This is a genomic window from Streptomyces sp. S.PB5, assembly GCF_030403745.1.
In the GTDB taxonomy this organism is placed as follows: Bacteria; Actinomycetota; Actinomycetes; order Streptomycetales; family Streptomycetaceae; genus Streptomyces.
In genome coordinates, this window is record NZ_JAQMWP010000008.1 from 455,740 (window position 1) to 504,397 (window position 48,658).

Annotated in this window: 49 protein-coding genes (1 of these 49 cut by a window edge); 24 read left to right on the forward strand and 25 right to left on the reverse strand. The window is 69.7% G+C overall.

What is annotated here, in order from left to right:
* A protein-coding gene (locus PH203_RS23330; protein ID WP_289922367.1) for a hypothetical protein crosses the window boundary here: on the forward strand, positions 1-480 show its end. It extends 540 nt beyond the left edge of the window; only the last 480 of its 1,020 coding nucleotides appear in the window; its start codon lies off the left edge, out of view; its stop codon occupies positions 478-480.
* A gap of 10 nt (positions 481-490) precedes the next feature.
* Here the strand turns inward: PH203_RS23330 and PH203_RS23335 are convergent, their stop codons facing one another.
* On the reverse strand, positions 491-964 hold the full coding sequence (locus PH203_RS23335; protein WP_289922368.1) for a barstar family protein: 474 nt from the start codon (positions 962-964) through the stop codon (positions 491-493).
* A 318-nt stretch (positions 965-1,282) separates the two neighbouring features.
* On the opposite strand from PH203_RS23335, the gene PH203_RS23340 reads away from it, so the two are divergent.
* On the forward strand, positions 1,283-1,489 hold the full coding sequence (locus PH203_RS23340) for a DUF397 domain-containing protein (RefSeq protein ID WP_289922370.1): 207 nt from the start codon (positions 1,283-1,285) through the stop codon (positions 1,487-1,489).
* On the opposite strand, the gene PH203_RS23345 is transcribed toward PH203_RS23340, so the two are convergent.
* The 6 genes from PH203_RS23345 to PH203_RS23370 all read right to left on the reverse strand — a co-directional run bounded on the left by PH203_RS23345 (position 1,464) and on the right by PH203_RS23370 (position 9,560).
* Positions 1,464-2,429, reverse strand: coding sequence for an SUKH-3 domain-containing protein (locus tag PH203_RS23345; RefSeq protein ID WP_289922371.1), 966 nt, complete (start codon positions 2,427-2,429; stop codon positions 1,464-1,466). The two genes, PH203_RS23340 and PH203_RS23345, sit on opposite strands and share 26 nt — an antisense overlap.
* A 2-nt stretch (positions 2,430-2,431) precedes the next feature.
* On the reverse strand, positions 2,432-7,027 hold the full coding sequence (locus tag PH203_RS23350) for a DUF6531 domain-containing protein (protein ID WP_289922374.1): 4,596 nt from the start codon (positions 7,025-7,027) through the stop codon (positions 2,432-2,434).
* 291 nt (positions 7,028-7,318) lie between these two features.
* Positions 7,319-7,726, reverse strand: a complete 408-nt coding sequence (locus tag PH203_RS23355; protein WP_289922375.1) for a hypothetical protein — start codon at positions 7,724-7,726, stop codon at positions 7,319-7,321.
* Positions 7,727-7,768: 42 nt separating this feature from the next.
* Positions 7,769-8,254, reverse strand: coding sequence for a hypothetical protein (locus PH203_RS23360; RefSeq protein WP_289922379.1), 486 nt, complete (start codon positions 8,252-8,254; stop codon positions 7,769-7,771).
* Entirely contained in the window at positions 8,251-8,874 is a 624-nt protein-coding gene (locus PH203_RS23365) for a hypothetical protein (RefSeq protein WP_289922381.1), read from the reverse strand. The genes PH203_RS23360 and PH203_RS23365 overlap by 4 nt, the downstream gene beginning before the upstream one ends.
* A gap of 38 nt (positions 8,875-8,912) precedes the next feature.
* Positions 8,913-9,560 carry a hypothetical protein gene (locus tag PH203_RS23370; protein WP_289922383.1) on the reverse strand — a complete coding sequence of 216 codons (648 nt, stop codon included), beginning with the start codon at positions 9,558-9,560 and terminating at the stop codon, positions 8,913-8,915.
* A 58-nt stretch (positions 9,561-9,618) separates the two neighbouring features.
* Here PH203_RS23370 and PH203_RS23375 point away from each other — a divergent pair, with 58 nt between their 5' ends.
* Complete coding sequence (locus tag PH203_RS23375) at positions 9,619-9,948, forward strand: hypothetical protein (RefSeq protein ID WP_289922385.1); 330 nt, start codon at positions 9,619-9,621, stop codon at positions 9,946-9,948.
* A 61-nt stretch (positions 9,949-10,009) separates the two neighbouring features.
* Here PH203_RS23375 and PH203_RS23380 read toward each other — a convergent pair whose 3' ends face one another.
* Complete coding sequence (locus PH203_RS23380; protein ID WP_289922387.1) at positions 10,010-10,423, reverse strand: SsgA family sporulation/cell division regulator; 414 nt, start codon at positions 10,421-10,423, stop codon at positions 10,010-10,012.
* 208 nt (positions 10,424-10,631) lie between these two features.
* Here PH203_RS23380 and PH203_RS23385 point away from each other — a divergent pair, with 208 nt between their 5' ends.
* Positions 10,632-12,176, forward strand: a complete 1,545-nt coding sequence (locus tag PH203_RS23385; protein WP_289922389.1) for a sigma-70 family RNA polymerase sigma factor — start codon at positions 10,632-10,634, stop codon at positions 12,174-12,176.
* A gap of 54 nt (positions 12,177-12,230) precedes the next feature.
* On the opposite strand, the gene PH203_RS23390 is transcribed toward PH203_RS23385, so the two are convergent.
* The 9 genes from PH203_RS23390 to PH203_RS23430 all read right to left on the reverse strand — a co-directional run bounded on the left by PH203_RS23390 (position 12,231) and on the right by PH203_RS23430 (position 18,796).
* Positions 12,231-12,707: a pilus assembly protein TadG-related protein gene (locus PH203_RS23390; RefSeq protein WP_289922391.1), complete on the reverse strand. Its 477-nt coding sequence runs from the start codon at positions 12,705-12,707 to the stop codon at positions 12,231-12,233.
* Entirely contained in the window at positions 12,704-13,138 is a 435-nt protein-coding gene (locus PH203_RS23395; RefSeq protein ID WP_289922392.1) for a TadE/TadG family type IV pilus assembly protein, read from the reverse strand. Before PH203_RS23395 ends, PH203_RS23390 begins: the two co-directional genes overlap by 4 nt.
* Positions 13,139-13,140: 2 nt before the next feature.
* On the reverse strand, positions 13,141-13,578 hold the full coding sequence (locus PH203_RS23400; RefSeq protein ID WP_289922393.1) for a TadE family protein: 438 nt from the start codon (positions 13,576-13,578) through the stop codon (positions 13,141-13,143).
* A gap of 76 nt (positions 13,579-13,654) precedes the next feature.
* Complete coding sequence (locus PH203_RS23405) at positions 13,655-13,906, reverse strand: hypothetical protein (RefSeq protein ID WP_046263660.1); 252 nt, start codon at positions 13,904-13,906, stop codon at positions 13,655-13,657.
* Between the two features lie 43 nt (positions 13,907-13,949).
* On the reverse strand, positions 13,950-14,873 hold the full coding sequence (locus PH203_RS23410) for a type II secretion system F family protein (RefSeq protein ID WP_289922394.1): 924 nt from the start codon (positions 14,871-14,873) through the stop codon (positions 13,950-13,952).
* Entirely contained in the window at positions 14,870-15,865 is a 996-nt protein-coding gene (locus tag PH203_RS23415) for a type II secretion system F family protein (protein WP_289922395.1), read from the reverse strand. Before PH203_RS23415 ends, PH203_RS23410 begins: the two co-directional genes overlap by 4 nt.
* A gap of 2 nt (positions 15,866-15,867) precedes the next feature.
* Positions 15,868-17,175 (reverse strand): ATPase, T2SS/T4P/T4SS family, encoded by a 1,308-nt coding sequence (locus PH203_RS23420; RefSeq protein ID WP_289922396.1) that lies wholly within the window; start codon positions 17,173-17,175, stop codon positions 15,868-15,870.
* Entirely contained in the window at positions 17,172-18,041 is an 870-nt protein-coding gene (locus tag PH203_RS23425) for a hypothetical protein (protein ID WP_289922397.1), read from the reverse strand. The genes PH203_RS23420 and PH203_RS23425 overlap by 4 nt, the downstream gene beginning before the upstream one ends.
* A gap of 17 nt (positions 18,042-18,058) precedes the next feature.
* Complete coding sequence (locus PH203_RS23430) at positions 18,059-18,796, reverse strand: hypothetical protein (RefSeq protein ID WP_289922398.1); 738 nt, start codon at positions 18,794-18,796, stop codon at positions 18,059-18,061.
* 411 nt (positions 18,797-19,207) lie between these two features.
* On the opposite strand from PH203_RS23430, the gene PH203_RS23435 reads away from it, so the two are divergent.
* A complete protein-coding gene (locus PH203_RS23435; RefSeq protein ID WP_289922399.1) occupies positions 19,208-20,218 on the forward strand; it encodes a hypothetical protein in 1,011 nt (336 codons plus the stop codon).
* Between the two features lie 117 nt (positions 20,219-20,335).
* Positions 20,336-22,390, forward strand: coding sequence for a hypothetical protein (locus tag PH203_RS23440; protein ID WP_289922400.1), 2,055 nt, complete (start codon positions 20,336-20,338; stop codon positions 22,388-22,390).
* Positions 22,391-22,633: 243 nt separating this feature from the next.
* On the opposite strand, the gene PH203_RS23445 is transcribed toward PH203_RS23440, so the two are convergent.
* Positions 22,634-23,098, reverse strand: coding sequence for a hypothetical protein (locus tag PH203_RS23445; protein WP_289922401.1), 465 nt, complete (start codon positions 23,096-23,098; stop codon positions 22,634-22,636).
* Between the two features lie 429 nt (positions 23,099-23,527).
* Here PH203_RS23445 and PH203_RS23450 point away from each other — a divergent pair, with 429 nt between their 5' ends.
* A complete protein-coding gene (locus PH203_RS23450; protein WP_289922476.1) occupies positions 23,528-25,918 on the forward strand; it encodes an endonuclease/exonuclease/phosphatase family protein in 2,391 nt (796 codons plus the stop codon).
* A gap of 156 nt (positions 25,919-26,074) precedes the next feature.
* Entirely contained in the window at positions 26,075-26,608 is a 534-nt protein-coding gene (locus PH203_RS23455) for a GNAT family N-acetyltransferase (protein ID WP_289922402.1), read from the forward strand.
* Between the two features lie 25 nt (positions 26,609-26,633).
* On the opposite strand, the gene PH203_RS23460 is transcribed toward PH203_RS23455, so the two are convergent.
* The gene (locus PH203_RS23460; protein WP_289922403.1) at positions 26,634-26,918 is read right to left on the reverse strand and encodes a winged helix-turn-helix domain-containing protein; all 285 of its coding nucleotides are present in this window, start codon (positions 26,916-26,918) and stop codon (positions 26,634-26,636) included.
* Positions 26,919-27,082: 164 nt separating this feature from the next.
* Here PH203_RS23460 and PH203_RS23465 point away from each other — a divergent pair, with 164 nt between their 5' ends.
* The 9 genes from PH203_RS23465 to PH203_RS23505 all read left to right on the forward strand — a co-directional run bounded on the left by PH203_RS23465 (position 27,083) and on the right by PH203_RS23505 (position 33,086).
* Positions 27,083-27,340, forward strand: a complete 258-nt coding sequence (locus PH203_RS23465) for a hypothetical protein (protein WP_289922404.1) — start codon at positions 27,083-27,085, stop codon at positions 27,338-27,340.
* Entirely contained in the window at positions 27,337-27,705 is a 369-nt protein-coding gene (locus tag PH203_RS23470) for a hypothetical protein (protein ID WP_289922405.1), read from the forward strand. The genes PH203_RS23465 and PH203_RS23470 overlap by 4 nt, the downstream gene beginning before the upstream one ends.
* A gap of 219 nt (positions 27,706-27,924) precedes the next feature.
* On the forward strand, positions 27,925-28,596 hold the full coding sequence (locus PH203_RS23475) for a hypothetical protein (RefSeq protein WP_289922406.1): 672 nt from the start codon (positions 27,925-27,927) through the stop codon (positions 28,594-28,596).
* Complete coding sequence (locus tag PH203_RS23480) at positions 28,587-29,672, forward strand: hypothetical protein (RefSeq protein WP_289922407.1); 1,086 nt, start codon at positions 28,587-28,589, stop codon at positions 29,670-29,672. Before PH203_RS23475 ends, PH203_RS23480 begins: the two co-directional genes overlap by 10 nt.
* A gap of 35 nt (positions 29,673-29,707) precedes the next feature.
* Positions 29,708-30,007: a hypothetical protein gene (locus PH203_RS23485; protein WP_289922408.1), complete on the forward strand. Its 300-nt coding sequence runs from the start codon at positions 29,708-29,710 to the stop codon at positions 30,005-30,007.
* Positions 30,004-31,362, forward strand: a complete 1,359-nt coding sequence (locus PH203_RS23490) for a hypothetical protein (protein WP_289922409.1) — start codon at positions 30,004-30,006, stop codon at positions 31,360-31,362. The genes PH203_RS23485 and PH203_RS23490 overlap by 4 nt, the downstream gene beginning before the upstream one ends.
* A gap of 9 nt (positions 31,363-31,371) precedes the next feature.
* A complete protein-coding gene (locus PH203_RS23495) occupies positions 31,372-31,785 on the forward strand; it encodes a hypothetical protein (protein WP_289922410.1) in 414 nt (137 codons plus the stop codon).
* Positions 31,772-32,404, forward strand: a complete 633-nt coding sequence (locus tag PH203_RS23500; RefSeq protein ID WP_289922411.1) for a hypothetical protein — start codon at positions 31,772-31,774, stop codon at positions 32,402-32,404. The genes PH203_RS23495 and PH203_RS23500 overlap by 14 nt, the downstream gene beginning before the upstream one ends.
* A 40-nt stretch (positions 32,405-32,444) precedes the next feature.
* Entirely contained in the window at positions 32,445-33,086 is a 642-nt protein-coding gene (locus PH203_RS23505) for a hypothetical protein (protein WP_289922412.1), read from the forward strand.
* A gap of 163 nt (positions 33,087-33,249) precedes the next feature.
* Here the strand turns inward: PH203_RS23505 and PH203_RS23510 are convergent, their stop codons facing one another.
* Positions 33,250-33,549: a WXG100 family type VII secretion target gene (locus PH203_RS23510; protein WP_289922413.1), complete on the reverse strand. Its 300-nt coding sequence runs from the start codon at positions 33,547-33,549 to the stop codon at positions 33,250-33,252.
* Positions 33,550-33,941: 392 nt separating this feature from the next.
* On the opposite strand from PH203_RS23510, the gene PH203_RS23515 reads away from it, so the two are divergent.
* Positions 33,942-38,639 (forward strand): FtsK/SpoIIIE domain-containing protein, encoded by a 4,698-nt coding sequence (locus PH203_RS23515; protein WP_289922414.1) that lies wholly within the window; start codon positions 33,942-33,944, stop codon positions 38,637-38,639.
* A complete protein-coding gene (locus PH203_RS23520; RefSeq protein ID WP_289922415.1) occupies positions 38,636-39,211 on the forward strand; it encodes a hypothetical protein in 576 nt (191 codons plus the stop codon). The genes PH203_RS23515 and PH203_RS23520 overlap by 4 nt, the downstream gene beginning before the upstream one ends.
* On the opposite strand, the gene PH203_RS23525 is transcribed toward PH203_RS23520, so the two are convergent.
* Together PH203_RS23525 and PH203_RS23530 are read right to left on the reverse strand one after the other, a co-directional pair.
* Positions 39,204-40,997 carry a serine/threonine-protein kinase gene (locus PH203_RS23525; RefSeq protein ID WP_289922416.1) on the reverse strand — a complete coding sequence of 598 codons (1,794 nt, stop codon included), beginning with the start codon at positions 40,995-40,997 and terminating at the stop codon, positions 39,204-39,206. The genes PH203_RS23520 and PH203_RS23525 overlap by 8 nt on opposite strands.
* A gap of 44 nt (positions 40,998-41,041) precedes the next feature.
* Positions 41,042-41,890 (reverse strand): menaquinone biosynthesis protein, encoded by an 849-nt coding sequence (locus PH203_RS23530; RefSeq protein ID WP_289922417.1) that lies wholly within the window; start codon positions 41,888-41,890, stop codon positions 41,042-41,044.
* Positions 41,891-42,175: 285 nt separating this feature from the next.
* On the opposite strand from PH203_RS23530, the gene PH203_RS23535 reads away from it, so the two are divergent.
* Complete coding sequence (locus PH203_RS23535) at positions 42,176-42,379, forward strand: cold-shock protein (RefSeq protein WP_003992177.1); 204 nt, start codon at positions 42,176-42,178, stop codon at positions 42,377-42,379.
* Positions 42,380-42,474: 95 nt separating this feature from the next.
* Here the strand turns inward: PH203_RS23535 and PH203_RS23540 are convergent, their stop codons facing one another.
* Complete coding sequence (locus PH203_RS23540; protein ID WP_289922436.1) at positions 42,475-43,038, reverse strand: XRE family transcriptional regulator; 564 nt, start codon at positions 43,036-43,038, stop codon at positions 42,475-42,477.
* A gap of 68 nt (positions 43,039-43,106) precedes the next feature.
* On the opposite strand from PH203_RS23540, the gene PH203_RS23545 reads away from it, so the two are divergent.
* From PH203_RS23545 to PH203_RS23560, 4 genes are all read left to right on the forward strand, one after another.
* Positions 43,107-43,784 carry an AzlC family ABC transporter permease gene (locus PH203_RS23545; RefSeq protein WP_289922437.1) on the forward strand — a complete coding sequence of 226 codons (678 nt, stop codon included), beginning with the start codon at positions 43,107-43,109 and terminating at the stop codon, positions 43,782-43,784.
* Complete coding sequence (locus PH203_RS23550) at positions 43,781-44,095, forward strand: AzlD domain-containing protein (protein WP_289922438.1); 315 nt, start codon at positions 43,781-43,783, stop codon at positions 44,093-44,095. The genes PH203_RS23545 and PH203_RS23550 overlap by 4 nt, the downstream gene beginning before the upstream one ends.
* Before the next feature lie 65 nt (positions 44,096-44,160).
* Positions 44,161-44,358 carry a hypothetical protein gene (locus tag PH203_RS23555; RefSeq protein ID WP_289922439.1) on the forward strand — a complete coding sequence of 66 codons (198 nt, stop codon included), beginning with the start codon at positions 44,161-44,163 and terminating at the stop codon, positions 44,356-44,358.
* 82 nt (positions 44,359-44,440) lie between these two features.
* On the forward strand, positions 44,441-45,076 hold the full coding sequence (locus PH203_RS23560; protein ID WP_289922440.1) for a class I SAM-dependent methyltransferase: 636 nt from the start codon (positions 44,441-44,443) through the stop codon (positions 45,074-45,076).
* A gap of 96 nt (positions 45,077-45,172) precedes the next feature.
* Here PH203_RS23560 and PH203_RS23565 read toward each other — a convergent pair whose 3' ends face one another.
* Positions 45,173-45,673, reverse strand: a complete 501-nt coding sequence (locus PH203_RS23565) for a VOC family protein (protein WP_289922442.1) — start codon at positions 45,671-45,673, stop codon at positions 45,173-45,175.
* Between the two features lie 95 nt (positions 45,674-45,768).
* Positions 45,769-47,598, reverse strand: a complete 1,830-nt coding sequence (gene kstD / locus PH203_RS23570; protein ID WP_289922443.1) for a 3-oxosteroid 1-dehydrogenase — start codon at positions 47,596-47,598, stop codon at positions 45,769-45,771.
* Positions 47,599-48,658: the final 1,060 nt, after the last annotated feature.

Sequence of the window (48,658 nt, forward strand, 5' to 3'; positions counted from 1 at the left end):
CTGGCCCAGGCCGTCAGCGCCGACACGAAGGTCGGCAAGCTCGCCCCGTCCGACGTGGCCACCGCCTACGAGGACCTTCTCGCGACCGGCGGCACGAAGGAAGGCAAGAGCCTCGCCTCCACGGAGCCGGTCAAGAACGCCCTCAAGACCTACAAGAAGAGCAGCACCGAGGGCGGGGCCGACGGCGCCGCCACCGAGAAGTTCTTCACCAAGCCCCCGGCCGACCCCAGCGTGTACGCGCTGCGGACCGCGGACGGCGGCATCCTCGCCCTGTTCGCCGCCTCGCACACCCAGGAAACCCTGCTGAAGCCCGCCTACCGCTCCAACGCCTCACTCGTGCCGAGCGATGAGCAGGCCGCCCTCGGCGCCACCCGGGGCGCCGTGATCACCGACGAGTTCCAGGGCCAGGGCGTGGCCGAACTGACGCCGAAGGCCGCCCGGATCACGGCCGTCGACTTCCAACACGTCGACTCCCGCTGACCCTCTCCCCCTAACCCTCCGGCCAGTCCTCCCGGGAGAGGGTCACCGCGAGCCGGCCCTCTCCCTGAGACACCTCCACGTCCATCCCCCCGGCGACGGCCTCGCCGAAGTCGGCAGGCAGGGTGTCGTCGAGTACGAACACGAAGTGCAGCGCGAACGCCGTCCAGTCCGGGTCCTGCACCCCATCGGCGTCGAGCTGCAGATTCGCCCGCCAGGCCGCCTGGCAGAGCACGGAGACGAAGACACCGAGAAAGTCGGCACCGAGCAGCCCATCGGCGTGCTCGATGAGAACAACTTGGTCAGCCGTGTCATGCCGGTCGTGCAGACACTCCACGAGGGCGTCCCAGTTGTGCCCGAAGTACCCCGGGAAGCCCAACTCCCGCGCGAACACGGCGAACAGCGCGGCCGGCTCCGACAGTTCCCGACCGTCCAAGCGGAAGACACGGCCTCCCAGCTTCTGGAGCGTGGCTGTCTCGACGTACACCCAAGGGTCGTCAGAACGCGCGAAGACGACCCATGGTGATCGCCGCTCAGTGAGGATGGGGCCCATGCGGGAGATCCTGGCAGTCAGCCCGCACTGCCGACGAACAGATCCTCCGCCTGCGTCGCGTGGACCGCGCGCTGGGCCCAGAGTTCAAGCTGGCCTCGGTCGGAACATGCCTGTACCCGGTCACGAACCGAATCCGGGACCTCGATTCCGCGCCACTCGAGAATGCGCGGAGTCATCTCTGCACCCTCCTCGACCCCGAGCGGTCACGTGACCTCATCCACCAGACGGCCAGGGAACTGTGAGGACCAAGCCATGACCACCCCCGCTCAGTGGCGCAAGTCGTCCTACTCAGGCGGCGGGGAGGGCAACGAGTGCGTAGAGACAGCGGACCTGCGCACCCTCATAGCGATACGCGACTCCAAGAACCCGACCCACGGCACCCTCGCCTTCCCGCCCCCCGTCTTCGCCACGTTCCTCAAGAGCCTCAAGAGCCTCAAGACTCCCGAACTCTCCTCGTGAGCCTCTGCATCGCCTCGTCCGGCGTCGGCGCCAGAAGTGCGACGGAGTCCATGCCGACGTACACCTCACCGGTCTCCGCGATCCCCAGGTACTGGTTCCGGCGGTCGACCATGCCGACCGGGTAGAGATACGTCCCGGCCTGCTCACTGAGGTCGTCGAAGATCTCGTCGTCCCAGAGAGCCATCAGCGGATCCAGCCGGAACTCGCCCCAGGGCATCGAGTCCCACGGCTCCCTGAACGGGACCCCGACACCACCGAACTCGGCGAGAAACCGTCGCGCGGCCTCGTGGATCTCGAACTCCCCGTGCAGGAGCAGCACGCTCTCCCAGGTCGCGGTAGGGACGGACCGCCCCGGATACCACCCGGCCGCACGCAGCACACGGTCGGTCTCCTCGGGCCAGCGCCCACCCTCGTCACCACCGGCAGACACCGTCACCACGCGATCCCAGAACGCGTGCGAGCCACTTGGCGTCCCCGGCGTCCAGAGGTCCGCCATAGTCGCCTGCGACCGTACGAGCACCTCCAGCCCCCGGTCCGCGGAGTCGGCCAGCTGCTCCACGTCCTCCCTGGCCAGGTACAGGGCCCCGTTCTCCGCCACACCCAGGTAACTGTTCCCGCTGTCCGCCCGGCCGACCGGGCACAACGGCGTCCCGGCCTTCTCGCTCAGCCTGGCGAACGTCTCCTGGTCCCACTCCGCCGCGAGCGGGTCGAACCGGACCGCCGACTGCGTCACCGCCGAGTCCGCCGGCCAGCCGTAGGTCACCAACCCGCCGAATTCGGCGAGGAATCGGCGAGCGGCCTCGTGGAGGACGAAGGAACCCCGCTCACGCAGAATCGCCTCCCACGTCTCCGTCGCCACCGAGCGCCCCTGCTGCCAGCCCGCCCGTCGCAGCACACCGTCCGTCTCCGACGACCACCGCCGCACGGTCTCCCCGCTCATGTCTACGTCACCGCCCTGATACCGAGTTGATCAAGTACATGCTGGCAGGAGGGGCAGGGCGCCTTGGGCGCGCCGTGCTTGGGGTTGCCCGCTGCGCGCACGTCCACGGAGGCCATGACACTACCTCGCAGGTCGGCCCCGGCATGCAGGGCCGACGAGAGGGCCTCCGCCTCACCGCATCGGCTGTGCTGGTTGCCCGTCGGGCGGATGTCGTGCGGGACCCGGTCGTAGGCGGCCTGCACATCGGGGTGGAGGTTGGGGTGGTTGCCGCCGCCCTTGATGCTCGCACCGGTGAAGGTGCCCTGCCCCGGCACCGTGAGCCCCGCGGAGCTCGTCGGCCTGGTCTGCTTGCTCGCTCCGGGCCGGCCCTGTTCGAGGTCGGCCCGCCACCTGGCGCCGTCGAGTGCCTCCTGGTCGCAGGAGGGTGAGAGGCCGAAGGGGTCGATGGCCGTGAAGGGGTTGCGTACGTACACACGCGGGTTGGGGCCCGGCGCCAGGCCGAGGGGGTCCAGGGACGCGTACCGGCCTGTCTCCGGGTCGTAGTGGCGCTGGTAGTTGTAGTTGAGCGCCGTCTCGGGGTCGTGGTACTGGCCGGGGAACCGAAGCGGGCAGTACGCGTCGTCCTGACCGGGGACGTCGAGCGGGGCGCCCCACACCGTGTTCCGTGCCCGCCAGGCCACCTCGCCCGGCTCCGTGACCATCTCGGTGGGCGTGCCCACCAGGTCGGTGACGATGGAGTAGAAGCGGTCGTCCACCCATTCCTGGGGGAGGTCCGGCGACGCCACTCGCTCGACCTGGGTGACCGGGCTGAAGCGGTCCTGCTCCCAGTCCCAGACCGTGCACGTCGGCGCGGAGTCGCCCACCCTGGTGATCTGTTCGGCCAGGACGAACCGGTCCCAGACGAACGTCACCTCCTCGACCACGGTCACGCCGTCCGCGGCGAGCCGCCGCTTGGCGATCCGCCGGCCGAACGGGTCGTACTCGTAGGCCCATCGAGTACCGTCGGGCGTCGTCACCCCGACCAGGCGGTCCTCGCCGTCCCAGCGGTACTGCCACACGTCCGGCCTGCGGGACAGACGCTTCTTCCGCCTGGTCACCACCCGGCCCTGGGCGTCGTACTCGTAGCTGATGTCCCCGGCCCGGCGGACGGTGTCCGACGCGGGGGCCGGTACGGACTGCGGTGCGGAGTGCGCCGGGGCCGCGTTCAGCCACTCGCCCTCGGTGAGGTTGCCCGCAGCGTCGTAGGCGTACCGCTCCGACCACGTCGCCGCACGCACTCCGGTGACCCGTCCGAGGCCGTCGCCGTCGATCAGGCGGTCGCCCGCGAGGAGATCGCTGACCGCGGCGACGGTTCCGTCCGACCGATAGCGGTAGGCGCGATGCTGGATGCGCTGCCGCCCGTCCGCCGCGAACGGACCGCCGTCCACGCCGCCCGTGGTCAGGGTCTGCGTACTCAGCCTCCCGTTGGCGTCCCAGGTCTGGCTCAGCGCGATGCCACCCACGCGGCGCTCGGTCTCGCGTCCCGCCCCGTCGTACGCGAACGTGACGGTTCTGCCCGCCGTCCGCAGCAGCACCGGCCGGTCGCGGCCGTCGTACTCCCAGGTGCTCTCGGCGTTCGACGGGGTGACGCGCCGGATGCGCCTGCCGAGCACGTCGTAGGCGGATCGTACGGTGGCCCCGTTGCAGGTCTCGGCGAGGATCCGGCCGCGGGCGTCGCGCTCGTAGGTCAGTTCCGCGCGCTCGCCGACGACGCGGCGGACATGGCCGATGGCGTCGTACTCGTACCGGGTGACGCCGGTCGGCGTCCGCTGCTCCGTGACCTGGCCGAAGTCGTCGCGTACGTAGTCGATGAACTCGCTCGCGCCATTGGTCTGTCCCACGAGGCGGCCGGCCGCGTCGAACCGGTAGCTCTGGGTGCGGCCGCCGAAGTCCCGCTCCCGGACGAGCCGTCCTGCCTCGTCGTAGAAGTAACTCCAGGCGGATCCCTGCTGGTTGACGACCGACGTGACGCGCAACTCGCTGTCGTAGGCGAACTCCAGACGGGAGCCGTCGGGTTCGGTGCGGGCGGCGAGGAGGTCGAATCCGCCGTACTCGAAGCGGGTCACCCGGCCCTGGGAGTCGGTGTGTTCGACGAGGTTGCCCTCGGCGTCGTACGCACGTCGTTCCACCGTGCCGTCCGGCAGGACGCGTTGTGCCGGACGGCCGTCCGGTGTCCAGCTCAGCCGGGTGACGGACCCGTCCGGGTCGGCCTGCGTGACGACCCTGCCGAACGCGTCGCGCTCGTACCGGGTGGTCCAGCCCTCGGCGTCGGTGGACGCCACCGGCATGCCCGCCGCGTCGGTCGCCAGCGCGGCGGTACGGCCGGCGGCGTCGGTGATCGCGGCGAGCGCGCCGTTGTCCGCGTACCGGTAGCCGATCCGGGCACCGGTGGGGTCGGTCTCGGCGGTCAGGTTGCCCCGGGTGTCGTACTCCATGTGCCAGACATGGTCATCGGCCTGGACGACCGACACGGGCTGCCCGAAGGCGTTGTTCTCCGCGGACTCCCGCCTGCCGTCGGGGTGGGTGACGGAGACCGGCGCGCCCAGTTCGTCGTACGCGTAGTGGGTGGTCCGGCCACGGGGATCCGTGCGGGAGACCAGCCGGTCATGGCGGTCCCACTCGGAGTGGGTGGTGTGACCGAGCGGGTCGGTGACGGAGACGAGTTGGTACGAGGCGTTGTGGCGGTACGTCGTCGTGTTGCCGAGCGAGTCCGTGTAACGGGTCTCCCTCGCATCGGTGTCGTACGCGATGGTGCAGGACAGGCGTCCGTCAGCGCCCTCGCCCGCGACACAGCGGTCGAGAGCGTCGTACGTGAAGCGGTACGCGTATCCGTTCCGGTCGGTCCATGAGGTGATGCGCGCGCGGTCGTCGTACGTGATCCGCAGCGGCAGGCCGCTGGAGTTGTAGACCTCGGTGAGGTCGCCCTCGGGGCTGTAGGCGAAGCGCCTCACGAGCGTGCCGTCGGGTCCGTCCTCCGGGTTGTGCAGCCGCAGCCCGGTGACGCGCGTCCCGTCGGTGTCCACGTGCACGTGCCGGCCGCCCGAGTCGCGTACCGCGGTGGGCAGCCCGTCGGTGGTGCGGTCGATGTCGACCCGGTTGCCGTTGCGGTCCGTGAGGGCGGCGAGGTGGAGGGTGAACACCTCGTCGGCCGCCGCCGGAGTTCCGGGCGGGGAGAAGTGGCGTGTGACGCCGCTGAACGGATCGGTGATACGCAGGGGTGCCCCCGCCACGCCGTCCCAGTCCAGAGTCCAGCGCGGCCCCTCCAACGGCAGGACCGAGGCACCCGGCCGGGGCACCGGGTAGAAGAGGAGCATGCCGTCCTCGGTGGCGAAGACGGCGCCCTCGTCGTCCAGTTCGAGCCGTTCGTCGAGGGTGGAGGACCATGACGTACCGAAGAAGCGGCCCCACTGGTACGTGGAGAGATGCGTACGCCGGAGCACCAGCGGGAGCAGTCCGGGCAGGTCGAGGTCGGTCTCCTCCATGAGCATCTCGCCGGAGACCATGTCGATGGGGTCGCCGTTCTTGCAGCGCCCCTTGGCCTGCTTGCCCTTCGCGGCGGCGTTGTCCGCCTCCTTGCGAAGACCCTTCTTCCCCAGCCCCTTGGCCATGGCCTTGAGGCCGCCCTTGCCGAGCGACTTCATGCCCTTCGCGAGGCCGCCGAGCGTGGTCAGGCCCTTCATACCGGGTATGCAGTCCAGCGCCGCGAACCCGACGTCCCACAGGGAGGCTTGGCCCTTGGAGTATTTGTAGAGCGTGTCCGCGAGCACCACGACCGCGGCGATCAACACGATCGCACCCAGGATCGGCCCACCGATGATCATCGCGACGATGCCCACGACCGCGACGACGATCTTGCAGGCGGCGACGATGTTGTCCCAGTTGTCGGTGAACCAGTCGCCGACCTCCTCCCACCAGGAGCGGTTCTGGATACCGGCATCGGAGGCCTCGTCGATCTTCGTCTTCGCGTCCCGGGCCGCGTCCTCACGCATCTTGCGGGCATCCGCGGCCATCTTCTTCGCCGCGTCGAGGGCATCCTGGGCACTGTCGACGTCCGACTGCGCCCGGGTCTGGGCGGACTGCGCGTGCTGGGCATCCCGGGTCGCGGCACGGACCTTCGCCTCATCCGGCTTGTCGGCGCTGGACTTGCTGCCGGTGGGATCGTCCTTGTACTTGTCGGCTTCCTTGTTCGCCCGGGTCACCCATGAATCGGCCGAGGAGAGACGGGAGTTGGCGGAGGAGAGATCGGCCTGGGCCTCCCGCGCCTTGGCCAGCGCCCGGTCGGCCAGGGCCTGAGCGCGCTCCAGCTCCGGCCAGAAGTCCGCCAGCGCATCCCCGCACAGGTCGTAGGACTTCTTCAGCTTCTTCAGGTTCTTCGGAACCCCGCCGAACTCCTCCTTGAACACCTCCGCCGACTTGCCCGCCCACTCCAGCAGGGTGTTCTCATCCGACATGCCCTTGATGAGCCGCAGCGCGTCGGAGACATCGTCCGCGAAGTCATGCAGCGTCTTGGCCAGCTTCCGCACCCGGTCCGGATCACCCGGCGTCGGATCCTTGTCCAAGTCCAGGACATGCCAATCCGTCGGCCGATGCCCCGCCATGTGCGACCCCCGTCACGTGTGCATCACTAACAACAGCTATGTGCACACGCGAACTTACAGGTCACGGTCGTTCGAGGTGAAGCTCGGTCTGACCGATGGCGCTCACCTCTACGGACAGGAGCGCGGCGGCATGGGCGTTGGAGAACCGGGCGGCCAGTTGCGGGAACTCGTCCTCGTCGGCGATGGCGCTGTGGATGATGCCGTCGTCGTCCTGCCATACGCCTTCGACGAGGCCGTCGGACGGCAGGGCACTCAGGACGGCGTCATGTCGGTGGACAAGGGCGGCCAGACAGCGAGACGGGCCCTGGGGGCCAGTGCGGCTCGAAGCGAGAAGAGGGTGTCGGTGGAGAGGTGGTGCCATCGTGAGGCGCCTTCGAGGTACGTCTCCTCCAGGATCCCCGCGTGGCCGTCGGTGACTGTCCTGTGCAGGTCGGCCCAGAAGTCATCGTCGCCAGGCCGCTCGACGGCCTGGTCCTCCTCCTCGGTCTCGAAGGCGTACGGGGAGGCGTCCAGGCGCTCGGGGAACAGGCCGAGCTCGCGGGTGCGTGCCGCCTCTACCTCGCCGTGGTCGCTGACGGTGTCCTCGGGACCGGTGTAGTGGCCATGACCGTCGCGGTCAGCGGGGTTGTACTTGGTGACGCGGTACACGTGGGTCGGCACGGGCCTCATCGTCCCCCACATGTCCGACACCGTTCGCGCCCTTCACTCACCCGAGCCTCCCCCGGGGCGTCGGCGCAGGGAATTTCCCAAGTCCTCTGCGGCCCACGTGACGTTCAGCCGCCACGTCTCCAGCTTGTCCCACATCCTCAGGTACACCCGCTGCCACTTGAACCACATCGGTAGGTCCCGAAAGGGTACGAACGTCACCGTGTCGTCGATGGCATGGTCGGCGGCGCCCCCGCGGCCCTCCGCGCGCAGTGCCGCGTACAGCTCCGGAGTCAGTCGGCCGTCCAGGCGGGCCAGGTGGGCGGTCGCCGTGAACGGGAAGTCACGGCCCGGGCCCGGCAGCAGCTCCAGGGCCCGGATGATCCTCGGGGACACCACTTCCGGCGGGCAGTTGAGGGCGAGGCCGATCACCGCCGCGCCGAGTCTGTCGTCGCGGCGGTCGAGCGCGGCGTCCACCTCGGCGGGGTCGTCCATGCCGAGGAGGCCTTCGCCGGTCTCCCAGTCCCACTTCCTCGGCGTCATGCGGCCACCGCCACTTCCAGTGCGCGGGCGTATGCCCTGAGGCACTCCTTCGCGGCCTGCGGCGTCGGGGAATCCGGCACCAGCACCCCCGGGAGGTACACCACCCGCCACATCCGGAACGCGTCCCGCGCCGCCGGTCCGCCATCGACACCCAGCAGTGCAGCCGCCGCCCGTACAGCCGCCACGACCAGCGGCGCACCCGACTCGGCAGCCACGCCACGCGCCGCCCCCGCACCCACCAACCCGTCCACCAGCTTGGTCAGTTGCAGGTCCCCGCCCATGCTCACCATCCGCCGCAGCACCGCGGGGTCGTCGACGTTCGGTGGGTACTCCTCGATGCACCCCGAGTGCAGCATCAAGAACTCGGCCGTTACTTCATGGCGCCCGTCGGCCCAGCCGCCCTGCCGTTCGAAGATCTGCATCAACTCCGGGGAGAAGTCCCCGAGTCGTCGTACGACACCGAGCAGCCCGTCCAGTTCCTCCCGGCGTGCCGCCACAAACTCCGTCAGCGACTCCGCCCCCGCCGCGGCCCCCAGGTCCAGCACCGCCCACACGGGGCCGAACACGTCGTACGCCGGCCCCTTCTCCGAAACCCCCGCCGCCGTCACCGTCCCCGTCACCGTCCCCGTCGCGGTCCCCGCCGCCGTCCCCGCGACCGTCAGCCCGTGAACCGGAACGTAGAAGTGATCGCGTCGAAGATGTCGAAGAACGAGTCCGCGAGGTCCAGCACCTGGCTGCTGCCCGCCACCAGCGCGACCTTGCCCTCCTGCCCGGGAACAGGGATGTACGTCTGCATCAGCACCGCCCGGATGGTCCGGTTGAGCGCGTCGTCGGGGACGGCGATGTCCTCGATGCCGTACGTCCGTGCCGCGGTCCCCACGCCCGGGATGTCGACCGTGGTCACCTTGCGCCAGGAGTCGCCGTCCTTCTTGGCTTCCTTCACGGCGAGTTGGCCCGCGATGACGGACGGGTCGTTCGACAACGGCTCGCCCCGCTCGTCGCGACCGCCGACCAGCGACACCGTCACCGAGCCCGTGATCGGGGTGTCGCCGCCGAAGCTCTCCGCCATGCAGCCGCAGTACAGGGCACCCGACTTCCAGGCGTCGGCGGCGGCCTTGCGGAGGAAGTCCGTGTAGACGTCCCGGTGCTGGGCCAGTTCCGGGCGCTGGGCGACCCGCTCGTTCACCATCCGCCGGATCGAGTCGTCCCGGGACTCGGGTCGCACGTCGAACTCCCACCACGACTCCGGGACCTTGATCCGGAAACCCCCGCGCTCGATCGTGAGCGCCTCCATGTAGCGGGCCATGACGTCGACCTTCCGTTGTAACGTTCACGTCAGACTACGAGACCGGGGGGAGTCACATATGGGCCAGGGCGGCAAGAGCGACCTCTCACTCCCGCTGAGCGAGCTGGAGGACTACGGTCGCCGGCTGCGGTCGATCAAGACGCGGCTCAACCACACCAAGAAGCTCTTCGACCAGTACAAGGACGACATCGGCGACGGCAGCGTCAACGACGCCCTCGACGACTTCGAGTCCAACTGGGAGGACGGGCGCGAGGACATCACGCAGCAGCTCGACGCGCTCGCGAGCATGTCGGACGCGGTGGTGCGGGAGTTCAAGAAGCTGGACGACGAGCTGGCCAAGCAGATCAACGAGAAGATGACGACCGAGGACAAACGGCCCAAGAAGTAGGCCCGCCACCACCCACTCTTACGCCCTCCACTCGTACGCCCTCCACTCATCCTCCGCCCCCTCATACGCCGCCCAGCAGCGACGCCAGCCCCTGGTCCAGGGCGTGGCCCACCGGTTCGCCGCCGGGCTCCGTCACCTCGTACGAGCGGAGCAGGAAGCGGTAGAGGGACGTCGTCTCGAAGAGGACGACCGCTGCGCCCTCCGGGGCGCGGAACTCAACGGCCGTGCGGGACGGGCCGAACGGGCGGACGTGGACGTTGCCCAGCCCCGACGGGTGGCCGAGGCCCTCCTCCAGCAGGCCGCGGGCGAAGGTCCAGATCACCTCCTCCTCGTCGAGCGAGATCCAGGCCGGGAATATGAAGTGCACGGCCAGGGGGTCGTCCGAGGCGTAGCGAAGGGTGACGGGGACGGACAGTTCCTCGTCGTCGGCGGTGAGCAGATGGGCGCCGGTGGGCTGTTCCAGGGCGAAGTACATGGGCGATCTCCGGGGCGGGTGTGGCCGGTCGGGCCGGTGGCCGGTTGGCCGATCCATCTGTATGAGCACGTCCGGGCCGTCCCATTACGCCGTTACCTGAGTGACGTGTGTCACATTATGTGACGCTTGAAACTTTGCTTGAAACTTTTGACATCTAGGCGTACAAACCCCGTTCCCGCCATCAGCAGGCCCCCCGGAGCGTTACGCCATGTCCGACGTTTCCACCGCCGTCCCCGCTGCACCCGCTGTACCCGCCGTCCCCGCCGCCGAGTACGCGCGGATCTACGAGGAGCAGCAGCCGCGTCTCGTCGCGTACGCCCGCTCCCTCACCCGGAACGCGCACACCGCCGAAGACCTCGTCGCCGAGGCGCACTTCAGGGTCTGGCGGCGGCTGGCCGCGGGGCACGAGATCGACAACGTGCCGGCGTACCTGATGACAACGTTGCGCCGCCTGGCGAGCGCCGCGGGGAGTGTCGTACGCGAGACTCCGCAGGATCCGCAGGCCGCCGCCGGCGAACAGGCCGAGGTGGGGCGGCACGGGGACGATCCGGCCGAGCAGGTGTCCTCCGTCGACATGGTGGTGCGGGTCCTGGGGCAGCTGCCCGAACGGTGGGTCAAGGCGCTGTGGCTGGCCGAGGCGGAGGGCCAGCCGCTCGCGGCGATCGGGCCGCAGCTCGGCACCAAGGAGGGCGCCACCGCCGTACTGCTCCACCGGGCCCGGGAGGGCATGCGGCAGGCGTTCCTCAAGGAGCAGACCGGGGCACCCGAGGACCCCGCGTGCCAGGTGCACTGGGCCCGGATGCCCGCGTATGTGCGCGGCGCCGCCTCCGCCCGGCAGTCCGAGCGGCTGCTCGGGCACGTGGACGCGTGCGACGACTGCCGCGCACGGCTGGCCGCGCTGATGAGCGCGAACGATCGGCTGCCCGCGATGGTCGGACCCGCGCTGCTCGTGTTCGCGGTCGGGGGTGGCGCCGGGAAGTTCCTGCTGGGGTTCACGGGGACCGCAACCGCCTTCAGCAGCGGGGGTGCTGGGCTCCTCGACGGAGTGCGGCACGCCTCCGTCGGAGGGTCGAAGGCCGCGGCCGCCGCGGGGGCGGTGGTCGTGGGTGCCGCCGCGGTGTTCCTCGTGCTCGGGCCCGTCGCCTCCGGGCCGGTTCCCGCCCAGCGGACGCCCGTCGCGCAGGCGCCTGCGGCTCAGGCGCCGGTGGAGGAGCCGGTCGACGAGCCGGCGGCCGGTGGTGACGGTCGCACGCCGGAGGGGGCGGGGGCCGCGCGGGACACGGGTGCGGTTGCCGTCGCCGGCGGGGGCGGTGCGGCGGGGGTCGTGACGGTCAGGGCCGACTCCCGTGGCAGTGGGCCGGGTTCGGGCGAGGAGGAGGCGACGGGCGGTACGACGTCGTCGGCGCCGCCGGCCGAGCCCGCACCGGAGGAGCCCGGCGGGAACGCTCCGGCTGCCCCTGTCGACGACTCACCGAAGGCACCGGAACCGCCGAGCACACCCGCGCCCGAGCCCACACCGGACCCGGAACCCTCGACTCCCGTCGCCCCCACGCCGGTTGACGACCCCGCGCCTGCTCCGGAGGAGCCGGGCGGCAACGAACCGGCCCCGGCCCCGACTCCGGCCCCGGACCCGGACCCGTCCACTCCGGCTGAGCCCCAGCCCGAACCGACCACGCCCCCGCCCCCGGCCCCCACTCCTCCCGGAGACGACTGCGGCGGCCCGCACGGCGACACAGGGCACGGCAAGAAGTAGGCGGCACCCGCACCTGCGCCGCACCCGCACCGCCGTGAGGCCGAGGCCGACCCGCTATCCGACCTCGTTCTCCGCGACCGCCTGTCCATGCACGACCACGTCCCCGCCGTAGAACATCCCGGTGAACACGGGCGAGTACGTCAACTGGACCTCGACCTCGACCTGGTCGACATCCGCCGCGACACAGTGCGTTCCGGCGATGTCCGCGCCGGACATGTCCATCTCGCGGGCGAAGGCCTTCACGCGGGCGTCGCAGTTCTCGTAGTTGATGGGGGCGGCGCCGCCCTCGTTCTCGTAGAGGGCCTCGGTGTCGATGTCCTGGGCCGCGTAACGGGCCGCCTGTTCGGCGATGTCCGCCGCGCGTTCCCGTTTGGAGATGGACAGGCCGCCGTCGATCACGAAGGCGGAGAGGGAGATGAAGACGAGGGCGAAGATGATGACCGCGCCGGCGCCCGAGCCGCGGTCGTCGAGGTGGGCGCGGCGGGACCCCAGCCAGTGGGCCATCGCGGCAGGGACTCTCAACTGCCTCATCCCGCCTTCCTCTTGAACGGGTCGAGCGGGGCCGTGAAGGAACCCGACATCGTGGTCTTGATGTCCAGGCCCAGCATGGCCAGACCCTTCACCTCGCAGCTGACCTGAACCGTGAAGAGGTCGGCTTCGGCGAAGCCCGCGCTGGTCTTGTCCACGGTCACCGGTCCGACGCAGACGTCCGTCAGATCGGCCTCGGCCGCCTTGCGGGCCTCCGCCATGGCGTTGCCGACGTCCCACTGGAGGGAGCCGGAACGGGCGGCGTCCCGCGCGGCGCCGTCGATGGCCCCGCGGCCCTCGACCATCTGCCCGAAGGCCACCAGGACGAGGATGAAGAGGATCATCACCGGGGCGAGGATCACGACCTCGATGGCCGACAGGCCCCGGTCGTCGTCGGCCGTGCGACGCTTCAAGGACGTGAGAGAGAAGCGCATCGCTAGTTCTCGTTCTCCCTCACGAACCGCTCCACCGGGCCGACCGACTGCGCGTGCACCGTCATGTCCAGTCCGGGGAACACCGACGGGACCCGCGCCGTGATCTCCACACCCACCGTGTTCTGTTCCGGCTGGACCATCTCCACGTTGGGCGACAGCACCAGGCTCGGGCCGAGCTGGGCGATGTAGTCGTCCACCACGTCCCGCGCCTTGCCCCGCCACGCGCCCGGCTCGTCGTGTGCCGTGGCACGGGCCTTGCGGGCGCCGGCCTGGGCGGCCGCCTGGGCCACGTGGTCGGCGAAGAAGTACAGCGCGAACTGCACGGTGGCGAAGATCATGAAGAACAGGACGGGGGTGAGCAGCACGAACTCGATCGCGGTCATGCCGGAGTCGCCGCGCTGCGTGGCGGCTTCTCTCCGGCGGCGTACCCACGCCCGCATGCGCTGCACCTGACCCCCGTACCTTCTTCGATTCCCCTGCTTGTGCTTCTGCTCTGCTTCCGCTCCTGCTTCAGCCTCAGCAGGTGCCGCTCTGGTTGGCGCCGTTGATGCAGTTCTCCACCTTCTCGGCGCCACCCTCCAGGGCACGGTTGATGATCGCGGCGACCACGCCGACGATCGCCACGACGACCGCGGAGATGATGACCCACTCGACGGCGGAGGCACCGCGGTCGAGTTCGCCGGAGCGGGCACGCTGCACACGGCCCTGGAGGAAGGTGACGAGGAAGTCCACCGCCGGGATCCCCGTGCTGAAGTTCCGCTCGTTCATGGTCAGTTGTCCTTTCGGGAGGCTTTCGAGGGTTGAGGCGGCGTCAGACTTGGAAGACCCGCATGGCTGCCGGGTAGATCAGGAACACCAGGAAGCCCGCGCACAGCAGCAGCTGGGCGACGAGCATCGACTGCGACTTCTCGCCCGCGCTGCCCTCGATCTCGGCCATCTCGCGGTGCCGCATGGTCTCGGCGCGGGAGGCGAGCGATTCGCGGACCTTGGCGCCGTCGTCCGCGACCAGGGCGAGGGAGGCCGAGAGGTCCTTCAGCTCCTCCACACCCAGTTCCTCACCGAGCTGGCCCAGCGCCTGCCACTGGCTGATACCGGTGATACGGGCGTCGGCGAGGGCGTTGCGGATGCGCTGGTTGGCCCAGCCGTCCGACACGTCCGCCGCCGCCATCAGCGCCTCCGGAAGACCGCGGCCGCCGGCGAGGCTCATCGACACGAGGTCGAGGTACGCGCCGATCACGCGCCGCAGGTCGCGCCGCTTGTCGGCGGCGTCCCGCCGTACCTCCAGGTCGGGGAGGAAGAAGAAGAGGGCCGCGAACAGCAGCGCCAGCCAGACCGGGATGATCGGGCTGTCGGCGAGGGCCAGCGTCCACACGATCGCGAACAGGAACGGGCCGAAGAACAGCCCCGCCGTCGCCAGCAGCACCTTCGTCGCCAGGAACTTCTCCCAGCTGCGGTCCAGCACCGCGAGGTCCGCGCGCAGCGAACGCTGCTCCCAGCCCTGCTGGAGGTAGAACTCGGCGACGCGCTGTCCGACATCGGCCCGCAGCGAACCGAGGCGGCCCTTGTCGGCGGCGGCGCGCGGAGACTCGTACGCCGTCCCGCGCGCCCGCATCGCGTCGATCCGCGCGACCTGCGAGACGGCGCTGCGCTTGGTCGGCATGAGGGCGCGGACGAGGACGTAGATACCGAGGCCGATGACCGCGCCGACGACGACCGGCATGGTGACGTCACTCATCGGCGTACCCCCTCTTCCTGCGGCGACGACTGGGCCGATTGGGACGGCGTGCGAGGACGGACGAACTGGACCGCCGACTCGTCCTTGATCAGGAAGCGTTCGGGCGTCTCGATGGTCGACAGCTTGCGCAGCCACCAGAAGCCGAGGGCGAACAGGCCGCAGACGACGGCGAGGACGACCTGGCCGACCGCGGTGCCGTACGGCTCGACGAACTCCCGGTTGAACACGGACAGTCCGAGCACGAAGGCGACCGACACCGCCACGACGATCTGCACCGAGCGGCGGGTGGAGGCGCGTTGGGCCATCACACGCTGGCGCATGTCGACCTCTTCACGCGCCGACTTCGCCAGCGCACCGAGCACCTGGCGCAGACCCGGGCCGCGCAGTCGGGCGTTGAGGATGAGCGCCGCGACGATGATGTCGGCGGACGCGTCGTCGATCTCGTCGGCCAGATGCTGGAGCGCCTCGGGCAGCGGTGTCCGGGCGCGCAACCGGTCGACGAGGGCGTCGAGATGGGGGCGCAGCACGGGCGCCGCGGCCCGCGCGGACGCCGGGATCGCCTGCTCCAGACCCACCGCGCCGGCGATGGTGTCACGCAGCGACTCCGTCCAGCCGGCCAGCGCCTCCACGCGCTTCATCGCGGCGCGCTCCTCGCCGGCACCGCCGAACAGCCGGTCCCAGAAGAAGACGAGCACGCCCGCCGCGATACCGGCCACGGCCCACTGGGTGAGCAGCAGCACGACGATGCCGATGATGGCGGCGAGCGAACCCCGCTGCCCGGCGAACCGGATCAGCTCGCTCGCCCGCTCGGCGGCCTTCTGCTTCTCGTGCTCGGGCTTGGCCGGCAACCCGCGTACGGCGATGGCGAACAGCGCGATACCACCGCCGACGGCGACACCGGAGGCGATCGAGTACAGGACCGTGGTCGAGAACAACCCGCCCATCGAACCGAGCGAGTCGAGCGCGGCAAGAGTCTGCGTATGAGTCGTCATGGTCACCCCCACGCTCCCGTGGGCCGGTAGCCCTGTGCGATCAGGTCGTCCACGCAGGCGATGGGCGCGTGCGGCACGATCCGGCCGTCGTGCGCCTCGGCGAAGACCTCGCTGGACAGCACGCGGCCGTCCACGCCGTTGACCTCGCGGATGGAGGTGACCATGCGCTGGAGGCGGCCGCCCGTCTGGTAGTTGTTGCGCCGCTGGATGAAGACGACGAAGTTCACGGCGCCCGCGATCAGCATCTGGCTGGCCTCGATGGGCAGCCGCTCGGAGGCCTGCAACGCGTACGTGGAGATACGGTTGAAGACCTCGCTGGAGCTGTTGGCGTGGATCGTGGACAGCGAGCCGTCGTTGCCCTGCGACATCGCGTTGAGCATCGTCACGATCTCGTCGCCGAGGACCTCGCCGACGATGACGCGGGAGGGGTTCATACGCAGCGAACGGCGGACCAGCTCGGCCATCGAAATCAGGCCCTGGCCCTCGGAGTTGGGCAACCGCTCCTCGAACGCCACCACGTTGGGGTGGAGATCGGGGAAGGTGTCGAGCCCGAGCTCCAGCGCACGCTCGACGGTGATCAGTCGCTCGTGCGGAGGGATCTCGTTGGCGAGCGCCCTCAACAGGGTGGTCTTACCGGCGTTCGTGGCGCCCGCGATCATGATGTTCTTGCGGGCGCGGACCGCGCAGGCCAGGAAGTGCGCGACCTCCGGGCTCAGTGTGCCGTTGCCGACGAGGTCGGAGATGAAGACCTTGCCCATGCGGGCGCGACGGATCGACAGCGCGGGGCGCCGGGTGACGTCCATGACCGCCGACAGACGGGAGCCGTCCGGGAGCCGGAGGTCGAGCTGGGGGTTGGCGGAGTCGAAGGGGCGGGACGACAGACCCGAGTAGGCGCCGAGGACCTGGATGAGCTCGATGAGCTCCTCGTCGGACTCGGCGACCGGGTCACCCTTGACCTCGCGGCCGTCGGAGTAGCCGACGAAGACCTGGTCGTAGCCGTTGATGTCGATGTTCTCGACGTCCGGGTTGTCGAGCAGCGGCTGGAGCCGGCCGACGCCGAAGAGCGCGGCGTGCACGGCGGCGGCGTACTGCTCCTCGGTCTCCGCGTCGAGCGGAGTACGGCCCGCGTTGATCTCGGTACGGGCGTGGTCCTCGAGGATCTGGGCTATGACCGCGCGGGCGTAGTGCCGTTCGTCCTCGCCGGACATCGGCGTGACGCCGGCCACCTGGTCCTGGCGCCGCTGCTCGGCGATCCGGTCGCCGGCGTCCTGCCGGAACCGCTTGACCAGTTGATGGTCGACAGCGGTCATCGCCCGGCCTCCGCATGGCCGTTCATCTGGCCGTGCATCTGACCGTGCTGGGCCTGGGTGGGTACGGACCAGGCGGCGCCGTACTGCTGGTAGAGGTCCGCGGTGACCTTGCGGGCGGAGCGGATGAGCAGCGACTTGTCGAGGCGTCCGCGCTTGCGGCCCGCCAACTGGTCGGCGCCGGCGGGGTCGTCGGCGATGGTGCCGACGACGCGGGCGCCGGTCTGGGCGTGCACGAGCATGTCGTTGACCTGGCCCGCGATCTTCGCCGCGTTGTTGGTGTCGGCGATGAGGACGACACCGATCATCGGGTTGCCCATGGTCGCCACTCCGCGCTGGCCGCCGTGCAGCTTGTTGCCGAGGGCGGCGGCCCGGTCGCGGACCCGCGCGATGGCCTCCGGCTCGGTGCGGGAGATGAGGAGCACGAGGGAGGCGTGCGGGAAGAGGTCCACGGCAGGCGTGTCCCCCGCGATGCGGCCGCAGTCGGCGATGACGTCGGCGGGGGCGTGCGGGGACTCGGCGAGCGCGGCGAAGGAGTGGCCGAGGGTGGGCCACAGGCCGGCGAGACCGGCGGCCTGCTCGGCGTTCCCGAGGCCGACCAGCACTTCGAGGCCGCCGCTCAACGGCTGGACGTGGTCCCAGAGTTGGTCGGGGACCAGGCCGCGGCGCGCGGTGGCCGCGATCGACAGCATGCCGGTGTTGGGGTTGAGCGGCCCGCCGTGCGCGGCGGCACTGCGGTAGACGAGGTCGCCGCCCGCCGGGTCGGTCTCCGCGAGCAGGGCCCGCCGCGGCCAGACCGCCGCGAGGGCGACGGCCGCGGTGGTGACGCCGGGGGAACCCTTGTCGGCGGCGAGAGCGATGAGCGCCATGGGTGTGGGGCCGCCTTCTAGTTGCTGCTGTTGTTGCTGGGGACGAGGACGAGGACGACTTCGCCGTTGGCGGCGGCCTGGGCGAGGGCGGGGGCCTCGTCGTTGTCGACGGCCAGCGTGTACGACTGGTTCGTGCTGCCGACGATCTCGTCACCGCTCGCCTGCGGTACGTCGGCCACGACCGCCTTCTCCACGAGCAGGGAGTTGCTGCCGCCCGACGCGGAAGCAGAGCTGTTGCTGTTGCTGCTGGAGGAACCGGAACCCTCGGCCACGCGGTACGCGGCGACGGTGTCGCCTTCCTTGACGCCGGCCGGGAACTGGCCCGCCTTGAGGGAGAGACCGACGAGGGTCTTGCCCTTGGTCGCACCGGCCTCGTCGCCGAACATCTCACCGACGGCGACGACGCCGGCCGGGATGTTGCTCACGGCCTTCAGCTTCTTCAGCGCCGCGAGCTGACCCCACTCGATGTAGTGGATGCTGCTGTCCTCGGCGACCAGAACGGACGTCACATTGCTGTCGGTGACCGAACCACCCGCCGGAATCTCCGCCGTGACCTTCACGACCTCGATCCGGTCCCCGGCCTGGAGCACGAGCATCGTCGCCCCCAGCGCACCCACCAGGATCAACAGCACCGCCAACGCGGCCAGCGCCGGTTTGCGCTCGCGAGGCGGCGTGGGAAGCCGGTCACCGACCGACGGCTGAGCCGGAGCGGCGGAACGACCCTGACCCGCCCCCGTACGCTCTTGGATCTTCACGCAACCGCTCCCCGTACACCCAAGAAATTGTCTGCCAAATTCTCTGCAAAATAGGACACTTCACCCGCGTTCACCTGATCCTTCGCGGATAGCCATCGCTGGGGTGAGTGTCAAGCCATCGCACCGTATCAGCCGCACATAAGCCCCTCAAGGCGCGTTCGGAGTCACGCTTCTCACCCTGCTCCTCGTTATCCATCTGCAACTTCTGCAGCGCGTTGCCCAGTTGTAGGGGAGCGAGGAAAGGGCCGTCGACTGTGCGGCAGCGAATCGATGACAGACGTCCCATCTTCCTCTCCGGACGCCGTTCGTCACGTTCCGCTCATCATGCCTGCACGATTCGCTCACGAAGGCTTGAAACCGACGTGCCATGATCTTTGCTCGATTCACGGACACGGGGGCGGGGTTACGGCCATGGCGGAGACAGCGGAGAGCCTTCTTCCGATCGGAGGGGCAGCGCTGGCGTCGGACCCCCGGGTACGGACGGCCGTGCACGCGATCGGTGCGCGGACCGGCGTCGACTACACGAACGACGAGGCGGTACGAGCACTGCTCGCGGACCGCCGCCGCGCGGCGAACCGGGCCCAGCACCGGCCGATGGCATGGCTCGGCGGTCTGGCCCTCGCGGCGGCCGCGACCTGGCCCGTCGTCGCCATGGGCGTGCCCTCACTGGGCCCGAAGGCGGCACTGACGGCGGGCCCCGTGATCGTCCTGGCCGTGGCCGCGCTCGTCCAGGTCCGCAAGGGATGGAAGCGTGAGCTGCAGCATCCCGCGCTCGCGGGCTACCGCGAGGTGCTGGGCGTGGCCCGCGCGTACGGTCTGCCGCTGTCGCATGTTCCGGCCTGGCTGGAGGGAAAGACGGAGGGCGGAACGGGGAAGGGGGCCACGCCGATTCCGTCGTATTCGGGGGCGGGGACGGCTGGAGCGCAGGGTCCGGCCGGGTATGCGGCGGAGGCGGGGACGGCCGACGGGCAGAGCTCCGCCGGGTACACACCCGCGGCAGGCACGGCTGACGGACACAACCCCGCCGGACACGACCTCGCCGGGTACGCCCCCGCCGCACGCCCCCAGCCGTGTCCGCACCCCGGGCACGCCACCGTTCCCCCGAAGCCCCCCGCCGTCGCCGAGTACGAGCGCATCGCCGACTCCGGCGGCTGGCACGACGAGGGCGGCTGCCTCCTGATCCTCGCGGGTGGCATCGGCGCGGCCTGGGCCTGGTCGGAGACCGAGCCGATCGGCTACGGCGCGCTCGCCGCGATCCCCCTGGCGGTCATCGTCTGGCTGGCGGGAAGCCGGCAGGGCAAGGAGAAGGCGCGGCTGCGGGAGGAGGCGATGGCCTACGTCCGGACCGTCGCGGCGGCGCAGGCGGCGGGGGCGCAGGTGCCCGAACTGTCGCCTCAGTTGCGGAAGTTGCTGCAGGACTAGCAGCGCGGCGCGTCCCCCGCCCCCTCACGAACACCAAGCACTACTCACCCCACGATCGAGGAGTCCCCCAGTAGAGTGCCGCGCGTGAAAACAGGCGGTGAGCGGGGGGACTTGAGGATGAGAGCTGCGGCAACGACGAACGGCCCGGTCAGGATCCGCCTGCTGCCCCTCCCCGCCTCCCTCCTCACCCTCTTCGCGCTCCTCCTCGCCCTCTTCGCAACCGCCACCCCGGCCCGCGCCGCCGACACCGCGGACACCACCACCTCCGCCGACACCCAGGCCGCCTACCTGGCCGACCGGCTGCGCGAGAACCCGGTCTACGTCTCCGACCAACTCCCGCGCGAGATCCCGAAGTCCACCACTCCCGACTTCGCGAAACTCGCCGAGCGGACCGGCGTCCCGACGTACGTCCTCGTCCTCCCCGGCCAGGCGGCCCCCGGCCACCAGCTCCTCGGCACGGTCCACGACCGCCTCGGCAAGGACGGCCTGTACGTACTCCTCGACGAGACACAGGTCGCCGACGCCACGGCGTACGGCGTGGACGTCCCCGCCGACGCGGCGGCGACCGCGACGACTTATGAACTCCCCTACGATGCGGGCCCGTTGCTGCACTTCGAGCGCTTCGTCGACGTCCTCACCCAGGGCGAGGCGAAGGCCGCCGCCCGCGCGGAGGCGGCCCGCGAGAAGTACGCCGACGGCTCACCGCCGGACATGTACATCACCCAGTCCGACCGCGACAGCCAGTCCTTCCTCACGGGGCTGGCCATGACCGGCACCCCGCTCCTGATCCTGCTGCTGGTTCCGTACGTACGCCGCTGGTGGCGCCGCCGCCCCGGAGCGGCCCGGCCCACGCCGAAGCAGGAGAGGACCAGGCTCGTCTGGCTCCTCCCCGCGATCGCCCTGGCCACCGCCGTCGCGATCGGCGTGACCGCCCCCCTCGTCTTCGACGAGACCAGGTCGAGCGCCTCGCCCACGCCCCGCGCCGTCGACCTCAACGCCCGCCTCGACCGCGTCACGAAGGGCCTGGCCGAGGACCCGGTCTACGCGGACCCGGAGAGCCCGAGGGTCCTGGACGCGCGACAGCTGACGCAACTCCACGCCCGTATCGAGAAGTTCAGAGCCTCTGCGGACGGCGGCCCGGTGTTCGTCGCCGTCGTCCCGCAGCTGTACGAGGACGAATCCGGCGCCGACGAGGAGGCGTTCGCGGCCGCGCTCCACGACAAGCTGGGCAAGGACGGGGTGTACATCGTCGCCGACCCCCTGTTCGGCATGATCGACGTCTTCAACTACGGCCTGCGGCTGGACAGTCTGGACCTCCTCTACGACCTTCCCGAGTCCATCGCGTACGGCGACGCCAAGGCGGACCGAGCCGACGACCACCTCCTCGGCGAACGCCTCGACGCCCTCATGACGTACCTCGACAAGGCCGAGCGCACGGCCGACCCGCAGACCCCGGGCGAGCCGTTCACGTCGGCCCCGGACCCGATCGCCGAGGACGACCTGCGCCCGCTCTATTACGGCGACTTCTGGCAGGGCCTGATCATCGGCGCCCTCGCGGCAGTGGCGCTGTACGGCGTGGTGGCGGCGGTCCTGGGCCTGGTCCGCAAGTGGCTCGTGCGCCGCAAGCCGGACCCGACCCCCACCGCGAACCTCGCGAGGGTCTCCCCGGCGGCGCCCTCGGAGTCGTATCTGCGCAGCACGGCGAAGACCGAACTCCGGGCGATGACCCGCGACTTCGGCACCGGAGAGACGGCGGACACCCGCGCCCGCAACCGCTACGACGCCACCATGCTGCTCGCGGCCGACGGCCTCGACGGTCTCCGCCCCGGCCCTCTCGTCGCGGTCATCGTCCTGGCCCGCGCGACCCGCTCCGCCCTGGCCCACGAGGACGTCACCCGCTGCTGCGGAGTGAACCCCCTGCACGGCCCGGCGAAGAGCAGCCGTCACGTCAAGGTGTCGACCGAGGACAGCCGCCGCAAGATGCTCCCCCTCTGCGACCGCTGCCTCAACGACACCCACCCGAACGACTACCCGTCCCTCCTGCTGACCCTGCCGTCCCCGGACGGCGGCCCGCAGCGCATCCCCTACTACGAGGACGACCTGCTGGCCGCCGTCCCCGACGGGTTCACCAAGCTCGGCCGCACAGTGAGGGAGTCAGTACATGTCCCCTGACACGAGGAGAACACCGGCCGTACGGCGGATGGTGCTGCTGGTGATCCCGCGGGCGGCACTGCCCTCGCTGCCCACGCCCACCCTCGCCGAGTCCGCGGGGTCCGCGGGGTCCGCCGGGTCCGCCGGGTCCGCCGGGTCCGCCGGGTCCGCCGGGCGAGCGGAGCGTGTGGGCGGCGACGGGTTACGGATCGTTGGTACGAGAGGGAGGCGAGTCCCTGACGGAACGGGTGACGCGGGGCGACTTCACTCGCACCAGCGGCCGTCACCCCGATCCGCGATGATCTCGACCTGAAGCTTTCCGTCCTGCGGACCCCAGACCGTCAGATACGCCGTCGTACCGTCGACCCGCTTCGCGAAGCACTCCCCGTCGGCCACGGGCCCCCACCCACGTTCGGACGCCGTCCGCCGATAGTGCTCCAGCGCACTCTCGCGCTTGCCGTCATACCCGTACGCCCTCCCGGCGACCACGAACCGATCGTCGTCATCGCACTCCTGGTACGACCCCCTTCCCCTGCTCCCCTCCGGCGCCACCCCCAGCACGGACTCCGCGGCCAACGCCTCCCCGAGTGCGTCCTCCGCCTCCCCGCACCCGTACCCGAAGAGGAGGTCCCCGGCCGACGACCCCACGACGACAAAGCCGGCCGCACCCAGCAGCCCGACTGCGGCCACCACCGTGGCCAGCATCTTCCCCACCCTGTTCATGTGCATGCCAGAGGACGTTAGTGCAGGCCGAGTACGTATGTGCGCCTCGTGCCGTGATCGGGGGCGGTGGATCGTCCCGCCGCACCCCCGCACATCACAGCCCCCACTCATCCACCCGTTCCCAGGATTTAACCTACGACCTCTTGGCGGCTCCCCTTCTACGCGCGTAACTTGAGCCGACTCCCCACGGGTCCCCCACACCCCCGCCACAAGTGCCGCCGACCGAAGGTGCATTGCCGTACCCGCCGCTCAACGCCTGTGTGAACGCCTGCGTGAACGCCCGGGTGAACGCCTGTGTGTACGCACCCGCCGCCCGAAGTCCGCCCGCCCGCCCGTCCGACCGTCAGATCCGAGGAGACCGCCAGCGTGTCCAGCCCCGATGGAAGACCCCGCCGTACAGGAAAGAGCCGCCGCGCCGCCTACCCCCTGATATCCGTGGGTGCGGTGGGTGCGCTTGCGCTGACCGCGCTGCCCGCCTGGACCGCCGCCGCCGTTCCGTCGGCCACCGCGGTGATCTCCGAGGTGTACGGCGGTGGCGGGAACTCGGGTGCCACACTGACCCGGGACTTCGTCGAGCTGGCCAACGCGGGCTCCGAGGTCTTCGATCTGTCCGGCTACAGCGTCCAGTACCTGCCCGGCTCGGCCTCCGCAAGCTCGCTCTGGCAGGTGACGCCCCTGAGCGGTTCGCTCGCCGCCGGCAACCGCTACCTGGTCGGCGAGGGTGTGGGCAGCGGCGGTACGACGGCCCTCCCGACCCCCGACGCCTCCGGCTCCATCGCGATGAGCGCCACCACCGGCACGATCGCCCTCGTCTCCGGTACGACCGCGCTGACCTGCAAGACCGCCGCCGACTGCACGGCCGACAGCCGGGTCCTGGACATCGTCGGCTACGGCACAGCGGTCGTCCGCGAGGGCACCGGTCCCGCGACGGGCGCCTCCAACACCGCCTCGGTCAGCCGCGCCGAGTCCCTCGCGGACACGGACGACAACGCGGCCGACCTCACCGCGGGGACTCCGACGCCGGTCAACTCGGCGGGCCAGACCCCGGACACAGGCGGCGGCGAGGGCGGAGGTGGCGGTGGCGGTACGACCGACCCGGGCACCGCCCGCATCCACGACATCCAGGGCACGACCCGCGTCTCCCCGTACGCCGGGAAGGCGGTCACCCGGGTCCCGGGCATCGTCACGGGCGTGCGTACGTCCGGCTCGAAGGGCTACTGGATCCAGGACCCGGAGGCCGACACCGACGCCCGCACCAGCGAGGGGCTGTTCGTCTACACCGGTTCGGCCACGCCCACGGTGGCGGTCGGCGACTCGGTGCTGGTCACCGGCAAGGTGACGGAGTATTACCCGAGCAGCAGCAGCCAGTCGGTCACGGAGATCACCGGCCCGACGGTGACGGTCCTGTCCAGCGGCAACGCTCTGCCGGCCCCGGTGGCCCTGAACACGACGACGGTCCCGGACGCCTACACCCCCGACGCCGCCGGCGGCAGCATCGACGCCCTCCCCCTCGAACCCACCGCCTACGCCCTGGACTTCTACGAGTCCCTTGAGGGCGAGCGGACGACGTTCACCGACGCGCGCGTGGTGGGCGCGACCACGGCGTACGACGAGCTGTGGGTCACGGTCAAGCCGGACGAGCACCCGACGACCCGCGGCGGCACCGTCTACTCCGCCTACGACCAGCCCAACACCGGCCGCCTGAAGGTCATGTCGCTCGACTCGACGGCCGCCTTCCCGACGGCGAACGTCGGCGACGCCCTGTCCGGCACGACGACGGGCCCGCTCGACTACTCGACGTACGGCGGCTACAACGTCCAGGCCACCCAGCTCGGCACGTTGGTCCCCGCGGGCCTGAAGCGGGAGGTGACCCGCCGCCAGAAGGGCAACGAGCTGGCGGTCGCCACGTACAACGTCGAGAACCTCGACGCCCTCGACGCCCAGGAGAAGTTCGACCGCCTCGCCGAGGGCGTCGCGGTCAACCTCAACTCCCCCGACATCGTGGCCCTGGAGGAGATCCAGGACGACAACGGCGCGACGAACGACGGCACGCTGACGTCCGAGGCGACCCTGACTCGCTTCACCGACGCGATCCGCGCGGCCGGCGGCCCCCGCTACTCGTGGCGCTACATCACCCCCGAGAACAGCACCGACGGCGGCGAGCCCGGCGGCAACATCCGCCAGGTGTTCCTCTTCAACGCCAAGCGGGTCGCCTTCCAGGACCGCGCGGGCGGCGACGCGACGACGGCGACGACCGTGGTGAAGACGAGGAAGGGCGCCCGGCTCACGTACTCCCCGGGCCGTATCAACCCGACGAGCGACGCGTGGGACAGCAGCCGCAAGCCGCTGGTCGGCGAGTTCGTCTTCCACGGCGAGTCGGTCTTCGTCATAGCGAACCACTTCACGTCAAAGGGCGGCGACCAGCCTCTCCACGGCCGCTACCAGCAGCCCACCCGCAGCTCGGAGACGCAGCGCGCGGCGCAGGCGGCGGAGGTGAACACCTTCGTGAAGTCGCTCCTGGCCGCCGACAAGCACGCCAAGGCGGTCGTTCTGGGCGACCTCAACGACTACGAGTTCTCGGGCACGGTGACGACCCTGACGGACGGGGGCGTGCTGACGCCACTGATCACCACCCTCCCGGCGGCGGAGCGCTACACCTACGTCTTCGACGGCAACTCCCAGACCCTGGACCACACGCTGACGACTCCGGCGGTCACGCACTTCGACTACGACGTCGTCCACATCAACGCGGAGTTCGCGGACCAGGCGAGCGACCATGATCCGCAGATCGTGCGGATCGATGTGGCGCGGTGCCGTAGGCACTGAGCCGAGGGTGCGACTGGACGTCGGGGCGGTTGACCGAGGTTGTGTTCCGCCCCGTTCCTGGATGGGCTCTCGTCCGTTCGGAACGGGGCGGAGCCCTGCGAACGTGCCGAACGCCGGATTACGGATGCGCCCCACATCACAGGCAGGATGGACGCCATGACCGAGATCCGCACCCCTCGCCTCCTCCTCCGTCGCTGGCACGACGACGACCTCGCTCCGATGGCTGACATCAACGCGGACCCCCGAGTCATGCGCTGGATCGACGACGGCTCGGTACGCGACCTGGACGAGACGGCGGAGGCCATCGAGCGCTGGGAGGAGGAGTGGGACGAGGAGGGCTTCGGCCTCTTCGCCGTGGAACTCCTCGCCTCAGGCGAACTGGCAGGCTTCACAGGCCTGTCCGTACCGGAACTCCTCCCGGAGCTGCTGCCCCACGCAGCCATCAGCTGGCGCCTCGGCTCCCAGTTCTGGGGCCAGGGCTACGCCTCCGAAGCCGCCCACGCCACCCTGGAGTTCGCCCTCCAGGACCGCGGCCTCGACCGCGTCGTCAGCATCAACAGACTGGGCGACAACGCCTCCGAGAACGTCATCCGAAAGCTCGGCATGGTGCCCGAACGGGAGACGACCCACCCGAAGTACGGCTACCCACTGCGCGTCCACGCCATCGACCTCACGGAATTCCAGGCGTGAGGCGGCCGCGCAGCCGGAGCGGGTACTACTCCTCGTCGGCGCCGGGTTCTTCGGCTTCGGGGTAGGCGACGAAGGTTCCCTTGGCGGGGAGGGTGATGACGAGGCCGCGTTCGCGGAGTTCGCGGATGGCGCGGCGGGCGGTCAGATAGGCGACCCCGTACTCCGTACCGAGGTCCTGCTCACCCGGCAAGCGCGCTCCGGGCCTGAGGTCACCGGACGCGATCCGGGCAGCGATGTGGTCAGCCACCTGCATATAGACGTACGCGATCTTGTTCGGGTCGATCGGCGAGTCGCCTGTGTCTGCTGCCATACCCACCACCGTAAAACAGCCCTGAGCTGCAGCAATGGCCGCATTGCTGCGTACTGCTATGCACTGACATGCGTAGCCATGTAGGCTGATCGGCGGAAAATGAAGACCCCGGCGACGGGTGGAGCCGTCCCGGGGCATGGCCAACGCTTCTAAGGAGCGTCAACATGCTGGACCTTACCGTCCGGGCCCTCGCCTGGATCCTGACCGTCTGCACTCCACGCCCGAGGGGCCGCCACCGCCTGGGCACCCTGCCGCCCCTCCGCGTCACCCCCATGCCCCCACCCCGCCGCACAGAACTCCTCGACGAGACCGAACTCCGCCTCCAACGCGAACGCCGCCGCGCCGCAGGCCTGGCCACCCTCGGCATCGACATCGGCCCCAAGCACATCCACGGCATCCGCATCCCGACGGTCATCCGATGACCCGCCCGGCGCTGCGCATGTGCGCCCGCTGCGAGCGCACGACGGAGGAACCGGTCCTGGTCCACGAGGTCCACGCCCCGACGGGCCCCGGCTTCAACGTGTACGCGTGTCCGGAGTGCGCGGTGCACTACCCGCCACTGACGGACGCACTGAACGTCCTGGACGCACTAAACGCCCCGGACGTCATGGAGAGCCCCCAGCACCGCTCCCGCCTGACCCTCCGCGTCTACAGACTCAACGCCGAGGGCAGGGTGACCGAGGACCGCGGAAGCCTCGAGATCATCGCCGGCGGCCGCCATGAACCCGTGCCCCGCACATCGGCGTATCCACCCTGCGCATGCCCGCGATGCAGGACCCCGCGATAGCAAAGCGGAGCTCCCTGACAACGACGGCCCCGGACGCACTTACCAGCACGTCCGGGGCCGTCACCCATTCGAGAACGATCAGGACACAGCTCACACTCACAGACACCCCATACGCCCGGAATTGCCCAAGTTCACAGGCAAGTTCGCCCTGGCGAAAGCGAGAACCTCACCGATACCGTCAGATCACTGCTTGAACTGATGTCTCACGGGGAGTTCACTTTGAAGCGCCGCTCTTTGCCCGTTGCTGCCGCGCTGACGGCAACGGCCGCACTGCTCTTGACGGCCTGCGGAAGCGGGGACGACAAGGCCAGCGACAACGACAAGATCGCAGGCGCCGATCAGGGGTCGCCAACACCGACGGCCTCGGCCTCCGGCTCGGGCGCACCGGCGGAGGACAAGCCGGACGGCGTAGATGTGTCCTTGCCCAAGGACATCAACTTGGTCTTCGACTGGGCCACACCGAAGGACAAGAACGAGGCGGCAGCAATGGAGGACGCCGCGAACTACATCCGGGCCATCTACCACGGCATGGTCAAGCGCACGGCCGACGACGCAGCCGTCGTCACCTACTCCACCGGCGATGGACTGCACTACGCGCAGGTGCAGATCAACGACAGGGTCAAAGGCGGCTGGACGGCGACCGGCACCCGGCGCCAATACGACGTCAGCACCCGGTCCACCACGAACGGCAGCGCGGTGGAAGTCGCGTTCTGTGTGGACTCAAGCAAGTTCTACAGCAAAGAGGTCAAGACCGGGAAGGTCCTGAAGACCACGCCCAACATCACGGACTTCGGTTACTTCAAAATCATCATGGTCAAGGCCCCTACGGCCGACAGCCTGTGGCAGGCGTCCAAGGTGTACGTCGAGGAGAAGGCCGCGAAGTGCCAGTGAACAAGTCACGACGCTCGCTCCTCGGCACCACAGCTCTGACGTTGGCCTTCGGCATCGTCGCCCTCACGGAACCGGCTTACGCCGGGGAGGGAACGGGCTTCGGCGAGGGCAGCACAACAGAGCAGTCAGGTGGCGGCGACAACACCGGCATCTACGCCGCCGCCAAGATCCAGTACTCCGGCTCCGTCACCGCGAACGGCAGCACCGGCAACGTAACGTCCTCCGACATCAACTGGACGCCCCCGCCCTGCTGGTACGCCCCCTACCTCGGCGCCAAGGACTTCAAGAAGAAGATGTCCGAGGAGATCGAGAACGCCAAGAACACCCCCGGCATGGGCGGCACCGCGGGCTCGGCCATCGGACAGCTGCAGCAGCACTACGAGGACGAGTTCGGCTGGACCGGTCACCCGGGCTACAAGGACTACAACGTCGACAAGGACGGCGAAGGCATGTTCTGGGCCGGCGTCGAGAACCCCAACGAGCCCGACGTCCTGAAGCGGAGTTCGTGCAACGAGGTCCCCTTCTGGGTGGACAACGGCGAGGCCCCGCCCCCCGAGTACGAAGAGGCCATCCGCCCGGAGATCCTCGCCGCCCTCGCCTACCAGCACATGGAGCTCCCCGACACCAAGGTCACCCTCGCCCCCGAGGCCACGACCAAGGTGAACCTCCCGACCTGGGCCTGGCTCGACAAGGCCGTCTTCGACGAGGTCCAGGCCACGGCCGCCATCAACGTCCCCGGCTTCAACATCTCGGCCACGACCACCGCAAAGCCGGTCGCCCTCAAGCTGGAACCAGGCACCGAGGACGCCGAGACCTACCCCGCCTCCGGCGAGTGCGCCATCAACGCCGACGGCTCGATCGGCGAACCGTACGCCAAGGGCAAGTCCACCCAGACCCCACCCTGCGGCCTCAAGTACCTCCGCTCCTCCGGCGACGGCACGTACAAACTCCGCGCCACCATCACCTGGGAAATCGCCTGGACCGGCACAGGCAACACCGGCGGCGACCTCCCGAACGGCACCTTCGGCGCCACACAGGACATCACCGTCCAGGAAATCCAGGCCGTCAACCGCTGATCACAGAACCGCCATACGCAGGGGGAGGGTCCTGAGTGTCCGACTCAGACCTTACGGTCGACTACGAATTTCTCGCCGAGTCCGAGAAAACACTCAGCCAACTCAAGAAGACGTTCGAGGACATCGAGAACCGTCGCGACGATATGCGCGATCACTGGGGTTCCGGAAAGATTGCCGACGTCATGAAAGATTTCGTCGACAACTGGGACGACTACCGCACCAAACTCGTCGAAAGCCTCGGCAGTGTCGGTCAAATGGTGGCCGGCACCAAGAAGGCATTCGAAGATCTCGACAACCAGTTGGCCAAGCGCGACGAGAAGAAGCAGAAGAAGTGACACCGACATCCAAGCGCCGTCCACTGGACTGGCAGCCGCTCCGCGACTCCGACCCGGTGCCCGGAGACCCGGAGGAGATCCGCGCCGAGGTCAGCCACATGGTGTCGGTCGCCCAGAAGCTGAGAGACCAGGCCAAGAACCTCCAGACGATCAGTAATGAGGACAAACTCAAGGGCAAGTACGTCAAACGCCTGCGTGAGGAGTCCGGCACGCTGGAGAAGCACATGCGAGAGGTGGCCAGTCGCTACGAGCGTGTCCACACCCACCTCACCACCTGGTCCAATGAGTTGGAGGACTTCCAGACCGAGGCCGACAAAGTCCTGCGCCGAGCCAAGGAAAGACAGGACGAGCTCGAGGCCGAAAAGGCCAGGGAGGCCAAAGAAGCCGAATCAGGTGACAAGAACACTCCCAAGCCCTCCGTCAGCGGAACCGACCACGATCCATATCTGATGTACCGAACTCAGCTGAACACGATCACCAGCGATCGCGACAGCCGGGCCACCCATCACGAGGGAAAGATTCGTGCGGAAATCGAAGACATCATCGAGGATTCGTGGTGGGATAACGTCAAGGGCTGGGTCCATGACAATGCCGATCTGATCAAGGCGTTCATCGATATTCTCGGCTGGGTCGCGACGATCGCGGGCTTTGTGGCGCTCCTCATTCCCGGTTTGAACATGCTCGTCCTCGGCATCGCGGCGGTCACGATCGGGCTGAGGCTCCTCTTGGTGGCATCCGGCGACGCCACCTGGACGGACGTCATCTTCGACGTCGTGGGAGGGCTACTCGTCGTAGGTGGCCTTGGGGCTGCCGCGAAGCTCGCTAGTGGCGCCAAAGCGACCGTGGGTGCCGCTCAGGCCGCCCGGACCGCCGGCCTGAGCCGGGGGCTCGCCGGGGTCAAGGGCATCCTGGACGACACGGGGCGGCTGATGACCAGATTGCCGCAAGGGGCGGGTCGGCAGGCCGTCGGAGCGGCCCGCAATGCGATGCGGAAGTCCATCTCCCAGAACGTCGGCCTGGTGGCCAAAGGGCCGCTGAGGGTCAGCCCGTTGTCGACGCTGGTGCACCTCGGCGACAAGGAGATGGCCGGCATGGCGAAGATGCTGCAGGCGAACAAAGCTACCTTCCCGGCCGCCGCAGGCGCTGCGGCGGACAAGGCGTACAAGTCCTATCAGATGGGCCTCGGCATCGCCTGGACCGGCATGGGGATGGACGTCATGGACAAGACACTCGGAAAGAGTGACCTGACAAGCTGGACCCACGAGGAGTTCGGGACCGGCGAGAAGCCGTACAACTCGGCGTACTCGGACTGGAAGGACAACACCCTGAAGCCCGCCCCCGACACCCACTGGTAAGGAATGACCATGGATCTGAACTCGGCGCATCGCATTGCCGAGGCCGAAGCCGCCCGCACCGGGCTCGGTACCGGCCCGAACCGGCGGCTCCGGCTGACACTGATAATCGGGATGCCGCTGTTCCTGCCGGTATTGGGAATCATGATCCTGGTGCCGAAGTCCCTGAGAAATGACGTGCTCTACATCTATGAGGCCGGGATCGTCGGCTGTCTCCTGCACTACGTCTGGGTGTTCGCGAAGTACCCCCGATACGCGGGCCGTCCGCCCTACCTCACCCGGGATCTCGCCATGGGCGGCGGTTTCTTCCTGCCCTCGCTGTTCTTCGGCTTCTGGCCGGGCATGATCGCCGCCCCGGCGTGGGCGCTCTTCGTAGGCGTTACCTACGCCGTGGAAGTGTCCCGGGGGCGCAATGACCACCGCTGAGCTCCGCCGGCCCCCGAACGGTTTCAACCTGGTGCCGCCGCCCGGCTGGGACGTGATTCCGCTGCGCACCGGTACCAAGGAAGCGATGGACCGCATCGTCCGGAAGGCCGTCGCGCAACTGCCAGTCGGCTTTCCCAAGGACGACATTCCGAAGGCCCGGCTGAAGCTCGCCCAAGAGCTGAAGAAGGTCGTCCGCCGGGCCAGCGCCAAGGGGGGTATGACTCTCTACCTCCCCACCGAGCGCCTTCACGGCATCGCGCTGCCTGTTTCATTCGTGGCTTCGGAGCCGATCGAAATCCCCCGAGTCAGACGTGACAGCGGTCCGGAAGCCGTCCTAGCAGCGCTCGCCTCCGAGATCCCCGGGGCCGAGATGCGGGAACTCGACGACACCGCGGCCCTCCGCTCGGAGCGAGACGTGCCCGCCGACGCGGCGCAGGGCGTAGACGTCGCTCACCGCCGGGTCGAGTACTTCGTCCCTGTCCCGGACAGCGCCCCCGACCAATACCTCAGCTTCTCCTTCAGCGCCCTGATCGCACCCGGCTCGGATCCCGTCTTCTACGACACCCTCGTAGAGTTGTTCGATGCTGTGATGGGCACATTCCGCTGGAGCTACGCCTGAAGGCTCCCTTCTGTCACGCCCCCGAAGAAAGAGACCACCCATGTCCGAAGGCACCCTGTGGAGCACCGACCTCGGCGCCCCGCTGCACATCGACACGGATGCCGACCCAGACCTCTGGGGCTACCTTCACCTTCAGATCGACAGGAAGACCTTCAAGGAGTGGCTGGGCCTGCACCTCACCGGCATGGCCGCCATCCACGACATCGAGCTCACCCGCAAACTGCGGCGCTTCCACAAGAGCTTCTACGAGCAGACGATCGTCACGCTCCGGGACAAGCTCCAGGCCGACGAGGCATTCGTCTACCACCTCGTGCCACTGACCTACATGCCGCTGGTGATGCACGCCACCCGCATCCACTGCGAAGCCCGTGACGTGGCCTCCTGCGAGGGAGTCACCGCGCTCACGGTGCCGCACCCGGAAATCCCCGAGTGGCAGCAGCGGACCGGCAGCGTGCCGTTCGCCTCTCCGCACCTGGGCGCGAACGGGGTTCGGGTCACCCGCTCCTACCCTGCGGACAGCACCATCATGATGACCTCGGTGACGTACCACTGGCACACCCCGCCCGGCCTCCCCGACGTGCTGCTCCGCGGCCACCACGACGACCCGGAGCTGATCGCCGCCGCGATGGGGGCACTGGACGACTTCGCGCGTACCCTCCGGCTTCCCGGGACGGCCCACTGAGCTCCTTCAGGGGCGCCGCTCCGGAATGAAGAACCCGGAGTGAAGACGCTGGGGTGAACGAACGTCGTCACGCACCAGCGCCCCCTCGGAAAACGGGCGGTGCGGTGCGGCGGCCTGTCGCCACCCCACCGCACCGCCCACGCACGCATGCCTCAGCGAGACGTCACTTACGAGCCTGCTTGGCCAGCTCGTCATCGATCTGCTCGAACTTGTCCGCAGCCATGGTCAGGTAGTCCCCCATGCCGTCCAGACCGTCCAGCGTGTCCTTCGCGCCCCGGACGAACTCGTCGAAGTTCTCGTCGAAGGCCTTGGACGAGCTCTTCGTCACATAGCCCGACTGCACGAGGTTGTTGATGTACTTCTTCAGCCCCTCGAGCTTCTCGTGGAGCTTTTCCTTCTCCTTGACGACATGCTTCGCAGCATCCCGCATGTCCTGATATGTGACATCAAGGTCCTTGGCCATGAAGCCGCTCCCAATCACAATGCCGCAGGGCCAACCCCCGTGGCTCCCTGTACGCGGACCTCAAATCCCCACCAACGGCCCGAAGCGCGCGGTGTGATCGTCCGCTCTTGAGGCAGCAGCTTACGGGTGTGACCTGAGGGGCTACACCCCAAGATGCGAACAAGACGTGGTGAGCTCGTGCATACGCCGTTGCCAAAGGGAAGCAAACGCGGAACGGGGCGGCCCCGCCCGCAGTCCCCCTTGCTCCTCCCTTGCTCCTCCCGCGCTTCTCCCTCCCTCCTCCTTCCTCCCCGCTCCCCACCCGCCACCTCGAGCGGATATCGTCACTGACACTGTGGCCTGCGTTGCAGAAGCAGCCACGGGGGCCACAGTGGCCGTGGGGAGGACATAGCGTGCGCCTGACTCTGACCGTCGTCGATCCGTACGGCGGGGGGACCGCCGATGTCGTGCTCGATGCCGATCCCGAGTCCACCGCGGGGGACATCGCACTGGAGCTGGCCAAGCAGGTCGGTGCCGCCGGCGGTGCCCAGGTCATTCCGCTCGGGCTTCAGCAGCATCAGATCCCCGCCAACAACGCGCCGATCATCTACGTCGACGGGTACGCCGTCGATCCCGCCGCCACCGTCGTCAACTCCCCTCTCCGCGACGGCGCCGTCGTCTCCCTCCAGGACCCCGCCGGGTGTCTGCCCGGCGAGCCCACCGGTCTCGTCGAGCTCCGCGTCGTCGGCGGTCCCGTCGCCGGGTTCGTGCACCGGCTCGGTGTCGGGCGGTACGACATCGGCAGCGGGCCGGCCGCGTACATCCGTATCGACGACTCCGAACTCGACGCCCGCGCCCTCACCTTGTCAGTTGCAACCGATGGCACCTGCCAAGTCGCCGTCCATGTGAAGCAGGACGGCGAGGACGACGTGGACGGCGAGGACGACACCGTAAAGGTCACCCTCGACGGTTCCCCCATCGAAGACGGCACGAACAGCAAGGACGGCAAGGACGGCAAGGACGCCAAAGCCGGTAGGGACAGCGGCGGCAGCCGGGACGGCAGGCGCAGCCGGGACGGCAAGGTCACCACCGTCGACTGGCCCCTCGGCAGTCAGATCGCCGTCGGCAACACACTTCTCGAACTGGCCCGTTACTCCCCTCCCAACGCCGCCCTCAAGTGGTCCGACGACGGCATCGGCCTCGACTACAACCGTCCGCCCCGCCTCCGGCCCCCGGACCGGCAGACCAAGTTCCGGCTGCCGTCGCCGCCGCGTGAGTACGAGGCCCGGCCGCTGCCCTGGCTGATGGCGATGACCCCGCTCGTCGGCGCCGTCGTCTCCGTGATGATCTTCCAGCGCTGGTACTACCTGATCATGGCGGCGCTCAGCCCCCTCCTCCTCTTCGCCAACTACTTCAACGACAAGAAGCACGGACGCAAGTCCCACGCCAAGCAGGTCAAGGAGTACGAGGAGCAGAAGGAGAAGATCGAGAAGGACGCCCAGGACGCGCTCGTCGCGGAGCGGAACGACCGTCGGCACGCCATCCCCGACCCCGCCACCGTCCTCTCCCTCGGCACCGGGCCCCGTACCCGCCTCTGGGAGCGGCGGCGCACCGACCGCGACCATCTCCTCCTGCGCGTCGGCACCGGCCGGCTCCCCTCCGAGGTCGTCCTCGACGACCCCGAGCAGCTCGACCACAAGCGTCAGGTCACCTGGAACATCGAGGACGCGCCCGTCGCCCTCGACCTCCGTTCCCTCGGGGTCATCGGCATGGCCGGACCCGGTGACTCGGCGCGGGCGATGGGGCGTTGGGCCGTCGCGCAGACCGCCGCGCTGCACAGCCCGATGGATGTGCAGTTCTACGTCCTCAGCGAGCACTCCGCCCAGCAGAGCTGGGACTGGACCCGCTGGCTGCCGCACGCCAAGCCCGGCTCCGGCCAGGACGTCAACCTGCTCATCGGCACCGACGCCGAGACCGTCGGCGCCCGCATCGGCGAGCTGACGCAGATCCTCGACGCGCGCAAGAAGGCCGCCGAGCAGAACCGCGGCCAGGGGGCCTCCTTCAGCGACCCGGACATCGTCGTCGTATGGGACGGATCGCGGCGGCTGCGGTCGCTGCCGGGTGTCGTGCGGATTCTGCGCGAGGGGCCCGCCGTCTCCATGTACGCCCTGTGCCTCGACAGCGAGGAACGGTTCCTGCCGGGTGAGTGCCAGGCGTACGTCGTCGCCGAGCCGCCCGCCCGGGAGTACGACTACGCACAGCAGGTCCAACAGCAGCAACAGCAGGTCGCCGGCGGTTTCCCCTCCTTCCAGGCCTGGCACCAGACCAGCGAGGACACCGGCCGCGACCAGCGGGACGACAAACTGCGGCTGCGGGTCGAGGAAGCCGGTGCCGAGCGGATCAAGGACGTACGGCCCGACTTCGTGTCGCCCGCCTGGTGCCTGCGGCTGGCCCGGGCCCTCTCGCCCCTGCGTGACATCAGCGGCGAGACCGAGGACTCCGCGCTGCCGAGTGCCAGCCGCCTCCTCGACGTGCTCCAGCTCGAACCGCCGACCAGCGATGCCATCGTGGCCCGTTGGCGGATGGGCGGACAGTCGACGATGGCGGTCATCGGTGAGTCGTACGACGGGCCTTTCGGCATCGACATCCGCAAGGACGGGCCGCACGGTCTCATCGCCGGTACGACCGGTTCGGGTAAGTCGGAGCTGCTGCAGACGATCGTGGCCGCGCTCGCCGTCGCCAACACGCCCGAGAACATGACCTTCGTCCTCGTCGACTACAAGGGTGGCGCGGCGTTCAAGGACTGTGTCCATCTCCCGCACACCGTCGGCATGGTGACCGACCTCGACGCCCATCTCGTCGAGCGGGCGCTGGAGTCGCTGGGCGCCGAACTGCACCGCCGCGAGCACATCCTCGCCGCCGCCGACGCCAAGGACATCGAGGACTACCAGGACCTGGTCAGACGGGATCCCTCCCACAAGCCGGTTCCCCGACTCCTCATCGTCATCGACGAGTTCGCGTCCATGGTCCGTGACCTGCCCGACTTCGTCACGGGTCTCGTCAACATCGCCCAGCGTGGCCGTTCGCTCGGTATCCACCTCCTCCTCGCCACACAGCGGCCCTCCGGTGTCGTCTCGCCCGAGATCCGCGCCAACACCAACCTCCGTATCGCCCTGCGCGTGACCGACGGCGGTGAGTCGACGGACGTCATCGACTCCCCCGAGGCCGGGCACATCTCCAAGAGCACACCGGGCCGGGCGTACGTCCGGCTCGGGCACGCCTCGCTCGTCCCCTTCCAGTCGGGACGTGTCGGCGGCCGGCGGCCGGGTGCCGCCGATCCCGCGGTGCTGATGCCCTGGGTGGGCCCGCTGTCCTGGGAGGACCTCGGACGGGCGGCCCTCGTCAAGCCCAAGGCCGAGTCGCGGGAGGACGAGGAGATCACCGACCTCAAAGTGCTCGTCGACACCATCCGGGACGCCAACCAGGTGGTCGGCATCCCGCCCCAGCACAGCCCGTGGCTGCCCGCGCTGGACGAGCAGATCCTGCTGGACGACGTCCAGTTGCCCGCCTTCGCCGGCGGCCCCGGCAAGCTCGCGCCCGCGCCGTACGGTGTCGAGGACCTGCCCGCGCTGCAGGCCCGCCGCCCGGTGGCCATCGACTTCGCCACCTTCGGGCATCTGATGATCGGCGGCGCGCCGCGCAGCGGCCGTTCGCAGATCCTGCGGACCATCGCGGGTTCCCTCGCCCGTACGCACTCGGTGGCCGATGTGCACATGTACGGCATCGACTGCGGAAACGGCGCGCTGAACGCCCTGACCCGGCTCCCGCACGTGGGCGCGGTCGTCAGCCGCAACCAGACCGAGCGGGTGGTCCGGCTGATCAACCGGCTCAAGGGCGAGATGGACCGCCGCCAGAACCTGCTCGCCGAGAAGGGCTTCGCCGACATCGGCGAGCAGCGCGCCTCGGTCGCGCAGGACGAGCGGCTCGCGCACATCGTCGTGCTGCTCGACCGCTGGGAGGGCTGGGTGCCCACGCTCGGCGAGGTCGACCACGGCTCGCTGACCGACGAGTTGCAGACGATGATGCGTGAGGGCGCGTCCGTCGGTATCCACCTCGTCCTCACCGGTGACCGCACGCTGCTGGTGGGCCGTATCGCGACCCTCACCGAGGACAAGTACGGTCTGCGGCTCGCCGACCGCGGCGACTTCTCCTCCCTCGGCATCCCGGCCCGCAAGGTGCCGGAGGAGATCCCGCCGGGACGCGGTTACCGCAACGAGTTCGGTACGGAGACGCAGTTCGCGCTCCTCTCCGAGGACACCACCGGTCAGGGGCAGGCCGCCGCGCTGGCGTCGATCGGCGAGGCGGCGGCCGCACGGGATGCGGCGGTGCCGCGTACGCACCGGCCGTTCCGGGTCGACAGCCTGCCGAGCCGGATCTCCTTCACGGAGGCGTGGGAGATGCGCGACCCGGACGCCTCGCGCGGCAAGCTGTTCGGGCTTGCGGGTATCGGTGGCGACGAGATCGTCGGCTTCGGTCCGGATCTGGCTCAGGGTGTGCCCGCGTTCGTCATCGCGGGTCCGGCCAAGTCGGGCCGCTCGACAGCCCTGTTGAACTTCGCGCAGTCGTACCTCGCGCAGGGGGTGCGGATCGTCATCGCCGCGCCCCGCCAGTCACCTCTCCGCCAACTCGACGGCACGGACGGCGTGTTGAAGGTCTTCACCGGGGACGACATCGACGAGGACGAGTTCGAGGAGCTCATCGACGAGGCGAGCCTGGAGGACCCGATCGTCGTCCTCATCGACGACGGCGAACTCCTGGAGGACTGCGACGCCGAGAGTCAGATGAAGAAGATCGTCTCCCGCGGCGCCGAACGCGGTCTCGCGCTCGTCATCGCCGGCGACGAGGAGGACGTCTGCTCCGGCTTCTCCGGCTGGCAGGTCGACGCCAAGAAGGCCCGCCGCGGCATCCTCCTCTCCCCGCAGGAGACGTCCAGCGGCGACCTCATCGGCGTACGGCTGAACCGCGGGCTCGTGGGCGGGCAGATCGCCCCGGGCAAGGGGATGTTGCATCTGGGGGACGGGGAGCTGCGGACGGTGGTCGTCCCGGGGTGAGCCGCAAGGCTGCGAAGCCCGCATTGCAGTACGAGCACCGGCGGGGCCGGCCTGCTTCACCGCGGGCACGAGAGAAGCGGGAACGGCCCTGGCTGGTCGCCCTGGTGGTGTTGCCGTTGACCGCGGCCGTCGCCGCCGCCGTGGGTGTCTCAGGGGAGACCTGGGGTCCTGAGGCCTGGGGGAACCTCGCTCCCGACTGGCCCGGCGGGGGCTACGGGTTCGGCATCACCCTCGGTGTCCTGGAGGCAGTGACAGCGGGCCTGTTCATCGCTCCGCTGACGCGTGTGAAGTTCAAGAAGGCCAAGGTGCGGTCGGTGGCCTGGGCGGCCGCCGCGCTCCCGGGCATGGTGGCGTTCGGCCTGGTCTCCGCCCTGACCCTCTGGAGCATGCGACCCAGGCGGCGCCGCCGCAACGGCAGTTGCTACTACGAGGGGCACTCCTGCTGGGTGCACGAGCAGTACCCGTACGTCTGGCTCGTGAGCCTCCTCGCGACCGTCGCCGTCGGTCTGTTCCTGCTCTTCTCGATCGGCATCCACTTCGACAGGCGTCGCAAGGCCCCCGCCTCTACTTGACCTTCGACATCCGCGCCTCGGGGTTCCCCTCCGCCGAACTCTCCGACACGTACCGCAGATCGTCCCCCACCGGCGTCAACCGCACGGTGTGGGGGGCCGGGTTGCAGCCGGCGTGGTTCCCCTTCTCGCCCACGGACGTCACGATGAGCTCGGTCTTCGCGACCTCCTTCAGGGTGAGTACGTCGTTGCAGACGCCCCCGAAGATGTCCGTCTGCTTGAGTTTGCCCAACTCCTCGCCCACGGCCGCCTCTTTCACGGTCAGCCGGAAGGTGCCCATGGGGATGCCGGAGCCGCTGCCCTCCCCCTCCCACGTACCGAGGTAGCGGTCCGGGACCTCCTGTGCCGGGGCTTCGGGCGCGCTGGAGTTGTCGGCGGTCGGCGGCGAGGAGACGGTCTCGGAGAAGGTCGCGGAGGTGCTCGGCGTCGCGTACGCGTCCGAAGACCCGCCCGCATCGTCGTTGCGCCCGCCCGGCAGCAGGTCGAACACGAACACCGACCCGACCGTCACCGCCGCGAGCGCCCCCGCCACGGCAAGCGCCACGGTGCAACTCATCCGTCGCCCGCGCCCACTCGCCCCGGGCGCCGAGGTCGCCGCCACGGAGACGGAGAGCCGTCCGGGTCTGGCATCGCCCGGCGGAACGGCGTCACGAGGTTCGGGCTGAGCCCCACGGGGCTCGGGCACACCGACGGACGGGTGACTCCCCGGCAGCACCGGCGGAGCCCCGGAAACGCCCCCCGACATCACCGGCGGCGGCCCGAACTCCCCCACCGTCGCCGCGCCGACATCCGCCCCGGCCGTCACCGCACCGGAAGCCGCCCCCGCCGTATCCGCCGCCGCCTCCCCCACCGACGCCCGACTGAACCCCACCGGCCCCGAAGCAACCTCCCCCGCCACCTCCAGATTCAGCAACCGCACCGCACTGCGGCTGACCTGCTCCACCAACGCCCCCGGCAGCCACCCGCCCGTCACCATCCGCGCAGCCCCCTCCGGAGCCAGCCGCCGGGCGACATCCCCTGGGGTCGGGCGCTCACCCGGTGACTTGGACAGGCATTCCCCCACCAGCGCCCTCAAGCCACCATCCAAGGAGCCCAGTTCAGGCTCCTCATGCACGACCTTGTAGAGCAGCGACGCCGAGGAGTCCCCCGGGAACGGCGGCTCCCCGGTCGCCGCGTACGCCAGCACCGCGCCCAGCGAGAAGACGTCCGCCGCTCCCGTGATCCCCTTGCCCAGGATCTGCTCGGGCGACATATAGCCGGGGGAGCCGATGGAGACGCCGGTCGAGGTCAGTGATGCCGTGCCGTCGGTGGCCCGGGCGATGCCGAAGTCGATCAGGAGGGGGCCGTCCAGGGTCAGCAGCACGTTCGACGGCTTCACATCCCGGTGCACCAGCCCCAGTTCATGGACCGCCGCCAGCGCCTCCGCCAGCCCCGCCCCCAGCACCCGTACCGAATGCGCGGGCAACGGCCCCGCGTCGGCGACCGCCGCCGACAGCGACGGGCCCGCCGCGTACGCCGTGGCCACCCACGGCACCGGCGCCTCCGGGTCGGCGTCCAGCACGGGTGCCGTCCAGGCGGCGCCCACCCGCCGCGCCGCCTCGACCTCGCGCCGGAAGCGGGCGCGGAACTCCTCGTCGAGGGCGAAGTGCGGGTGCACGATCTTGACCGCGACCGTGCGGCCTCCGGCGCTGCGGCCCAGGTAGACCCGGCCCATACCGCCGGAGCCGAGCCGGCCGAGCAGCCGGTAGGGCCCCACGACCGTGGGTTCGTCGACTCCGAGCGGCTGCATGGCGCCCACCCTCCCCCGTGCGGCCCGTATGACTCAGATGCAGGTTACGGCTGGAGCAGCTCCACCTTCACGTCCGCGGGGAAACCCGTCGTCGGGCCGACCCGGCGCGCGAACTCCGCGACCGCTTCCAACTGCGGCCCTCCGAAACGGAAATCGAGGGTGGTGAAGTACTTCTCCAGCACCTGTTCGTCGAACTCCTCCCAGCGCGCCGCCTGTTCGGCGACCTTGCCGACCTCGTCGAGGGACAGGTTCCGGGAGGCGAGGAAGGCCTCGTGGACCTTGCGGGTGATGAACGGCTCGCGCTCCAGGTAGTCCCGGCGGACGGCCCAGACCGCGAAGACGAACGGCAGGCCCGTCCACTCCTTCCACAGGGAGCCGAGGTCGTGGACTTCCAGGCCGTATCGCGGGCCGTCGATCAGGTTCGCCCGCAGCGCCGCGTCACCGATCAGGACCGCCGCCTCCGCCTCCTGCATCATCAGGCTGAGGTCGGGCGGACACGTGTAGTAGTCGGGGCGTACGCCGTATCGCTCGGACAGCAGCAGCTGGGTCAGGCGGACGGACGTACGGGAGGTCGAGCCGAGGGCGACGCGGGCGCCGTCCAGCTCGTCGAGGGGGACCTGCGAGGCGATCACGCAGGACATGACCGGGCCGTCGCAGCCGACCGCGATGTCGGGGAAGGCGACCAGGTCGTCGGCGTTGCGCAGGAACTCCACGAGGGTGATCGGAGCGATGTCGAGATCGCCCTGCACCAGCTTCTCGCTGAGCTTCTCAGGGGTGTCCTTGGTGAGCTCGAAGTCGAGGAGCGTGCCCGTTCTCGCCAGCCCCCAGTACAAGGGCAGGCAGTTCAGGAACTGGATGTGGCCGACGCGCGGCCGGGTGCGTGAATTGTCCACATCGTGAGGCTAGACCCTGGCGACTGACGTACGATGACCACCCCCGCCGTCAACCCGGCACGAGCACGATCAAACATCCGGGTGACGTGATCTTGACCTCTATTGCTTTCGGCTGCCCTCGTGCTAGGCTCGCCGCAAGTTGCAGTTTGGTTTCCCTTGCAGTACAGAGCCTGCGGAGCATGTGACCGCGGGCTCTAGTCGTTTTCAGACGTATGCAGTTGTGCAGCACCGTTTCACACTTGCAGGTTCTGGAGCAGGGCAACCCTTTGGGCCCAAGGAGGGCTTATGGCTACCGGAACCGTGAAGTGGTTCAACGCCGAAAAGGGCTTTGGCTTCATCGCCCAGGAGGGCGGCGGCCCGGACGTCTTCGTCCACTACTCCGCCATCAACGCGAGCGGCTTCCGTTCGCTGGAGGAGAACCAGCAGGTCTCCTTCGACGTCACCCAGGGCCCGAAGGGCCCGCAGGCGGAGAACGTCACCCCCGTCTGAGACTCCTGAGTCTCTGATCCGGACCTGAGAGCAGTACCCAAGGAGCCCCGTGCCGCCTGTCGGCAACGGGGCTCCTGCCTTTTGCCCGAATGCCGTCAGACGTGCTGCATGACCAGTACGAACGCCGTCCCCGGCAGCAGCGCCTCGTACGAGTGCGGCACATCCCCGCGATACGCCATGTAGTCCCCGGGCTCCAGCTCGACCTCCTCGCCCGCCGGCCCCGCCTTGACCCGCCCGGAGCCGACGATCAGATGCTCTACCGAGCCCGGAATATGCGGCTCCGACACCCGGGCCGCCCCCGGCTCCGCGGTGATCCGGTAGATGTCCCGCCGCGCCCCCGGCGGACTGGACGCCAGCAGTGTGCCGACGTAGTTCGCCTGCTCGGACGCCACCGACGGCCCCTCTCCCGCCCGGATGACCTGCACGGACGGCGTCGGCGGCTCCACGAGCGCGCTGAACGGCACCCCGAGTGCCACCCCCAGCGCCCACAGCGTCTCGACGCTCGGATTGCCGCTCGCGCCTTCCAGCTGCGACAGCGTCGACTTCGCGATCCCGGCCCGCTTGGCGAGCTCGGACAGCGACAGCCCGGCACGGGTGCGCTCACGCCGCAACGAGGCGGCAATCCACTCCAGGGGCAGCCTGGTCGGGCTGTCGGACATCGCGTTCGCTCCATCGGTACGATCGTTCGCCTTGACGAACGACTCCACTACTGTTCATTGTAGAGAGCATGCGTACGGCACAGCGAACACCTCCGCTCGACCTCGTCCGGGACGCGTCCCTGGTCTGGATCGCCAGCGGCGTCGTCGGCGTCTCCTTCGGCGCGATCGCCGTGGCGGGCGGGCTGCCGCTCTGGGTCCCGGTGGTGATGTCACTGCTCGTCTACGCGGGCTCCGCCCAGTTCAGCGCGATCGGCGTCCTGCTGTCCGGCGGCGGCCCCTTCGCCGCGGCGGCCACCGGACTGCTCCTGAACACCCGCACGGCCGCCTTCAGCCTCGCCGTGGCCGAACACATCGGCCACGGCCGCACGGCCCGCTTCCTGGGCGCCCACTTCGTCACGGACGAGACGGTCGCCTTCACTCTCGCCCAGACCGACCCGGTACGCCGTCGTACGGCGTTCTGGGTCTCGGGGCTCGGCCTGTTCGCCGTATGGAACATCGGCGTCCTGGCCGGAGCCCTCGCCGGAGACGCCCTCGGCGACACCGCCCGCTACGGCCTGGACGCGGCCTTCCCCGCCGTCCTCGTCGCCCTGGTGCTGCCCGTCCTGCGGGGCAACGCGGCGGTACGGCGGTCCGCGGCACTCGGCGCCTGTGTGGCGCTGGCCCTCGTCCCGGTCGCCCCGGCCGGTGTCCCCGTGCTGCTGGCCCTGGCCGGGCTGGCGGCCCACGGCAGGAGGCGGGCGGCATGAGTGCGACGGTCGCGATGATGCTGGCGCTGGCGGTCGGGACGTATGCCTTCCGGCTGGTCGGGCCCGTGCTGCACGGGCGGGTGGAACTCCCGCCGCGCGTGCAGGAGCTGCTCTCCGCGGGAGCCGTCGTGCTGCTCACCGCCCTGCTCGCGACGGGGGCGTTGACCGAGGGCGGCGGGTTCGCGGGGTGGGCGCGGCCGATCGGGGTGCTGGTCGGGGGTGTGCTGGCCTGGCGTCGGGCGCCGTTCGTGGTGGTGGTGCTGGGGGCGGCCGGAACCGCGGCGGTGTTGCGGGCGTGCGGGATGATGTAGCGAAACGATGATCATGAGTACGGGGGGTTGTCCGGGTGGCGAATCATGAGCGGGGAGAGGGCGGCGTGTCCGCGGCGGCTGCCGGCAATCGGCTGGCGATCTGTCTGGGAGTCGGCCTCTCGCTCGGCGTGGCCATCGGGCTGCTGCTCGGGCTGAGCGTCTTCGACGGCAATCTGTCGCTCGGTCTCTCGCTGGGCGTGGGGATGGGCCTGGCCGTGGGCTCCGGCGCCGCAGTGGGCGCGATGAAGGGGCGGGGCGACTGAGCGCTCCGCCGGAGGTGGGGCGAGGGGTGGCCGGCCTCTGCCGGTCTGCCGTTGTCAGTGGGCGGGGCTAGGGTGCCGGGGCATGACCGATTCCGATTTCCTGACCCGTACCCGAGTGTTCTACGACGCCATCGCCGAGGACTACGCCGAGCGGTTCCGTGACCCGTTCGCCAAGTCGCCGGTGGACCGGGCGATGTTCGGGGTGTTCGCCGAACTCGTCGGGCCCGGCGGGGCGGTGGCCGATCTCGGGTGCGGGCCCGGACGGGCCACCGCGAAGCTCCGGGCGCTGGGGCTGGACGTGTTCGGGGTCGATCTGTCGGAGGGGATGCTCGCCATCGCCCGGCGGGAGAATCCGGACCTGCTCTTCGTACAGGGGTCGATGCTGCAGCTGGACGTGGCGGACGGGGCGCTCGCGGGGGCGGTGTCCTGGTACTCCTCCATCCACACCCCTGTGGATGAACTGCCGTCGCTGTTCGGGGAGTTCCGGCGGGTCCTGGCCCCGGGCGGCCATCTGCTCATCGGGTTCCAGGTCGGCGACGAGCCGAAGCGTCACGACCGGCCCTTCGGCCACGACGTGATCCTCGACTTCCAGCGCCGGCGCCCCGAGTTCATCGGCGACCTGCTGGAGGACGCCGGTTTCGAGCTGCTGTCCCGGACGGTTCGGGCACCGAACGACGGGGAACCGGTCCCGCAGGCGTGCCTGATCGCCCGTGCCTGACGGGGATCGGGGTTGGTGTGTGGCCGGCCCGCCACGACGACGGTCGGCACGGTCTCGTCGCGCGCGCACGCTGAGGCCGTCGGGCCCGGTGCGCTGTCACGTGGCCGAGCCGGCGGCCGCTCCCGTCCTCAGATCGGCACCCCATCGGTCGATCGCCGACCGGAGGTCCAGCGGGAGCGGCTTCTGGTTCTCCTCCGAGGCCGGCCAGTCGGAGCGCGGGGTGCGCCACAACACCTCGAACTCGTTGCCGTCCGGGTCCACGCCGTGCAGGGACTTGGCGACCAGGAAGTCGGTGCTCCCCGTCAGAGCCCCGCGTGCGTCGAGCAGCTCGCTCGTCTCGACGAGTTCACCGAGTGTGCCGACCTCCCACGCGAGATGGTTCAGCCCGACACGGTCACGCTGCGGTCCGGGCGCGTCGGGGCCGAGGGCGAAGAGGCCGAGATCGTGGTCGTTGTCGCTGCTCTGGGCTCTGAGGAAGGCGGCCATGCCGGGTATCTCGTGCTCGACGGTGAAGCCGAAGACCTCGTTGTAGAAGGCGACGGAACGTCCGATATCACGGACGAACAGGACAGCATGGTTGAGCCGGCGCACGGCCATCGGGCTCTCATCCCTTCCGGCGTTGTTGCATCTTGAACGATCTTACTGGGCGAGCAAGATGCACCGATCGGGATGATCACTTACGGCCGGCCGCCCTAAGGCGCCCCCGCGATGTCACGCGCCGCGATGTAGCCGAAGGTCATCGCCGGGCCGATCGTCGAGCCGGCGCCCGCGTAGCTGCGGCCCATCACCGCCGAGCTGGCGTTCCCTGCGGCGTACAGGCCCCGGATGACCGAGCCGTCCTCGCGGAGCACCCGCGCTCGGGCGTCCGTGCGCAGACCGCCCTTGGTGCCGAGGTCGCCGGGGACGATACGGAAGGCGTAGTACGGGGGCAGCCACAGGGGAGCCAGGCAGGAGTTGGGGCGGACGGAGGGGTCTGTGTAGTAGTGGTCGTAGGCGCTGTCGCCGCGGTGGAAGTCGGTGTCCGTCCCTTGCAGGGCCTGGGAGTTGAAGCGGTCGACGGTGGTGCGGAGAGCCGCTGACGGTACGCCGATGGAGGTGGCGAGGGCGTCGAGGCTCCAGGCCTTCTTCACGGCGCCGGAGCTGTACCAGTCGTCGGGGAAGGTGAAGGTCGGGGCGACGTCCTTGAAGAGGTAGCGGTTGCGGTAGTTCTGGTCGGTGATCAGCCAGGCCGGTATGTCGGGGTCGGTGGGGTTGCGCTCGTACATCGTGTGGACGACATCGCTGTAGGGCCCGGCCTCGTTGACGAACCGCCGTCCGGCGGCGTTGACGAGGAGGCCGCCGGGGAGGGTGCGTTCGGCGAGGCAGAAGTAGGGCTGGCCGGGGAGCGGGATCGCGGGGCCCCACCAGGCGTCGTCCATCAGCGAGACGCCCGCGCCGATCCGCTGCCCGGCCCGGATCCCGTCCCCCGTGTTCTCCTTCGCACCGACCGTCCAGTCGATACCGATGGGCTGCTGCTGGTACTGGGTGCGCATGGCGAGGTTGTGCTCGAACCCGCCGGAGCCGACGATGACGCCTCGCCGGGCGCGGTAGAGACCGCCGGGGACGACCGCTCCGGTGACGGTGCCGTTCTCGACGAGGAGGTCGGTGAGGGGGGTGCCGAGTCTGACCGGTACGCCGGCGTCGAGCAGCCCCTTGCGCAGCCCGGCCGCGAGCGACTGTCCCATGGTGAGGGGCGTCTGCCCGAGCGCCAGCGCCCTGGTCCCGCGGGCCAGGCACTCGGTGGCGACGGCCAGCCCTTTCACGCTCACGGCGGAGAGGGCGAGCCACTTGTAGTCGGCGCTGAAGACGACCAGGCCGTCGGGGACTTCCATGTACGGCGGGTTGAGGTGGGCGAGTTCGGCGCCGAGGATGTTGCCGTCGAGGTAGTCGGGTTCTATGGAACGGCCGTTGGGGAGGCCGCCGGGGAGCTCGGGGTAGTAGTCGCTGTACCCCTCCATCCAGCGGAAGCGCAGAGGGCTGTTGGCCATGACGAAGGAGAGCATGGCGGGGCCGTTGGAGAGGAAGGCGGCCTGCCGGTCGGCGGGGATGTCGGGCCCGACGACGGCGGCGAGATAGGCGGCCGCCTTGGCGGGGGTGTCCGGGACACCGGCGGCGAGGATCACCGAGTTGTTGGGGATCCAGATCCCGGCCCCGGAGCGTGCGGCGGAGCCGCCGAAGGTGGGCGCCTTTTCCAGGACGACGGTGGAGAGACCGCGTTTTGCGGCGGTGAGCGCCGCGGTCATCCCGGCGGCGCCGGACCCGATGACGACGACGTCGTACGTCCCGAGGAGGGGGAGGTCGGCGGCCCGGGCGGCCTGCGGGACACCGGCGGCCACGGCGAGGCCTGCGGCCGCGGCGACGGTACCGCCGAGGAGCTGTCGGCGGGTGGGGCTCGGGGCCGGGGTCGGGCTCGGGGCCGGGGCCGGGGCCGGGCTCGGGCTCGGGCTCGATCTTGCGGGTTCCGCGCTGCTGGTCCTCGCCATGTGGGTAACTCCCGCCAGTTCGCCTATTTCTGAGGATGTGTCAGAAATGGGAATGTGACGCGGGGACCATGTGAAGTCAAGGGGTGTGCGTATCCACGCAACGGGAGGGCGACTCGGCTTGCCCCCATCCGATGACGTTGCCGTTGGGGCCGCCCGCTTCTTTGCCAGTGTCGTGCTTCCACGACCCGAGTAAAGGGCGCTCCACTGCGTTCCGCGTCGCCTTCGGCGATGGCCCTCCGGCCCACCCTTGACTCGGCTCGCTCCAGCACGGGTCAGAAGCGAGCGAGCGGCCCGGAGGGATGGGTGGCCCGCCAGGTGGGTCTGCGGTGCGGTGGGTGGGGTTCTGGACCGGGGACGGGGGTGCGCGGTCGCGCCTCGCCTGCACGCCGGGTGGGCTTAGCGGCTTGCGGAGAGTGGGGGGTGGGGGCGAGTGGGCAGGTTCGGCAACCGACAGCTGGCCGGGTCCTGGGTGGGGGCAGCGGCAGGAATTGGCAGATCTGTCCCACCCTTCGCCAGCGAAACCGCAGGTGGCCGACGTCAGGCAGGGAACAGATCTGCCAATCACCGAACACGAGCCCCTCCGCCCAGTCGAATCCCCCGGCCGGCGTGCCAGCGGAACGCCGGGCGCAAGCCGCCCAGCCACCCGGCATCGGCATCGGCATCGGCACCCAGGCCACGGCACCCCCGCCCCCGCCGCCCACCGGCCCCTCGCCGCCAAGCCCACCCGGCGTGCAGGCCAGGCGCCACCGCGCCCCCAACCACCGGCCGTTCGCCGCTGAGCCGGCCCGGCGTGCAGGCGAGACGCGACCGCGCCCCACTCCCCACCGGCCGTTCGCCGCCAAGCCCACCCGGCGTGCAGGCGAGGCGCGACCGCGCCCCCCATCCCCGGCCCACGACCCCACCCACCGCACCGCAAACCCACCCAGCGGGCCACCCATCCCTCCCCGGCCGCTCGCTCGCTTCTCCCCCGTGATTCCGTGAGCCGAGTCAAGGGTGGCCCGCAGGGCCATCGGCGCAGCCGACGCGGAGCGCAGCGCAGCGCCCTTTACTCGGCTCACGG

Coding starts and splice junctions, on each gene's coding strand:
- kstD (WP_289922443.1), bottom strand. CDS start 47,598: ATGGCGAGGACCAGCAGCGCGGAACCCGCAAGATCGAGCCCGAGCCCG.
- PH203_RS23435 (WP_289922399.1), top strand. CDS start 19,208: ATGGCGGAGACAGCGGAGAGCCTTCTTCCGATCGGAGGGGCAGCGCTG.
- PH203_RS23505 (WP_289922412.1), top strand. CDS start 32,445: ATGTCCGAAGGCACCCTGTGGAGCACCGACCTCGGCGCCCCGCTGCAC.
- PH203_RS23560 (WP_289922440.1), top strand. CDS start 44,441: ATGACCGATTCCGATTTCCTGACCCGTACCCGAGTGTTCTACGACGCC.
- PH203_RS23545 (WP_289922437.1), top strand. CDS start 43,107: ATGCGTACGGCACAGCGAACACCTCCGCTCGACCTCGTCCGGGACGCG.
- PH203_RS23440 (WP_289922400.1), top strand. CDS start 20,336: ATGAGAGCTGCGGCAACGACGAACGGCCCGGTCAGGATCCGCCTGCTG.
- PH203_RS23455 (WP_289922402.1), top strand. CDS start 26,075: ATGACCGAGATCCGCACCCCTCGCCTCCTCCTCCGTCGCTGGCACGAC.
- PH203_RS23370 (WP_289922383.1), bottom strand. CDS start 9,560: ATGGCCCGCTACATGGAGGCGCTCACGATCGAGCGCGGGGGTTTCCGG.
- PH203_RS23425 (WP_289922397.1), bottom strand. CDS start 18,041: ATGGCGCTCATCGCTCTCGCCGCCGACAAGGGTTCCCCCGGCGTCACC.
- PH203_RS23510 (WP_289922413.1), bottom strand. CDS start 33,549: ATGGCCAAGGACCTTGATGTCACATATCAGGACATGCGGGATGCTGCG.
- PH203_RS23415 (WP_289922395.1), bottom strand. CDS start 15,865: ATGACGACTCATACGCAGACTCTTGCCGCGCTCGACTCGCTCGGTTCG.
- PH203_RS23405 (WP_046263660.1), bottom strand. CDS start 13,906: ATGAACGAGCGGAACTTCAGCACGGGGATCCCGGCGGTGGACTTCCTC.
- PH203_RS23360 (WP_289922379.1), bottom strand. CDS start 8,254: ATGACGCCGAGGAAGTGGGACTGGGAGACCGGCGAAGGCCTCCTCGGC.
- PH203_RS23500 (WP_289922411.1), top strand. CDS start 31,772: ATGACCACCGCTGAGCTCCGCCGGCCCCCGAACGGTTTCAACCTGGTG.
- PH203_RS23410 (WP_289922394.1), bottom strand. CDS start 14,873: ATGAGTGACGTCACCATGCCGGTCGTCGTCGGCGCGGTCATCGGCCTC.
- PH203_RS23465 (WP_289922404.1), top strand. CDS start 27,083: ATGCTGGACCTTACCGTCCGGGCCCTCGCCTGGATCCTGACCGTCTGC.
- PH203_RS23395 (WP_289922392.1), bottom strand. CDS start 13,138: ATGCGCTTCTCTCTCACGTCCTTGAAGCGTCGCACGGCCGACGACGAC.
- PH203_RS23550 (WP_289922438.1), top strand. CDS start 43,781: ATGAGTGCGACGGTCGCGATGATGCTGGCGCTGGCGGTCGGGACGTAT.
- PH203_RS23385 (WP_289922389.1), top strand. CDS start 10,632: ATGTCCGACGTTTCCACCGCCGTCCCCGCTGCACCCGCTGTACCCGCC.
- PH203_RS23400 (WP_289922393.1), bottom strand. CDS start 13,578: ATGCGGGCGTGGGTACGCCGCCGGAGAGAAGCCGCCACGCAGCGCGGC.
- PH203_RS23375 (WP_289922385.1), top strand. CDS start 9,619: ATGGGCCAGGGCGGCAAGAGCGACCTCTCACTCCCGCTGAGCGAGCTG.
- PH203_RS23380 (WP_289922387.1), bottom strand. CDS start 10,423: ATGTACTTCGCCCTGGAACAGCCCACCGGCGCCCATCTGCTCACCGCC.
- PH203_RS23420 (WP_289922396.1), bottom strand. CDS start 17,175: ATGACCGCTGTCGACCATCAACTGGTCAAGCGGTTCCGGCAGGACGCC.
- PH203_RS23540 (WP_289922436.1), bottom strand. CDS start 43,038: ATGTCCGACAGCCCGACCAGGCTGCCCCTGGAGTGGATTGCCGCCTCG.
- PH203_RS23460 (WP_289922403.1), bottom strand. CDS start 26,918: ATGGCAGCAGACACAGGCGACTCGCCGATCGACCCGAACAAGATCGCG.
- PH203_RS23565 (WP_289922442.1), bottom strand. CDS start 45,673: ATGGCCGTGCGCCGGCTCAACCATGCTGTCCTGTTCGTCCGTGATATC.
- PH203_RS23525 (WP_289922416.1), bottom strand. CDS start 40,997: ATGCAGCCGCTCGGAGTCGACGAACCCACGGTCGTGGGGCCCTACCGG.
- PH203_RS23535 (WP_003992177.1), top strand. CDS start 42,176: ATGGCTACCGGAACCGTGAAGTGGTTCAACGCCGAAAAGGGCTTTGGC.
- PH203_RS23340 (WP_289922370.1), top strand. CDS start 1,283: ATGACCACCCCCGCTCAGTGGCGCAAGTCGTCCTACTCAGGCGGCGGG.
- PH203_RS23445 (WP_289922401.1), bottom strand. CDS start 23,098: ATGCACATGAACAGGGTGGGGAAGATGCTGGCCACGGTGGTGGCCGCA.
- PH203_RS23345 (WP_289922371.1), bottom strand. CDS start 2,429: ATGAGCGGGGAGACCGTGCGGCGGTGGTCGTCGGAGACGGACGGTGTG.
- PH203_RS23390 (WP_289922391.1), bottom strand. CDS start 12,707: ATGAGGCAGTTGAGAGTCCCTGCCGCGATGGCCCACTGGCTGGGGTCC.
- PH203_RS23470 (WP_289922405.1), top strand. CDS start 27,337: ATGACCCGCCCGGCGCTGCGCATGTGCGCCCGCTGCGAGCGCACGACG.
- PH203_RS23495 (WP_289922410.1), top strand. CDS start 31,372: ATGGATCTGAACTCGGCGCATCGCATTGCCGAGGCCGAAGCCGCCCGC.